Origin of the sequence: Kamptonema formosum PCC 10802, assembly GCF_000332335.1 — a bacterium.
Taxonomy (GTDB): Bacteria; Cyanobacteriota; Cyanobacteriia; order Cyanobacteriales; family Oscillatoriaceae; genus Oscillatoria.
In genome coordinates, this window is sequence record NZ_KB235948.1 from 6,173,215 (window position 1) to 6,230,466 (window position 57,252).

The window sequence follows — 57,252 nt, forward strand, 5'->3', positions numbered from 1 at the left end:
AACGTGGAAAGCGTTGATGGGCCGAGGGCCGGCAGTAATATTGGGATTATTAAAGATCCGCTCGGCCCCGCACCGCAATTGGTGGCGGCCACCCGGCCCATTCCGAAGGGACTCACCACTGACTTGGTGCTTTCAAGTGATGAAAAATACCTGACGGTTTCTTATCCAGGGCTGCAATTGCAGTCTTCTTCTCCTGAGCAAAAGGGCGCTAGTTTTATTTATGATGTTGAGGAGATTATAAAGGCTGTTGAGAATCCGGGCAATTACTGGCTGGATAGCTACAGCAGGGGGGCAGGTAGCATTGCTTTTAATGCGAGCAGTAAGCGTGCGGCTACGGCAAGGGATTTGCTTTTCGTGCCGGTGGATGACATCAATCCGGATATTAGTGTGGCTGCGGACTACGAGATTATCGGAGGGAACTGGGTGAATCAGTTCACTTTTGGTGTGCCGCAGGATAGCAATCGCGCTCCTATTGGGATGGTGAGTCCTAAGGGTTTGACTGTAGCGTCAGCGAGAGACTGGGTGGATTTGGTGAGTCCGGGTGCCGGTGGCAGTACAGATGACCTCACTCCTACGTTTGAGTGGAAGTTTAAAGATGACAGTACCCAGTGCGGTATTCCCAATCTGTCTCCTCAAGATATTAGTGAGGTGAATTTGTATGTGAGCGTGTTCCCCAAAGATCAGGGATTGTTGCCGAAGGACAGGTGGGAGGGATTGGGGAATGTGACACCGGGACGGGATTACAATCCCAACCGCGTCCTCACAGCGACATGGAAGAATGGTGTGTGGACTTGGAAGGGGGGCAGTACAAGTGGTGACTTTGATGAGTTTACGCTTCCTGATGAGCGGATATTGACTGCCGGTCAGACTTACCACTGGGCTGTGGAAGCTGTGACGGCTCAAGGAGACAGAAAAATTGTCACGGATAAGTTTAAAACTTTGCTTCCCCAACCGGCTGCTGGGAGCAATACGTTCAGTAGCGTGACTGTGTTGTCTCGCGGTCTAGAGCTAAAAGACAAAGAGACTGACAGTCAATTCGAGGCAATGGCCAAGCACATCGCTGAGACGGGTGAAGGCTTGGTCATGCACTATGATTATACAAATGGTAAATGGTACAGGAAAACTGGTACTGGAGAGGATTACAGCGTGCCATCAGACAAATATGGCAAACCGCTGGTACTAATTCCAGGATGGGATAAGCGGGAAAGTAAGGCTTGGAATGCGGGCTTTGCTGAAGCCGCAGCAGACAGACTCTTCGCTTCCCTTGTGCAATTGGATCAGTTACTTGGAGGTCGTGTGGGAAATGGAAAACAGCTTTACGATCCACAAAATAAACTCATTCGCACTCAGGGAGCTGTCTTCAACTCCCCGCTACACTTGATTGGCTTTGGTCAGGGCGCAACAATCAATAGCGAGCTCGCTCAGCGTCTGGGGACATTTTTCCCCAATGCCGGTGGCACTCCCAATATAGATGGCTCTCCTGATCCCAAACGCGAGCTGCAAATGACGATGATCGACGCCTTTGACCCCGAGCAGACTGCATTTACCAACATTGAGAAACTTTATGATCCCAAATTGCAAATTTGGGAAAATGTTACCTGGGCGGACAACTACTATCAGAAGGCCACTTTTGAGTCTGATAAAATTTCCTCTGGGCTTTCTATCCCCCAATCGGACTTGAACATCTTCCTTGGTGACAAAACCAACCCCCAAACCCGTACTGGTTTTACTAAATCATTTAGCTCTCACAATCGTGCTTTGGGCTGGTATTCCGGAAGTGCCGATCTCAGCCAGGTTACATTCCCCTCGGTAGGAAAAGACGAAAATGAGGTAATTTATCGCCGACTTGGAGATTTGGAGTTAGACGCTTATGGTCAACCGAAAACACCGACGTGGTACACGCCCGACTATAAAAACACTCCATTCGAGCATGGGGATGCGAAAGCTCCTTGGGAGGGTGTTGGCACAGGTTGGTTTTATTCCGTTTTGGGCGGTGGCTACAGTAAAGACAACAGTAAAAACTTGCGCCCGCTCCAGAATTATAATATGCCTCGCACTCCAGTCAGTTACGATAACACCAACACAGATAATAAGGATAGAGGCGACAAAATGCGGGGTGACTATGCGGTTCCCACTCTCTTTAACGGCAACTTTGACGCTATCTCTTCTCTGGCTGGTTCGCTACCCATTCCGGGCTGGTCTTTTCAAAATCAATTTGCCACTCAAAAAATTCTAACTGCTTTTAAAACAGACCCTCAAAACTTTGTACTTAAATTGGGAGGAGATACAGCCAACACAAAGATCACGCACAATCCTTTTGTTGTGCCTGAATGGGGGGATTTACGATTTAACCTCAGCGTGCCTTCTGATTCTGTAGGGGGAGAGGGAAAACTTAAAGTATCTTTAAACCCGCTGAATTCAGCAGATGGACTTGAATTCAGCGAAACAATTTCTTTGAAACCAGCACAGGGAAAAATAAGCTCTTACAGGGACGACCGATATAAGATTGGTTATGGAGCGGGTGCGGGCAAATTTGAAACGTTTAACATCGATATACCAGAATATCTGCGAGGCAAGCCAGCAACGCTTACATTTAAACTAGAAGACCAGTCCGGATATAAATCAGCGGTTTACTTAGATGATGTCTTCTTTAAAAGCGAGCTGTTCAAGTGGGGCAACCCAACTGAAGCAAGACCGCATAGGGACAATGGAAATAAAAAAGAGGGGGTCTATGACAGCAACTACTTAATAGAAAAGCCACAGTATGTCCTGTCTTACAACAGCCATAAAAATACTCCCAACTGGGTAAGTTGGCAAGTGAACAAGTCATGGCTCACTGAGCAGAAGTTCAACAGGCCAAACTTTATAACCGATCCAGAACTTGATGAAACTGGTTTTTTCCCAGTTGAACACACGGATTACCAAGAGGATAAAACTTTGTTACCTGATGGTTATTTCCTGATACGAGGTCATATGAGTGCTGCAGAGGATAGAACCCGGAGTCAAAAGGATTTCGTTGCCACTTTCCTGACATCGAATATCCTGCCCCACCACGAAAAAAACAATGGCAGTGTTTGGAAAGGTCTAGAAAATTCTTTAAGAAAAGAGGCTAAAGCAAATCAAGACTTTTACATCATCGCAGGTGGATATGGAACAAAGAAGTACGATGACTATCCGGGCTATCCAGGATATATTGACGTCAATCCTGATGACCCGAACATCCCAACAATTAATGTTCCTTCCCATGTTTGGAAAGTCGTTGTCAGGCGCAACTTGGGAGATCCTCTGAATAAAGCTACAGACGCTTTTGCCGTTATTCTGCCCAATAGAAATATGGTGGGAGAAGACTGGACAAAATACAAGTATTCTATTAACCAGCTTGAAAGTCTCCTCAATAATAATCGCGGGCCGCACGAGCCTGAGTATAACTTTTTGTCCGAATTAGAGGAAAATCGCAGAAAAGAACTGAAAGAACGAAACAAAAACTCCAACCCACTTCCTCTAGGTTGAGACGGACAGGACTTACGCAAATTTTAAGCTCAGACACGACTGGTAGTATCAGGGCAGGCATGGCCTGCCCTAGATAGATATTCTTTGGTTAAATCCTGACGGAATTACTGTGGGTATACCCCATACCAGCCCTTACCATTCCTTATATTTCCATCTGGCATGATAGTGTTCTGAAACGACACTTTTCTAAATTCTACACCCTCCAAGTTCGCTCCCGTCAAATTAGCTTCACGCAAGCTAATGCTTTCCAGAACGGTATTGCTCAAATTAGCTCCGGTCAAGTCCGAACCATTGAATCTAGTATCTCCCAGTTGGGCACCACTTAGGTTGGCACCCCTGAGATTGACACGGTAGAAACCAGCCTCCCGCAAGTCAGCACCACTGAGGTTGGCACCGCTGAGATTGGCATCATCAAGACCGGATTGCCACAGGTCGGCTCCCACCAAGTTGGCTCCACTCAGGTTGGCTTTATTCAGGCACATCTCATCCATCCTAGCCCCACTCAAGTCAGCACCACTAAAGTCGGTTCCAATCAGATACACACAATTGAATTTAGCTTCTCTAAAGTTGGCCCCGCTCAGGTTGCAGCCACTCAAATCTTCTTCGCTATACCCAATTATGAGGCCGGCAAAATTCCTTTCTCCCTCGGCGTAAAGTTCCAGCAACTCTTCAACAGAAATCCTTTTCCCCTTCATCACTCTTCTCCCAATCTGATCGCGCTCTTAATTCTACCACCCTTGTCTGGAAAAAACGGGTATGGAGTGGCGCTCTTCAGGCAGATAGAGAACCTGGTTTCAATGGAAACAGGTGGGTTCAACGATAACGCTCCCATCTGGCATAGTAGTATTGCGAAAAAATGAACCCATCAAGACACCCAGAGAGCTTATACCAGCACCAGTCAGGTCAGCGCCGGTGAAATCAATACCATTCATCTCGGCTCTGTCAAGGCAGGCACCTCTCAAGTTGGCATAGCTCAAGTCGGCACCATTCATGCAGGCACCAGTGAGATTAGCACCGCTCAAGTCCGCCCCCCTGAAATTGACATGGATCAATACGGAGTTTTCAAGGCAAGCCCCACTCAAGTTGGCATCGATAAGATAAGCATTAGGCATGATAATGTTACGCAGGTCGGCACCCACTAAGCAGGATCGACTCACAACTATTCCATGATATTTTCTTTGGCCAGCCGCATAACGTTTGAGAAGTTTTTGAGAGTCAACCACTCTAATAGGATCATTTTCAACCTTTCCGTTTGGCAGGATGGTATTGCAGAAAATGGCATCTTCCTGAATGATGTCCTTTAGAGAGGCACCGCGCAGGTTCGTATCTGTCAAGTTGGCACGAGTCAGATCGGCAGCCGTCAAGTTAGCATTTCTCAAATTAGCACCCACCAAGCAGGATCTGCGCAACTGAGCGCTAGTCATATTGACATCCCTCAAATTAGCATTCATTAAGCAGGCGCTACTCAAGTTAGCCTCTTGCAGATTAGCACCCATTAAGCAAGCATGGCTGAGATTGCTCCCCAGCAAAATAGCGCAGTGCAGGTTAGACCCACTCAAGTTGATGTAAGTCAGGTCAGCATCATTTAGAAAGATTCCTTTCAAATCAAGCCCGGAAAAATCTCTCTCCCCCGCTCTGTATTTTTTGATCAAGTTATAACCGTTCATCTCCCCCTCACACTCATATATCGGTTGGAGTGGAAGGCTTCCTTCTTCGATTGGCTCGAAAGATTCTTCTTCCAGAAAGCTTTCACCGCTCATAATTCAACTATACCTTCTATCTGTACAATCAAACTTGCGTTTTAACGCAATTAAACTTTACATCTGAACCGGCAGTTTTTCAGCCTCCATGACTTGACTCCTGAATCTCTATACACTCTTAACTCTAGCCAGTCGAATAAACTCGCTATTCCTCGCTTACTTTGCCGTAATTTGACTCACAATGATCGTTCCTGATCCTTCCATCTGGCATGGTAGTGTTGCAAAAAAATGCACCCTCTATTCTGTTCATATCAGCGCCCTCCAAATAAATGATTGCTTCACTCAAATCTACATCCGTTAAATTGGCTTGCTGTAGGGAGCATTCCTCTATATTGGTATCTCTCAAAGACGCGCCGGTTAAGTTGACTTCGCAGAGAGAAGTTTGCCCCAGATTAGCTTCACTTAAATCCGCCTCACTCAAGTCCGCCCCACTGAGATTGGCCTCACATATACTAGCTCCAATCAAGTCAGCTCCACTTAGATTGGCATATTCCAAGTCAGTGCAATCCAAGTTGCTCCCCCTCAGATCGGCTCCACTTAGGTCAGCTCTGCCCAGTCTGGCATAGAACAGGTTAGCATTGCTCAAGTCTGCACCGGCAAGGTTAGCTTCACTCAGCTTGGCATCGGACAATTGGGCACCACTCAAGTTGGTATTGCTCAAGTTGATACACCTTAAGTCAACGTTTTCCAGCTCGCTCCCACTCAAATCAACTCCAGCAAAATCTCTTTCACCGGCAGCGTACCGCCTGAGCAACTCTTCTCTGTCCATAACCCCCCTCTCGAATCCGCTCACACCTTCAATAATAGCGCAATCGCATTTAAGGTGCGGGAGGTGGGCCATACCAGAAATCCTATCAATAGGGAAAGACGTCCATTTTAGCCTCCCTCCAATCTACCCCAGTCAAATCGGCTTTATTAAGCGAGTGATTATTGCCCAACAAGACTCAAATCAATCCCACTAAAATCTCTCTCTCCCGCCGCGTAACGCGCCAGCAACTCTTGAGCGTCCAGAACTCTTCTCCTAAATTTATTACCCCTCACTAATAGCGCCAATTTTAAGCCATCGCCTTGTTCAGCCTTAAAATAATGCGAAACTCCTTTTACTTGAGTGATTAACCGTATATAGGTAAAGTCTAATTCTTAGAGCGCGGGTCTAGGGCGTCGCGCAGACCGTCGCCCAAGAGGTTAAACGCTAGAACACTCATCGTAATCGCTAAACCGGGAAACAGGGTTGTCCAGGGGGAGGAGAGAGAGTAGCCGCCTTTGAAGGCGTCGGCGAGCATGGTTCCGAGTTCTGGGGTGGGGGGTTGGGCTCCGAGTCCCAAGAATCCCAAACCGGCAGCTTCCAGGGTGGCGGTGCCGGTGGAGAGGGTGGCCTGGACGACAAGCGGGCCGAGAGTGGCCGGCAGGATGTGGCGCAACAGGATGCGTGCCGGTGAGGCTCCGAGGGCTTTCGCCGCCATAACGAATTCCCGCTCTCTGAGGGACAGTGCCATGCTGCGGGTGAGCCGGATGTAAATGGGGATTTGCACGAGTCCCACTGCTAGCATAACGCCTTGCAGGCTGGGGCCGGTGACGGTGACGACGGCGATGGCCAGGAGAATGGAGGGAAAAGCCAAGAGGATGTCTGTCAGCCAGCCAATCAAGGTTTCCACCGGCCCCCGAAAATAGCCGGCAATCAGCCCCAAAAGCACGCCGGCAGCCATTCCCAGCCCCACGGACACTCCACCCGCGCTGAGAGAGGTGCGCATCCCGTACCACACCAGCACCAAAATATCCCGCCCCAGTCCGTCAGTGCCCAACCAGTGCTGGGCGCTGGGGGGTTTCAGCCGCGCCAAATAGTCCCGGTCAGTGGCGGGATCGTAGGGGTGGAGCATCGGGGCTAGGAGTGCCAGCAGCACCAGGGCGACGGTGAGGGCGAAGCCAATTTTCCCGGAAGTGGACTGCCAAAATCGCTGGAAAGAGTTTTGCACGAGTTGCTGTTAGTTTAGAGTTTTTTTTTAGTCCGCGAAGGCGGACTACCCAACGGGCAAGCCGCTTCGCGTCTACGTTTGTGTAGCCGCGATTTAAATGAGACTGTTGGCGTGCTTGATAGGGGGATCAGCCCCACCCCCAAGTTTCCTCGTTCCCAGCTCAAGCTGGGAGGAGGAAAAACCGCGCATATTGTGAGAGTCTCGCTCTACTCTTAGTCCGCGAAGGCGGACTTCGTTTGTGTAGCCGCGATTTCCAATCGCCAGGAACCCCGGCTAATCGCCGAGGAACTAGCTGCAGGTCTAACCCCTCACGAATTCGCCAAAAGCATCTTTCAATCGCCCGGTATATGGGCAATTTACCGGTAGTGAATCCTCGGATCGAGGAAAGCATAGGAAATATCAACGATCAGGTTAATTAACACAAAGGTAACAGAGACGAACACCACACCGGCTTGCACGACTGGATAGTCTCGCGCCAGAATTCCATCATAAATCCAGGAGCCGATTCCCGGCCATGAGAAGATAGTTTCAGTGAGGATAGCACCGGCGAGGAGGGTGCCGAACTGCAAACCAATAGTGGTGATCACCGGCAGCAGGGCGTTTTTCAGGGCGTGGATAAATATTATCCGGTATTCGGGAACGCCTTTGGCTCTCGCGGTGCGGATGTAGTCTTGGGAGAGAACTTCCAGCATGGCGCTGCGGGTGATCCGCGCTAGGATTGCCAGGGGAATCGTGCCCAGGGTGAGTGCCGGCAGTACCAGGTGAGCGAGGGCGTCTTTGAGCGCGGCTGCGTCTAGCTTGAGCAGTGCGTCGAGTGCGTAAAAGCCGGTGAGTGGCTTGAAAGTGAAGGCTAAGTCAGCGCTCAGCCTTCCGCTGGCGGGGAGCCACTGCAGGTTGACCGCGAACAGGTAAATGAGCAGCAATCCTAACCAGTATACCGGCAGGGAGACTCCTATTAAAGAGCCGGTCATCAGCAGGTTGTCCAGCCAGCCGTTTTTGCGGACTGCGGCGAAAACCCCTGCCGGTATTCCCAGCAGCAGCGCGACGATCATTGCCGCAACGGACAGTTCAAAAGTAGCCGGCCACCTGTTTCGGATTTCCTCGGCGATGGGAATTCCGCTGATGATGCTGGTGCCGAAATCTAAGCGAATCAGGTTTCCCAGAAAAGCGAAATACTGCACCGGCAGGGGCTGATTTAGACCTAATTGCTGCCGGAGGGCTGCAATCTGTTCGGGTGTGGCTCTTTCGCCAAGCAGCACCACGGCTGGGTCCCCGGGGATCAGGTGCAAGAAGGTGAACACCAAAAGGGTGATTCCCAGAAGGACCGGCAGCAGGCTGAGCAGGCGTTGAGCGATGTATTGCCACATAAAGTTTGAGGGTTTATTTGATAAAACCGCAGATGAACGCAGAAGTAGATGGACGCCGATGAATTTTGCAAAAATCTGCGTTTATCTGCGTTTATCTGCGGTTAATATAGCTCACTTTTTCTCCACTGTTTCAAAAGATTCGGAACCGAGGGGGCTGGGAACCCAACCGGCAAGATTCTTGCGCTTGGCTAAAAGGGGTTGGGAGTGGACAACCGGCAGGCGCACGACTTCGCGGTGAAGTATTTCATCGACTTCGGCGTAGATTTTTGCCCTCGCCGCACTGTCTCCAGTCGCCCTTCCTGAATCGAGCAATTTGAGGAGCCGGTCGTTTTTCCAGCCGCCTAAGTCTTGGGTTGAACCGGGTCCGAAGTGGGGGTAGTAGAAGTTGTCGGGATCGCCGTAATCGCCGGTCCAGCCGAGCATGAAGGCTTGAAAGCCGGGGGCTTTGTTGCGATCTGCGAGGTAGGCTGCCCAATCTTTGGTTTTGAGGCTGACTCGAATGCCGATAGCGCTCAAGTCGGCGGCGAAGGCTTCTGCTATGGGTTTGGGTGTGGGAAAATAGGGTCGGGAAACGGGCATGTACCACAATTCTAAGTCAAAGCCGTTGGGGTAGCCGGCTTCGGCTAGCAGCTGTTTGGCTTTTTGCGGGCTGTGTTCATAATCGGTAATTTTAGCAGATTGCGACCAATTCATTGATGGCGGGGTGAAGTGGCTGTCGCCGGTGCCCAGTGCTCCCCAGAAAGCTTGCACGATTGCTTTTTTGTTGATGGCTAGGGCGAAGGCTTGGCGCACCCGCACGTCGGAGAGGGGTTTGTAGCTGGGATTGAGCGCTAGATAGCCGAGGTTTAAGGAAGGGCGGGGAACCGCTTCCAGATTGGGGTCGCGCTGAATTTCTGGCATTTGGTCTGGGGATAAGTCTGTGGTAAAATCGACTTGACCGGCTCTCAGTTGCGCGAGTCTGGCGGCGGGATCTGTTATGAAGCGGATGACTAATTGGCTGGTTTTGGGAAGTTCGGGCTGCCAGTAGTTTGGGTTCTTTTCCAGTAAAATGCGGTCGCCGGTGCGCCATTCTTTGAAAATGAATGGGCCGGTGCCCACCGCCAGGGAGCTGGGAGTTCCGTAGCTGGCACCGGCTTTTTGGATAGCTGCGGGACTGGCGATGCCGAAATATCCAGAACCGATGGCGGCGGGGAAGGCGGCGAAGGGCTGTTTGAGGGTAAATTGTATGGTATAATTGTCAGTAACTTTGATATCTTGGAGGATGGATTTCGGGTCGCCTTTGAAGCCGCCGAAAAGCTGCTGCCAGATTTCGTAGGTTTTGCCGGCGTTGCGGTAGCCGTGGGGGTGTTTGGGATCCCACCAGCGCTCTATGTTAAATTTTACTGCTTCGGCATTGAAATCAGTGCCGTCGTGAAATTTAACGCCGGTTCGCAGTTTGAAAGTCCACACTTGGCCGTCCCTGTCAGCAGACCAAGAGGTCGCCAGACTGGGTTGAAGTTCGGTAGTTCCTGGCTTGAATTCCAGCAAGCGCTCGTAGATTTGGCGCTGTACAATGATGGAGTTGCCGTCGGTGATATTGCCCGGTTCTAGGTTCACCGGCTGTCCCCCAGAACCGAAGACGACCGCCCCGGTGCCGGTGGTTTGCGGGCTGCCGGTGTTCTGGGGTGCGCCGCAGCTAACGATAAGTGTAGCTAGGGCAAAAAATTCAGCTAAAAAAGCCCGTCGCGTTGGCTTGTTTTCCCTCATCTCACTCACTCCTTTTTCGATCTAGTATAATGGAAAAATACACGTCTAGAATGCAGGCTGTGCAGTCGCCGATTATTCCCGCTGTCGGGGAGCTGATCCGCAGCTGTCCGGGTACGATATCGCTGGGACAGGGCGTTGTTTATTATAGCCCTCCGCCTGAGGCGGCGCAGCAGATTTCTCAATTTCTGGCTGACCCGGAAAATAACAAGTACAAGGCGGTGCATGGAATTGCGCCGCTGCGGGAGGCGATCTCCCAAAAGCTGAAAGCTGAGAACGGCATCACTCCCAGCGGTGGGAACCGCATTGTTGTGACAGCCGGCAGCAATATGGGATTTATGAATGCGGTTCTCGCCATCACTTCCCCCGGTGATGAAATTATAATCCAGACGCCCTATTATTTCAACCACGAGATGGCGATTGTCACAGCCGGCTGTCGCCCCGTGCTGGTGGGGACGGATGAGAATTACCAGCTGCGCCCGGATGCGATAGAGGGGGCGATTACGGACAAAACGCGGGCGATTGTGACGATTTCGCCGAACAATCCCACCGGCGCGGTGTATTCCCCAGAGGCGCTGCGGGCTGTGAGTGAGATTTGCCGCACAAGAGGAGTGTACCACATCAGTGACGAGGCGTATGAATATTTTACCTATGACGGGGTGAAACATTTTTCGCCCGGTTCGATTGAAAATAGCAGCGAACACACGATATCGCTTTTCTCGCTGTCCAAGGCTTACGGATTTGCCAGCTGGCGGATCGGCTACATGGTGATCCCGGAACACCTGTTCCTGTCTGTTCAAAAAATCCAAGATACCATTCTAATTTGTCCGCCGGTGGTTTCGCAGTATGCGGCTTTGGGGGCTTTGCAGGCGGGTTCAAGCTATTGCCAGGAAAAGGTAAAGGCGATTGCTGAGGTGCGACAGCTGGTGCTGGGCGAACTGGAGAGCGTGCGAGATTTCTGCACGATTCCCGAGGCGGATGGGGCGTTCTATTTTCTGCTGAAGGCTCACACGGATTTGGGCGCGATGGAGGTGGTGGAAAAGCTTGTCCGCGAGCATGGGGTGGCGGCGATTCCGGGGACGACTTTTGGGATGGATTTCGGGTGCTACCTGCGCGTGGCTTACGGGGCGCTGGAAAAGGAAACTGCTCAGGAAGGGATCGGGCGGCTGGTGCGGGGGCTGCAAAAGATTGCGGGAGCCGGTGGGTAGATGTTTGCTGTAATTCAACAGTCAGAGGGACAGGCGAGACGCCTGTCCTACGTCATAATTTAAGGTATAGCGGTTCTCCGTTGGATGAACGTGTTTGCCCAGAAATCCGCTTTCTTAAAGAAACCGGGTTTCTCGCGCGCTGCGTCACGCACCCCAGTATATCAGGCCAACCGTGCCTTCCTGTGTCAAACTAGAAAAACCACCACTAGTGCCGAGCGATGTTTAAAGTGATAGCCCCTGGATTATCCCAAGAATTCGAGAGATGGACAGATGCCTTGAATGCGGCCAAATCTCTCAAACCAAAATGCAAGAGTCTGTTTGAAGACATCCGCATTTATGACGGGGAGGAGTTGGTGTGGGTATACAGCCGGACTCACACTTACCCTCAATATGTCGGGGCGGGTACATATAACAGATTAGCGCTGCTGTTTCTGAAAGAAGCGCAGGAAAACGGCGAAGAGTGGGCGATGCCAAAAGACGGAGGTGCTTGATTGAGCCGGCGGAGGGACACTTGCGCTTAGAATGCTAATCATTAAGTATATCTGAGCGGAGGGAGAAGTTCGTTGAGAAAGTTACTCACAGCCATACTGCTGGCAGTTCTGACTGTTGCCTTGAGTTTGCCGGCTTTTGCGGCGGATACTGCCAGCGGCGCACAGGTTTTTAGCGTCCACTGTGCCGGCTGTCACCCGAAAGGCGGCAATATTATCCGGCGGGGGAAGAACCTGAGCCAAAAAGCGCTGAAAAAATATGGCATGGACTCACTTGAGGCGATCGCCTCTCTGGTGGCGAACGGCAAAAACAATATGTCCGCTTTCAAAAACCGCTTAAGCGCCAAGCAAATCGAAGCTGTCGCCGCTTACGTTCTGGAACGAGCTGAGAAAGGCTGGCGCTAAGAGCGGGTTTGTAAAGTAGAAACATCCAGAAACCGGGTTTCTTCAAGAAACCCGGTTTCTAGTTCTATCCGGGGGTTTACAAAAGTTTACCTGCTGTGTTAAAATCTTCTAAAGAGATTGGAACCTCACCCTTTAGCGTCTTTTCCGCTTTTGGGACAGGCGGGACGCCTGTCCTACGCCTCTGAGCCTATCGGCTGAGAGGGGGGATAAGATAAAGGGGAAATTGTCTGAAACACTGTCCACCTTATAGAGAGCCAAGACTGGAAGATGAAGCTACCTGAATCAAGCCGGCTGCAGTTCACCCCGGATATGAATATCTGCCGCATATTAAATGGCATGTGGCAGGTGTCTGGCGCTCACGGACGCATTGACCAAAAAAGCGCTATCGAGAGTATGTTTAAATATGTGGATGCCGGTTACACGACTTGGGACTTGGCAGATCATTACGGACCGGCAGAGGATTTTATTGGCGAGTTCCGGCGTCAGCTCGCCGCCACCCGTGGCGAGGAAGCTCTCCACAGCGTGCAAGCTTTTACCAAGTGGGTGCCAAGACCGGCAAAAATGACGCGCAAGGTGGTTGAGGAGAATATCGGCATATCCCTGCGAAGGATGGGAGTGAATTGCTTGGACTTGATGCAGTTTCACTGGTGGGAGTACCGGGATAAAAACTACCTGGACGCGCTCAAGTACATGGCGGAACTCCAGCAAGAGGGGAAAATCAAGCACCTGGCGCTGACAAATTTCGATACCGAACACCTGAAAATTATTACTGACGCCGGCATCAAAATCGTCTCCAACCAAGTGCAGTTCTCGCTCGTAGATCGCCGGCCTTTAGTGAATATGGTACAATTTGGCCAGCAGCACGACATCAAGCTTTTCACCTACGGCACACTCTGCGGTGGCTTGCTGTCAGAAAAGTACCTGGGACAGCCCGAACCGCGAGGGGGAGATATGTACACCGTGAGCTTGAGAAAATACAAGAATATGGTGGATGCGTGGGGCGGCTGGAGCCTGTTTCAAGAGTTGCTGAATGCCCTCAAAGAGATTGCCGGCAAACATGGAGTTAGCATTGCTAACGTGGCGGTGCGCTACATCTTGAACCAGCCGGCAGTTGGGGGTGTAATTGTCGGCGCGCGGCTGGGGATATCGCAACACTTGGAAGAAAACGCCAGGGTGTTTGATTTCAGCCTTGATGCTGAGGACGACCGGCGGATCGAAGCCGTCCTTGGCCAATCGCGGGATTTGTACAAGCTGATAGGCGATTGCGGCGATGAATACCGGCGCTAGGAAATAGCAGCCGCACGATGGTACTGAGAAACCCGGTTTCTCAAAGAAACCGGGTTACGAGAATATTGAGGCTCTGCCTCATTTCCCATAAAAGACTATTAAGGAGGAGGCAGAGCCTCTCGTTGAGCGTTCCCTGGCAGAGCCAGGGAACGAGAGTAAAAATCCCAAAATCCCAAATTAATATGACTGACGAGCGTACTGAAGTATTAGCAGCAAACCAGGCTTTTTACCGAGCCTTTGAGAGAAAGGACATGGAAGCGATGAGTGCGGTGTGGTCCCAGGGAACCGGCAGCCTTTGCACTCACCCCGGACGCAATGCGCTGCGGGGGTGGAAGGATATTCGCGCCTCCTGGGAGCTGATATTTAAGAACACCAACTACCTGGAAATCCAGACAGAGATTATTTCCACAGAGGTGCGCGACACGCTCGCCTATGTTATACTGGTAGAGGATGTGTTCCAAGTCAGTGGCGGCAGGAGAATCGAGGCCAAGTCGGTGGCGACGAACATCTTTGAGCTGCTGGGAGGGAAGTGGTATTTAGTCCACCACCACGGCAGCCCCCTGATCCGCTAGCGCGACTCGCCAGCAAAAATTTTAGGGATTCGCTATACTGAGGAACATAGGACAAAAGTCAGTCAACCCTGTGAGGGACGCCAGCCGATGACGCTATCCATCCATACTCCTACCCTACTTCTCTCTAGAGAACTGCCCAGCCTGAAATACACCTCCACCCCAGATCGTTTCGATGAAACCTGGGAGGCTCCCCTGTCAACCCTTCTGGGATTGGGACGAGCCGCCGGCGCGGACTTCATCGAATTCTTCTTGGAGCGGGTTAATTATATCAGCTGTCTGGCGGAAGACGACACGATCACCAGCATTTCGCCCCGGCTTTCAACGGGTGCCGGTGTGCGGGTGTTCAAGGGGCAAGCGGACTGCTATGTCAGCACCAATGACCTGTCATTTTCTGGACTGAAAGCCGCCTTAGAAAAAGGTCTGTCAATCATGGGGCTGCAGCTGCCGGCTCCCAGCTCATTTATCCCGGAAATCAACCTGGAATTGCTGCGAGACTACGCGACAAAAAAAGGCAAAGATGCTTGGCTGGGTCAAACCAGCTCCATGCGGGAAATGGGGGATGTTCTCCTGAAGGCTAACGCCCTGCTGAACCAGAAAGCCAGTCATGTGCAATCGCGGCGAGCGACTTATTTCCGAGACTGGCAGGAAGTTTTGGTGGCGGCGAGTGACGGCACGTTCGCCCGCGACATTCGCCTGTCTCAATCGGTAGGATACAATCTTTTGTGCGCGGATGGCGCTCACCGCTCGTCGATTGCCAAGCGTGCCGGTGATACCAGTTCGCCAGATTTCCTGCGCGCGTGGAACTACGAAGAAGCGGCTGAGGAAGTGGCGGAATCCGCAGGGCGAATGCTCTACGCTGATTATGTCGAGTCGGGAACTTACCCGATTGTGATGGCGAATGAGTTTGGCGGGGTGATCTTCCACGAAGCTTGCGGGCACTTGCTGGAAACCACCCAGATTGAGCGCAAAACTACGCCATTTGCCGACAAGAAAGGCGAGAAAATTGCCCACGAAAGTTTGACGGCTTGGGATGAGGGGCTTTCGACCAAAGCTTTCGGGACGATTGACATGGATGATGAGGGGATGCCGGCGCAGCGAACCCTGCTGATTGAAAAAGGTGTGCTCAAGAATTTCTTGGCAGATCGCGCCGGCTCCCTGCGCACGGGACACCCGAGAACCGGCAGCGGACGCCGGCAGAATTACACCTATGCCGCCGCCAGCCGCATGCGCAATACTTATATTGCGCCGGGAGACTACACCAACGAAGATTTGTTTGCATCCATCGACAAAGGCATTTACTGTAAAAAGATGGGTGGCGGTAGCGTGGGAGCTACGGGTCAGTTCAACTTTGCCGTAGAAGAAGCCTATCTGATTGAGGGTGGGAAAATCACCAAACCGCTGAAGGGAGCCACCCTGATCGGGGAAGCCAAGGAGATTATGAACAAGATTTCCATGTGCTCCCAAGATTTGGCGCTGGCTGCCGGTTTCTGCGGTTCAGTTAGCGGCAGTATTTACACGACGGTAGGGCAGCCTCACATTAAGGTTGATTCTATCACCGTGGGTGGCCGGTAAATTGAACCCCACCCCCCAATGGGGGGTGGGGTAGAATGAGACGAAAAACACAACAGGGGTATGACTGTGACGAAGATCGAGGATATTGCAACTCACGCTCGCGAAATTGCCGGTCAGCTTGGCATTAATAAATTTGACATCTATGGGGCAACTGTGGATGAGAGCAGCGTGCAAGTGGATGGGGGGGAGCCCAAACAAGTCAAAGCTTCCAATCGTTCTAGCGTGACGGTTCGCGTGTGGAATGAAGAGCAGACAATGGGCGTCACCAGCACGACAGATGTAGACCCGAAAGGGCTTGAACTGGCGCTGAAAACGGCTTACGAGGCGAGTTTTTTTGGCGTCAGGGAAAACGTGCCGGATTTTAGCCCGGAGGCTACCGCGCCGCTGGCAGCAGACATCCCCAACGAGAAAGCGCCGCAAGTGCCGGTGTCAAAACTTCTAGAAACCTTGATTGGTGCTGAAAAAGAGTTGCTCGCAGCTCACCCAGCGATTAAAGGAGTGCCCTATAACGGGCTCTCGCAAAGGGACGCAGACAGGTTTTATCTCAACAGCACCGGCGCTCTCCGCAATGAGTCGCGCTCCTACGCATCGCTCTATCTTTACACGAAAACAGAGGAAGAAGGGAAAAAGCCTCGCAGCGCCGGCGCTTTCAGAATCAGCCGCAGTCTGGAGCAGCTGGATCTTGACGGGTGCCTGAAAGAAGCCGCCGATAAAACTGTCAGCCACTTGAATTATGAAAAAGTCAAGTCGGGGAAATATACTGTGGTTTTCTCGCCGGAGGCTTTCTTGAGCTTGCTGGGGGCTTTTTCCAACATTTTCAACGCTCAGAATATTCTGGACAAGCAAAGCCTGTCCACTCCTGAATCCCTGGGCGCGCAAATAGCTTCTCCCCTGCTGTCGCTGTGCGATGATGCCCTGCATCCCGCTAATGTAGGCGCTGAGACTTTTGATGGGGAAGGAACGCCAACCCGCCGGGTTGCGCTGATTGAGGAGGGGGTTTTAACCGGCTTCCTGCACAGTGCCGGTACGGCGAAAAGGATGGGCGCTGAGCCTACGGGACACGGGAATATGGGCGCGAAAGTGACGGTTGGCTCGCACTTTTATCACGTCTTTCCAGGAAAGCCGGCGGAAAGGGAGTGCAGCCTTGCGAGCGCCGATAATGTGATTTTTATCGACGATTTGCAAGCGCTCCACGCGGGAGTAAAAGCGCTGCAAGGCTCGTTTTCTCTGCCGTTTGACGGCTGGATGGTGTCAAATGGGAAATTGACGAGCATTGACTCAGCAACGGTTGCGGGAGACTTTTTAGAAGTCCTGAAATCGATTGTTTTTGTGGAAAAAGAGGCGGAACTGACTCCTGGTGGGGTGTGCCCGCGAATTTGGGTTGAGGGGCTGTCGATTACCGGCGAGTGAGTCTCTCAATGGTTTTGAGGGCATGAGGACAGGCGAGACGCCTGTCCTACGTCTTTTGGGATTGGGACAGGTGAGAGGACAGGCGAGACGCCTGTCCTGCGTCTTTCTTGTAGCACAGGCGTCTCGCCTGTGCAATCTGCCACGTTTCATCTATAATTATAACACCAGGAGGTAAGAAAAATGGCTCAAATTATTATCGAAGATTTAGACCAGGCGTTGGTAGATAGACTGGAGGCGCTTGCTAGAACTCACGGGCGAACGCTGTCAGCGGAATTAAAGCACATCCTGGAGGAAGCGGCGCAAGTCAAAACAGCTGACAAACCTGAGGCGAATGCCGGTGCCAAAACCCCAGAAGAATTAGGTTGGCCTCATGGTTTCTTTGAAGAAGTAGCAGGAGGGTGGGTAGGAGAACCACTTGTGCGTGACGAGCAAGGAGAATATGAGACGCGGGAGGAACTGGCTTGACTTATCTTTTAGACACTAATGCCTGTATCCGCTTTTTGAATGAGCGACACTCACCTGTAAGTCGCAGAATATCAAGGACGCCGCCAGCGGATATCTTTTTGTGTACAATTGTACAGATAGAGCTTTACTACGGAGCCTATAAAAGTTTACAGCGACAGCAAAACCTAGCTATATTGGAACGTCTTTTCAACCAGTTTACGATTTTGCCTTTTGATAGCCGAGCTGCCCAGATTGCTGGACTAATTCGCGCCCAACTAGCTGCTTTGGGCACACCTATCGGTCCCTATGACCTCCAGATTGCCGCTATCGCACTTGCCAACAATTTAATTATAGTCACTCACAACACCCGTGAGTTCAGTCGGGTTGATGGACTGCGGTTATAGGACTGGGAGTTGCCGGCATGATGGGCATTCCCCACCGGCTCCCTTGCGTGCAACTCCGATTGGCGTGTCGGGCAAGCCTCACCCAAAATGTCTGCTATGTACTGCTTGATGCTGGGGAGTTCGCGAGGGTGGAGGCGTTGGGGGTGATACCCCGCGAAGATGTGGGTGTTTATCTAAGAGCTAGAGCCGGCAAGACCCAGGTGCAATCCCGATTAGGGTGCCGGTTGGCCTCATCTGCAAGGGCTGACTGTGCCATATTTGAGATTGGTCAATTGTCCTGTCAGAGCGTGGGAGGGCCATTCGCTCTCCTTGCGACAAGCGCTCCGTAGATTGGGAGGATAGAGCAAACGGGCACCGGCTCTCCAGTACAATCCCGATTAGGGTACCGGTTGGCCTCATCTGCAAGGGCTGACTGTACCATATTTGAGATTGGTCAATTGTCCTGTCAGAGCGTGGGAGGGCCATTCGCTCTCCTTGCGACAAGCGCTCCGTAGAGTGGGAGGATAGAGCAAACGGGCACCGGCTCTCCAGTACAATTCCGATTAGGGTGCCGGTTTGTTTGATCCAGAGGCCAGGGCTGTGCTATGCTTGAGACTCGTTAGCTGTTCTGTCAGAGGCTATGTGGGCGAGCGTTCCCCTTTAGTCAGCTGAGGTAGAGTGGGGCATCGCGCACCGGCTCCCCTGTCCAATCCTGATTGGCGTGCCGGTTTGTGGCATCCAGGAGCCAGGGCTGTGGTATGCTTGAGGCTATGTGGGCGAGCGTTCCGCTCCAGTCAACTGCCATACAGTGGAGGAGATTGCCTACCAGCACCAGAGTACAATCCCGATTGGCTAGCTCGTTTGTTTCACCCAGAGGCTAGGGCTGCGATATGCTTGAGATTGGTCAGCTGTCGTGTCAGAGCGTTGGAGGGCGATTGGCTCTCTTCTGAGCAGCTGAGGCAGAGTAGGGAGTATGGCGCAGCGGCTCCCAAGTATAAACTCGATTAGCGTGCCGGTTTGTCTCACCCAGAAGTGCAAAGAGCGTGCTAGTCTTGAAAATGGTCAACTGTCCTGTCAGAGGCTATATGGGCGCTTACGTTTTACTCACCAGCGGTAGGTAGTGCGTTATTCGTAGCTTCTGGCTATTAAGAAGGTGCAAAAATGTCCCTAAATTACACTGATGAGCAGGAGCAAGCAATTGCACATCGTCAAGGCAACCTATTGATTATAGCTTGTGCCGGAAGTGGCAAGACAGAAGTTATTTCCCGGCGAATTGCCGAAATAGTAGATGAAGGAGTACCTCGCTCATCAATCATTGCTTTCACCTTTACTGATCGGGCGGCTCGTGAGCTGAAAGCCAGAATCCGAGGACACCTGGAAGACATCAACCCAGATGACCCCTCTCTCGGAGATATGTACGTTGGCACGATCCACAGCTTCTGTCTCCAGTTACTGAAAGAGATCGATCCTCTATACCGATACTTTGAGGTAATGGATGATGTGCGACAGGCTGCGCTCATCGCCGCTAACTACCATTATTATCCTGACAGTGGGCGTGGCATTGGACTGAATAACCTTCGCTCAAAAACTAAGCGAAAAGGTTATTGGGAGAGTGCTGAGTGGTTTATGACGACCCTTAATGTGATTCACTTAAAAGGAATCAGGGAGGAAAACATTCATGATGCCGCGCTCAGGGATGCTGTGCTACGGTACAAAGAAATTGCAAATGACCGCCCGAACTATTTTTTTGATTTCAACACAATCATTGCAAAACTTCTGGAGAGTTTGAACTCGAAGCCAGCCGAGCTAGAAAAAGTTCGCTCAAAATTCCGCTACTTGATCGTCGATGAATATCAGGATGTTGACCCTCGTCAAGAAGAGCTTATCCATCTTCTCTCAGATGGGGGACAGCGTATGTCAGTGTGTGTTGTTGGTGACGACGATCAAGCAATTTACGGCTGGCGCGGGGCGGATATCAACAATATATTGACTTTTGAGCAGCGATATCCAAACGTGACCCGTGTTGAACTGGTCAACAATTTCCGCAGCACTCACGCCATTGTTGAGATTGCCAATGCGGCTGTTAGACGACTTCCTCCCACTCGCCGGCTACATAAGGCAATGGTTGCTCGGTTCTGGGAACCCGGACAACGCACACCAATTCTTAGAGAGCGCATGGCTGAGCAGGGGGACATTCACAGACAAGCATTTGCATCTGATGAAGCTGAGGCCGCCTGGGTTGCCAAACGGATTAAGGATTTGCGAGGCACTGTCATTGAAGAAAAGGATGGCACTGAACGAGCTATCGACTACGCTGATATGGCCATTCTTCTCCGAAGTGTTCGTTCTTCAGGGCAAGTTTTTGTCGATACCCTCCGCGCTGAAAACATTCCAGTTGTGGTGAAAGGAACACGGGGGCTATTCAGCCATGATGAAGTTCTGCTTGCCCAAGCTGCATTCTGTCAGTTAGCACAGGAGGACTTTTATTACACCGATATGGCTGGGGAATTGCACCGCTATTCTGCCAATGATACACGGGAATTTATTCGACATACAGTCTGCGGGTTACGCGAGCAGCAGTTGATGCCACATGCAGATGCCAGTTTATTTCTTGGATGGATAGCTGAGAAGCGCGAAGATCTCAAGCGCCGGAGTCTCCCACAAGAGGAGCGCGGTGGCATCTCTAGGCGTATATACCCACAGCATCTCTTCCACGAGATGCTGCAACAACTGGGCGCTGGACAAGATGCTAATCCCTGGCCAGAAAGTGTTCTCTATAACCTCGGTCGTTTTAGTCACCTGCTTACGCAGTTTGAATCTGTGAAGCAGTGGGTAACTCCCAATGACCTCACCTCTCTTTGCCGGTTCCTAAGTGGCTGGGCCGCAGGCAAAACCGATGATGGCGGGGCAGATGAAATCACTACACCGAATGCCGTGCAGATCATGACCGTTCATGCGGCCAAGGGCCTAGAATGGCCTGTCGTATTTGTGCCGCGCGTATCTAGTGCAAACTTTCCAAGTAGCCTTCGCAATCGTGGCCCTGAGACTTTTTTGAAGGCGCAGGAGTTTGACCCTGGTGAATATGCTGGAGGTGATGAGGGGGAGCGCAGACTCTGGTACGTTGCACTTACCCGTTGCCGGAAGTTTCTTCATATCTCTAGCCAGGATCGAAAGGGAAAGAAGCCAACTGGTTTCTATACCGAGATCCGCCACGATTTCGTTCGTGGCGATGGAATTGATCCAACCGCACGCAAACGCAGTCAGCCAACACCACCCGTTGAGACGGAATTATTGCCCACTACTTTCTCGGACTTGAACTATTACTGGAAATGTCCGTTCGACTACCAACTACGTCGCTTAATGGGTTTTTCTCCTGCGGTAGAGCATGCTTTTGGATATGGCAAACAGATCCATAATTTGTTGGCAGAAATACACCAGAGGGCCTATCAAGAATTGCCGATAACAGAGGAATTTGTAAGAAATCTTGTCGATCAGCGCTTCAATCTTCGATACACTCTTGGCCAACATTTTGAAGAATTAAAGGATGCTGCTAAGCGCTGTATTCTTCGATATATAGACGAGTATCCCCAACACGTTGAATTGGCTCTAGAAGCAGAGAAACCCTTTGAGTATGTAGATCGAAAAAGTGGGGCGCTTATCAGTGGAACTATCGATCTGCTGGAACGAGTATATTTTGATGAGTCGAGTGGAGAAGTGCGAACTCCTGTCTGTATAGTTGACTTCAAAAGTCAGAAGTGGGACACGGTTGAAAGCTACATAGAAAGAAGAAATGATGTTGAAAGGCAATTAAGGTTATACGCTGCCGCTGTTCGCCATGCCCTCGGTTTCGATCCAGATAATGGCGCTCACGCACACTTTCTTTCTCCTAAACGTCCAGATGATGAGCTTGTAGCTAGGGGTGTGGCAGAGAGGTTTACTGTTGATGTAGGCGATGAGTATCAGGAGCAAGTGAGAGAAGAGGTAAGAACGGCAGTAGATGGAATTAAGTCTGGAAACTTTCCTATGACCGGCTGTCAGACTGGGCGATGCCAAAAGTGCGATTTCCAACGAATTTGTCCCGCCGGATTTAGGAAGTCATAGCAGAAGTCACAGCAGAGGTAGGTTCTATGCCATATCTAGACCGGCTTTGTCAAAGCCGGTCTAGAAGGGTTCTTGAATAAGAAAATTGATTTACCGATCATGTCTCCCCTGGGGGATGTCTCTGTGACTGAACACTCTACAGACTGTGAGGGTAGTTTGGCAAAAATTAGATACTCCCGTTGAGGTAAAATGGCTCGCTTCCCCCTCTCCCCTTCCCCACTCCCCCCATCTCTACCCAAAAAACCGCGCCACAGGACAGCTAAACCCGGACAGCAGAGGCGAACTAATTTCATCCCCATTCAGCAGCGTCGCAATTAACACAAGCTTGGCATTTTCCCGCCGGTAGACCTGAACTTGTCGCAAGCGCCAATCCGCAATCCAATACTCCTGAACCCCCCGCGATGAATAGAGCTTTAGTTTAGCTTCTCTGTCTCGCCCTTCATTCTCTTTCCCCGGTGACAGCACCTCCACCACTAACTCTGGTGCGCCGGTCAGCTGTCCCGCCTCGTCTAGCAGCGCGGCTAATCTTTCATTGCTAGCCCAAACCACATCTGGTATTACATTGTCCGACTCGCTAAACAGCACCCCAGCCGTGATGCTTGCTTGCCCTAAACCGCTGGATTCTGACCAGTCATCAAGCGCTCTGAAGATTTTACCGCAAGTGCGCTGATGTCTCCAGTGAGGCGCTCTTGTCATATACAATTCTCCATCTATAATTTCATATCGCGTCCCCTCACTTGCGGGTAAGAGGTCTATGTCCGCCACAGTCCATCGCACTTTGTCAGTTACCGTTTGGCTCATAGCATAACTCCTTGGTGAGTCTCCTTATATTATAAAACAGAAGCGACTGTCGGGCAACCCTATTGTAGCGGAAAAAAACTGACTTGATCGCCGGAACCGCGCCCCTGCGTAACATTTCCCAGTTGAGAAACGTTCAGAAACCCGGCTTCCTTAAAGAAACTCGGTTTCTTGACATTCAGGGTGAGCCGCTATCCCGAGGGCATTTCTTGCTAAAATAGGCACCGGCAGATCACAATCCAAACAGGAGGCACAAACATTGGTACGAGTACGAGTGCGCCAGCACGTCAACCCACTGAGCAACATCTATCAAACACCGGCTCCCCCGCCCGACTGGACTCAAGTCTACGCTAACCCAACCCAGCCGGTGCATCTCGATATTGGCTGCGGTTGGGGGCGGTTTTTGCTCAGCATGGCTCAACTTATGCCCGACTGGAACTTCCTCGGGATGGAAATCCGCGAACCCCTGGTTGAGCAAGCCCTCGAATCCCGCAACCAGCTCGGTTTAACCAACCTCCACTACATATTCTGCAACGCCAATAACTCCCTCAAACCTTTGCTAGAATCATTACCAGCCGGCACCTTGCAGCGCGTCACCATCCAATTTCCCGATCCCTGGTTCAAACACCGGCACCAAAAACGCCGCATGGTGCAACCGGCAATGGTAGACGAGATAGCCTCTTATCTCACCCCCGGCGCACAGGTTTTCATCCAATCCGATGTTGAAGCCGTCGCCAGAGAAATCTGCGCTCGCTTCAACTCCCACCCAGCCTTTGCGAAAATGCACAGCGAACAGTGGACTGCAGAAAACCCCATGCCGGTGCCCACAGAGCGCGAACTCTCCACCCTAGAGCGGGGAGAGCCGGTGTATCGCGCCCTATTCGCACGCCTTTGAAACCTCCGCGAATCGCAGCAATGGTCAGCCCCATGAAATTACCAATTCTCGCCCTCACTACCCTGCTCACCGGCATCAGTTTAACAGCACCGGCTGCCGCACAAAATGACGCCCACGTTAAACGACTGCTGGAAACCAAAGAATGCCGCATGTGCAACTTGAGTGGCGCTCAGTTGAGCGGGGTCAACCTCAGCAAAGCCGATTTGCGCGGTTCCTACCTAGAAGGTGCCGACCTCTCCGGTGCGGATCTTTCTGGCGCTATCCTCATTCGCACCAACCTCAGAAAAGCCAACTTGAGCAACACCAATCTAGCCGGTGCGGACCTGGAAAATTCCTACCTTAATGGCGCGGACTTGAGCGGTGCCAACCTGAAAAATGTCCGCCTGGATAGAGCGTTTCTCCTCCAGGCAAATCTCAGCAATGCGGACCTGAACGGTGCCAGCTTATTTCAAAGCAATCTCCGAGAAGCCAACCTGAATGGAGCCAACTTAACCAGCGCCAACCTCAATGCAACCATCCTCCCAGATGGAAAAGTCTCCCAACCAAATAAAAAGTAGGCTGCCCAAATCTGTAACCAGAAACCGGGTTTCTTTAAGAAACCCGGTTTCTCAGTCTCTCAATTACCGCTTGCTGCTATTTCGCAGAGCTTTGTGTATCTTTTTCCACCGTTCCTTCTCGACTAAAGACGCTTTTTGATCCTGTCGCCGGGAAAGGTAGTCCAGCTCTTTTTGCAGGTTCTGGTAGCTGAAAAAACGCTCAGGGTCAAGCGTTCCCTCACTCAGCGCTTCCTGCACCGCACAGCCCGGTTCTCCCTCGTGATGGCAGTCCCGGAACCGGCATTTTTCTGCTAGGCTTTCAATATCCGCAAAAGCTTCCTGCAAACCCTCCTCTTTTGCCCAAATTTGGATTTCCCGCATCCCGGGAGTATCGATCAGCAAACCGCCGGATGGCAGTACAATCAGCTCCCGGCTGGTCGTCGTATGCCTTCCCCGGCTGTCATTCTGGCGAACTGGCTGCACTTTTTGCGCGCAGTTGCCGGTTAAGTTGCCGGTTAATTGATTCGCGATAGTTGATTTCCCGACACCAGAGGACCCAAGCAAAGCTACGGTCCGCCCTTCTTGGAGATAGGGCGTCAGCGCATCCAGTCCTTGATGGCTAGCCGCGCTCAACACAGCAACCGGCACCCCAATAGCGACGGCTTCCACCTCCAGCACTCGCTCCTCAACACTCTCGCACAAATCTGCCTTATTCAGCACAATGACAGGATTGGCTCCGCTCTCCCAGGCTAAAATCAAATAGCGCTCGATCCTTCTCGGGTTGAAATTTCCATCCAGCCCCGAAACTAAAAAGACCGTATCGATATTTGCCGCAACAATTTGCTCTTCTGTTTTAGCACCGGCTGTCTTCCGGGAAAACTTGCTCGCTCTCGGCAAAATCCCATGAATCGTCGCTCTTTTTTCCCCCTCCCTGACGCCGATCGCTACCCAGTCGCCCACCGCCGGCCAGTCTTGGGCCGAAACCGCACGGTGCCTCAGCTTGCCGGCAACATCCGCCAGCAGATCCCCATATTCCGTATACAGAATATAGGTGTGCTTGTGCTCAACCGCAACCCGTCCCGCAGCGTAGCCTTGCTGCCGGTAGCTTTCAAAGCTTTGGGCAAAAAAACTATTCCATCCCAACCGATTTAAGTCCATTTCTTGCCTCAATGTGAATCTCGCTCTCAGCAAGGCTCACAGAGGACTTCTGGCTTTCATTCCCTATATAGCGTTTCTCAGTTGCATGAACTCTGGCCCAGAAACCCGGTTTCTTAAAGAAACCGGGTTTCTCAGTACCTCAAAGGATGAGAAACCCTATAAAGAACTGACAAAACGAGAACCTCTGAGAATTCCTTGCTCTGCACCTCGGTCACAGGGGTGTGGGTGGCTACCGACTCAGACATCACTTTTCCTCCTGAACTACTTGTGGACTTCCCAGCAGTGCCCATTCAATCTCTGGCTCCTGCAGGTTATTCCCATTATACCTTAAACTTTCTCTGCTGTCAATCAGAGCGAAAAAAAATAAAAAATTAAACCCGTTGGGCCTAACCGATGCCCCCACGCCCCACGCCCGACGCCCGACGCCCCATGCGCACTCACTTAAATCCAAGAACGGAACCACATGCGCAAGTCAAACTCCCCCTGCGACAGGGGAAGCCCCCAGTACACCGGCAGCCAAAACACCAGGGCGAGCAGAATGGCAAAAATCACCGTCACCCCCATCGCGCGGCGCTCGGATTGGTAACTCCGCAGCCAGCGCTCAACCGCCCACGCCAACCCCAAAAATGAAAACACAGAAGCCCCCATATAAAGATAAATAAACGTGCAGCGCGTCACCAGCATCCAAGGCAGCCAATTCGCCGCATAATTCACAACCAAATAAAACACCGCCCACAACTCAGCCGCCTGGGGGAACCGAACCGGCTGCCGGCTGGCACTCCTCCAAATTACCTCTACCCACAGCCGGTGAGCCAGCATAAAAAACAGCAGCAGAATCGCAGCGCTAGACAGCCACCACAGCACGGGATTCCCCATTGCGTGAACGTCATAAATCACCTCACCGGCACCCTCTGGCAAAGGGGGGTAAGCGGGAACCGCCTCCACTGTGTTGCGAGCCCTTTCGTAAACATATACCATCGGTCGGAGCATTACCGGCCAGCTGTACCAAGCCGAGCAGTAAGGGTGCACCTCAGCACTATTCTTCATCGCTCTGTGGAACTGCAGGATTTGCTCGTGCACTTCCCAGAATCCTGACTTTGGGTCGAGCTGGAAGTGGGGAATCCAAGCCAAACTATACACAGCAGCCGGCAGCACCCCCAAACACAGCAGAACTGGCATAAAATTCAGTTGCGTCAGGTTTTGCTGGAGGGGGGATTTGGGATTTTGGATTGTGGATTTTGGATGGGGGATTGGGAAATTTAAACTCACCAAGATAAAATCTAAAATCGATTGCGCCCTCGCTGCCAGCCAAACCAGATAGACGCCCAGCAAAAAACCCAAACCGTTCCACTTCACCGCAGCGGACGCTCCCAAACACGCGCCGGCACACGCCAGCCAAAACGTGCGCCTTCTTCCCCGCTTTTCCAGCGCCATCAGGAACAGCCACTGACCCAACAGCCCGAAAAAAACCAGATAAATATTAATCAGAGCGTAGCGCGACTCCACCAGAAGCAACCCGTCAGTGGCAGTCAGCAAACCGGCTATCAGCGCAAAGCTGCGCCGGCGGCTCAGCTGGTAAGCCGTGCCGGCAGCAATTACCGGAATCAGAGATCCCGTGAGAGCATTCAGCCAGCGGTAACTGAAAGGAGACAGAAGCGTGCCGGTTAACCCATTCCGCAACCCCCCTGCGAAGGGCAGCCTCTCGCCAATCCATATCCCCAGAGCGATGGCGTATTTGCCCACAGGCGGGTGGGCGTCAAAAAAAGACACTCCCTCTAAATAATTCACCCCAAATTTAGCATAGTAAACCTCATCAAACACCAGAGTGTTAAACCGGCTCAGCCCCCAAAACCGCAGGACAGCTGCCAGAAGAAACACGCCCGCCATTCCCAACCCAAACCAGGGAACAGGCCGGTTAGAGAGCAGCTCCAGCAATTTTGGCTTTTGGGTGGAGCGGAATCCCTCACTTTCCGAGGGATGGGATTTAAGATTCATCTTGTTAATCGTTAAGGCTCAATACTTCACTGCTAAGTGGGCGCACATACTCAAGCATAACATAAGGGTGCCAGAAACTTGGGTTCTTTGGGCGGAGGCCAGAAACCGGGTTTCTTTAAGAAACCCGGTTTCTAGAAGTTTCTGGATGCTGTTTCTTGAGGAGCCGTTTATTTTTGCCGGCACACTGAGTAAAATATTGGCAGCCGGCCACCGGCGCTGCCAGGCATCGCCGGCATCCGCTCACCGGCTGCCTGCCGGCTGCCAGCTAGATCCCCGCACAAAAGATAATTGTGTGGCAAAAGTGGCAAACGTAGCTCCCACAAGCCCCACTCTGGCAGTGTGCCAGCCATAACGACAAACAGTCAAGCCAATGAGTCAGTCCCCACCCAATCCCACTCCCGAACCCGCCGGTGAGCTACCCGCCGCCCGCGCCAAGGCAGCCATTGCCAGATTTTTCAAATTTGCCGAACTCCAAACCGACTTCCGCACGGAGGTGATCGCTGGGGTGACGACGTTTATGACAATGGCTTATATTCTGGCGGTGAACCCGGCGATTCTGTCAAGCGCCATTTTTCTGGAAAACCCCGGAGATCTATTTGAGGAGTTGGTGTTCGCCACTGCGATCTCCTCTGCCACCGGCACCCTAGTCATGGGCTTGCTCGCCAACTACCCCTTCGCCCTCGCCCCCGGAATGGGGCTGAACGCCTTCTTTGCCGTTTCTGTCGTGCAGGGGCTGGGAATCAGCTGGCGCGTAGCGCTGACTTCTGTGCTGATTGAGGGGCTAATTGTGATTGCCCTCACCCTCTCCAACATTCGCACCCAAATTCTCACAGCCATTCCCGAATGCCTGAAACACGCCACTGCCGCCGGCATTGGCTTGTTTCTCGCCTATATCGCCCTCTCTGGCGATCCTGCCAGCGGTGGCGCGGGCATTATTGTCGCCGATCCCGCCACGAAAACCGCCTTGGGCAGCTTCAAGGAGCCGGCATCCCTGATGGCGATTGCCGGCATCCTGATCGCCTCCGCCCTAGTCGCCCGCCGCATCAAAGGCGCACTCCTGTGGGCGATTCTGGCAACCTCCCTGCTGGGGTGGATTCTGGGCGTCGCCCCCTGGCCGGCGGGGATTGCCGCCCTCCCCCAGTGGCCCGGGGATTTGCTGGGCCAAGCCCTGGTGGGGCTGGGTCAAATGAACGAAACGAATGTCTGGGATTTCCTCGCCGTCACTTTTGTCTTTTTCTTTGTGGATCTGTTCGACACCATTGGCACCGTTGCCGGTGTGAGCATCCAAGCGGGATATATGGATGAAAATGGCGAACTCCCCCGCGCCAAGGAAACCTTACTTGCGGATGCGGTGGGCACCACTGTCGGTGCTGTCTTGGGAACGTCCTGTGTCACCACTTATATCGAGTCAGCTGCCGGTGTCTCCGAAGGCGGGCGCACCGGCTTTACCGGCATCACCGTGGCTTTGCTGTTTGTCCTGTCGGTATTTTTTATCCCCCTGTTCTCAGCCATTCCCGCTTTCGCCACCGCACCGGCGCTGCTGATTGTCGGCGTTCTCATGGCCGGCAATGTGCGGGCGATTCGCTGGGATGACCCCGCCGAGTCTATTCCCTCATTTCTCACCCTTGTGGTGATGCCTTTGAGTTTTTCCATTGCGGAAGGCTTAGCAATTGGCTTCATCACTTACCCCCTGATCAAAGCCTTTCAAGGCAAAGCCCATGAAATCACACCGGCAGTTTGGGTGCTGGCCGGTGTTTTTGTCCTGCGATTTATTTTGATGGCGCTGCAATCAACTAACACTTAATCTCAGGTTTATAGAAACCGTTTTTCTTGTGAGAGTCAGCGTTTTTCTCCTGCTTTTGAACAGAAGAAACCCGGTTTCTGCCTCCTAGAAACCGATTTTATAGCGCTAGCCACTTAGGGAACGGACATTAGAGCTTGAGGTTGAAGGGAACGCTTGCGCTACGCCTGTCCTACCAATATACGGCGTAGGACAGGCGGGACGCCTGTCCTTTATGTCCTGAGCTAAGTGAATACTGCTATATTGTGGCGCAAAGGAGTGACACACAGTTGAAATAAATAGTATTTTCTCTCCCACCCCCAATCGAAAATCCAAAATATAAAATCCAAAATTACTATAAGGCTATCTTTGCAAACTAGGTGTGAGTTAGATGCGGAACAGATCCCGCACGTCCTGTAGCGGGAATGGCCACAGCAACTCAGGCTCCCAGTCATTGGGGTCAAACAGCGAGTTGCGCCCTCGCTGATAGGCAGGCCACAGGTATTTCCAGGGGCAATTGGACCGCCGGCCTGCGGACTGCTGCAGCTGTTTGTCAGCGGCTGCCAGCAGCCCCAGCAGCAGCACCAGATTCACCGGCCTCAATTTTGCCCCCAGCACAAACGCCTGGACTTGCGCCTCACCGATGGCGTCAGTGCCGTAACCCGTGAGGACGTGTATGCCATCATGGAGCTGTTCGCGCGGTGGGCCGCAGGTCAGGGGTTGCAGCTGGTGCCGGTCGAGGAAGTCCGCCCAAGCGCGGCCAAAAGTGCCCGCCGGCAGGGCTCGCAGTTCCCCCACACGCACAAGCTGAGGCGCGGAAAGCCCCCGCGCCGCACGGTCAATCCCATGCAAGAATTTTTGGACATAAAGGGGCGGCTTGCCCTCCAGCTTTGGGGAAGTGAGAAGGTGTAGCATGGCTAACTCAGCTGCATTGCGTTCTAAGGGAATGAAGTCTGTTGGGCTTCCTGACACACCCCCGCACTCGGGCAGGGGTGCGGGGTAATACCCCTTAAGGTAGCTCCCCTCAATCTTAACCCCTTGAGGTATGCAGCTGTCTAGAGAATTTGAGGAAGTTTCTATAAAAATCTTTCTCAGAACTGTGAAGCTTGCATTAAGACAAGAGCGCGCACTCGCTCGTGGCCCAACAATCGGCCACAGGGAGCATCCCCCCTCATGCAAAGAAGCCGAAATGAATTCGATAATGATTTCAGCAGGGGGCAGGAGAAGAATATTTTTGGCCAGCTGAATCCCGGCAACGGGATTGAAACACGGCATTGAACCCTCTGACAAGCCTTCCCCGCCTGAGAGCGGCCTCTATAGTGCGGCTGCCTCCGGCAGCTCTCCCCTCCTGCCCGTCTGATAAAATCCGGTTAATTAATTTACGCTTAATCAATCCCGCCACACGCTGGCCTTTCGTTCGCGCGCGCCCTGTCAGTATGGGAAAACCAGCGTTCTTCCAATGTGCGAGCCGAGCAGGAATAAGAAAAACTTATATGTTCCCACCTTTGAGCAAAGTTAACCAAAAATTTGTGATTTGTGTTACCTTTTATCTGCCACTTTTATATAAAATAAGCCATACAGCGTTTCTATTTGAGTTGTGCGAGCGTAGAAACCCGGTTTCGTAGGGGCGGTGCCACCCACGCAGACCGCCCCTTCCGGGTTTCTGGCACCCAGAGGTCTGACAAAACATTGAGAACCGCTATAATACCAAGAGCAATCATTTCGACTTCAATATGACTGTGAAAGCAAAATTATCTCTACCAGCCATCCTGTCCGCAGCCACCATTACCGGCGGCGTGTTGCTGGCGGCGGCAAATCCCAGTCAAGCTTTTGCCTGTCCGTTTAGCAAGTTCAAGGGGACTTCTGTCCAGCCTTCTGGCACACCGTCCGGTCTAGTCGCCAAGAAATTCGACCCGACCAAATTGGGAATCGCCGCCGCTGGCATGGCTTCCGCTGCCGGCTTGTTTGCAGCGGGTATGGCTTACAGAGCACGTCGCGCCGGCTCCTTGGCGGTGCTGACAGATGACGCCGCTCCAGAAGACTCCGTGCAAGACCCCTCCTCCCTGGCAATTCCGCAAGAAGCTTTCTCCGCCGCCAGCAGCGAAGAAGCTTCCCCCACCCGCGACAGAGCGCTGACTCTGGTGAGCTAGTCCAAGGGAAAAATCTGTAAATCCACCCTCTGGCAGAAATACCAGAGGGTTTTTGCTGCCGGCGAGTGGGACTCCTGGCTCGCGCTGGCACTCAAGGGCCCACTCCAGGAATGGCAATTCCCGGCTGCCTGCAGCATGGAGCTTTCCGCTCGTGCGGAACCGCTGCCGGTGGAGCTGGCAAACTTTTATAGCGGTTTTCATCTCAGTGCGGTCCTGAGAAACCCGGTTTCTTTAAGAAACCGGGTTTCTGGCATGTACTTCATCCAACTGAAAACCCCTATAAGATTTATGCCGAATCATTGACGTGCCGCCGGTGTGGCCAATCCCAAGAATCCAAAACCGGCACACCCCGCCAGAGCCATGAATCCCAGAACGCCACTGCTACCGCCCATGTCGCTGCGACAAAAACTTGCCTTTTATCTAGAAGACATTGAAACCCCTGCCGGCAGAGCCGTTAATTTGCTCATTGCCGGCTCGGTTTTACTCTCCTCAGCGATTTTTGTCGTAGAAACCTACCCAATGCCTGCTAGCGTGCGCCTCTATCTCGATGCCATTAACACGGGTATCCTGCTGATTTTCGCCGCCGAGTACATCATACGCTTCTGGTGCGCAGAGCGCAAGTTGAAGTTTTTTCTAAGCCTCTACTCTCTGGTCGATCTCATCGTCATCTTGCCCTTTTTCCTGGCCGCTCTAGACGTCAGCTTTATTCTCATCTTTCGATGGCTGCGGATTTTGCGACTGATTCGTTTTATTGACCCCCAAACACTATTTGGCACCATCAGCACGGAAGATGGCGTCATGGTCGCCCGCATTTTATTCACTTTATCTGCGATAATATTCGTCTATTCGGGCTTAATTTACCAAGTTGAGCATCCCGTCAACCCCGAGGCGTTCAGCACATTTTTTGACGCTGTTTATTTCTCCGTCGTCACCATGACAACGGTTGGGTTTGGCGATGTCACCCCCGCCTCAGAAGGGGGGCGCGTGATGACGGTAATGATGATTTTGACCGGCATTGCCTTCATCCCCTGGCAGCTGGGCGACCTGATCAAACAAGTGGTCAAAACAGCGAACCAGAAACACGTGCGCTGTTCTGGTTGTGGCTTGTCTTTGCACGACGCCGACGCTCATTTCTGCAAAATCTGCGGCACTCAGCTGGAGGTGGCCACCAAGGCCAATGGCAAAGTGCCCGCCGGCACTAGAGACTGAGGCGAGCTTGCGCCGCGTCTTTTCAGGCCATTCTCCTGCCGGTCGAGCCGGTTGGCGGCGCACTACTTGCCACAAACCCGGTTTCTTAAAGAAACCGGGTTTCTTAGTCCCCCGCTCTATTTAAAAAGCCGCACAGACTCCTCTCGGAGAAGCCCTTTGCTAAGGTTTATTTTCCTAAACCCCTTAGCAATCACTTCCTCACAAAAAATCTCGATTTGATTCACACCGGCATCCATCAAATCCTGGATAGAAGCCGCGTAGATAATTTCCGAAATTCCCGCCCAGACACAGGTAGCCGCGCACATCGGACAGGGCTCACCCGTCGCGTACAGCGTATACCCTTCCAAGGAAGGATTCTTCAGCTGGCGAGTCAGATTGCGAATCACATTCACCTCAGCGTGAGCTGACGGATCGCTATCTCTCCTGACCGTATTGTGCGCTCTGGCTACCACTTGATTATCTCTCACAATCACTGCCCCGAAAGGCATGTCCCCTTTCATGGCTTCTTCCAGGGCTATCCTCATAAAGTCTTCAGGAGTCACAGTCTTCCTCAGTTTTTCATGGCAATGGCTACTTATTATACCTCGAACAGACCCGACAGGGAAAGGGAGCCGGTGGGGCTAAAGCCCAACTACAAACCTTTGGGCATTAGTAGGGGCGGGTTCACCCAAAATGTCTCGGCTCAGTTCAGATGTTCGTAAACCCGCCCCTACAAACTTTGGGCTAAAGCTCAACTACAAACTTTGGGCTTTAGCCCAACTACAAACTTTGGGCTTTAGCCCAACTACAAACCTTTGGGCTAAAGCCCAACTGCGCAACCTTTGGGCTAAAGCCCAACTGCGCAACCTTTGGGCTAAAGGATACCTTCTAATTCCCCAACTGATGACTCAGTTGCCCAAACAGAAAAATTCTGGACAGGATTCCCTTTTTCATCCCTTACCTCACTTGTCCGCACAGACGATAAATTTGGCGTTTCCAGATTGAACAGCGATAGCTGCTGGGGTGCTTCCTTTGGTTCATTCTTCTGCGGGGATGTTTTCTGACTGACAAAATCCCCCATGCGCTCGCACCCTTTAGCAAATCGCCGCAGAGTCGTAGCAATCGCCTCCAAACTATTATCAATCCCTATCCACCTGCGCCCCAACTGTGAAGCCACAGCCAGCGCTGTTCCCGAACCAGAAAAGCAATCCAGCACCCAATCCCCCGGATTTGAGGAAGCCTGAATAATCCGAGCCAGCAAATCCGGGTTTTTCTCCGTTGGGTAGCCGGTAATTTTAATGTTCTGATTGTGGGCGTCCCGAAACTCAAGCCAAATATCTTGTACAGGAATGCCGCTACTTTCATCCAAGTATATCTTGCGGCGGGGGTTGCCATTGGCAGACCAGTATATCTCCCCCCGCGCATCCATTTCGTCGAGTGTCTTGGGTGGGAACTGCCAGTGTTTCCCTGGTGGCGGACTCATCCCTCGCCAAGGCTTGCCGGTTTCTCCATTGCGCACGCCAGGGGCGTGAAGCGGAACTTTCTTATATCTGCGCCCTGTTTCCCTCTCAGTGTATTCATATTCTTTTAAAGCCCGCTCATCCGTCCACTGCTCCACAGGCCTGTTCCAGACATAATTGTCTGATTTGGTGTAAAATAAAATGAAGTCAGCCACATTGCCGTAGGTCTTCCGCGTGTAGTTTTTCGGGTTGCACTTCTTGCGCGTAATCCAATTCCTAAAATTCCCCTGTCCGAACACCTCATCCATGAGGACTTTAATATGAAAGGCCATGTTTTCATCCAGATGGACATAGATAGACCCGTCATCCGCTAGCAGCTCTCGCAGAAGGAGCAACCTTTGGCGGATAAATTCAATGTAATGTGCGCCGGCTAACAAGTCACAGTAAGCATCAGCCTGAGAGCGAGATTTAAAGATGCTCTGAGTGGCAAAGGGGGGGTCGATGTAAATCAGCCTTACCTGCCCTTCGAGGGCAGAATCATTAAGAAATGATGCCAGGACCGGTAAGTTGTCCCCGTAATAAAGCCGGTTTTCATATTCGCCCTCTTTATTTTCATCAACCGGCCACAACACAGCACATTCAGCCGGTTTTGTTGCCAAAATCTCACTTTCTGGCAGTTTACCTGGATATGAAAGGCACACATCCAGACTATTTGTGGGGGCCGAGGAAGCCGGTGTGAGGTCGCCGTTCCATTGAGTTTTGGGAATCCCAGTAGCCATTCTCAACCCTCTCTCTATTCTTTCTTGGCGCTCCTTCACGGCGGCGGTTTATAAAAACAACTTTCCACTCAATTATAACAGATTTATAGATTCTAATTCTAATCCCTACGGCACCCACTCCAGCACAATCCCCACGCGACTGTCCTTACTCTCCCGGGCATTTTGCTTCTCAATATCCGCAGAGAGGCGGAGGTGGCGAGTCACAGCATACCCCACCGAAACCGCCGTCAAACCCACTTCCTCATCGGTTCCCGGCTGAACCCAGCTTTGAGTTAAAGAAATATCCGCCGCGCCGCCGCGAGACAGCGCCAGCAGCAGCCGCGCCCCAACACTCACGCCACCCCTGGAGTAAGACTCGGTTTCCAGATGCCGGTAGCCCACCACCGGCGCGATATTGATATAACTCCCGAGTGGGCGCAGGTAATAGCGCAACTGAGCGCCATAAGCCTGGGTTTCCCCATTAAAAGACGCTTGATAGTCCCCACTCACCGTCAAGCCGGTGCGCCCGACAAAGACATCTTCGACACCGGCATTCCAGCCGCCAAATCCCTCCGCCGAGGGAAACTGCGAAAAGCCCAGCCGCACGCGGGTTTTGAAGCTGGGGTCATTTTTAATATCTTGCAAAACATTCGGCACCTGACGCAGCCAGCGCTGCAGCACCGGCGAACCTTCGATCACTTCCGGGGGTAAATCCAACTCGGCGGCGGGAGTGCCAGGGGTTTGGGCCAACTTCTCTGCCGCCAGCCCTTGTGGGGGAGTCCCGCACCAGCCCGGTGCCGGTGCGAGGGCCAAGCCTGCGCCCAGCAGCGTGCCGGTTTTGGCGCTTAAGCGGAGAGTTCGGACTAAAGTCCTGACTGCGAACAGAACCATACTACCAGATTTGATATAATGTACCTGCTTCATCCGTGCTCTGAGTGCCGTCGCACAGTAGAAGGATGATTTCAGCTTTGTCCCCGATCGAAAACCCCCTCAAGCCTCCCCGTGCACGGGGAGGGGGTTGGGGGGTGGGGTTCATCCCACCTGCGGCTCACCGTGAGAGTGCCTTCCCAAAAAAAAAGCGGTCCCACGTGACGCAGAACCGAAATCCGAACTAACAGAGGAGCGAAACCGGAAACCTAACTAACTGCCCCTTGCATCCGAGCAGTGTCTACCGGCTTCATCAAGTACAGCCTGGTTAACTGCCACACATTCGAGACGTAAAGGGGTAGTTTTTGGAACAATTTCACCAATTTAGGTGCGTCCGATTTAGCGATGTCTGCTAGTTTAGCATTATTTTGGGTGCAGATGTCCAGCCGGCGGTAGAATTCAGGGTTCTCCACGTCCAGAATCACCGGGAACACGCGCCCAGCCGTCTCGTTGGTCTTCTTAATGACATAAATGTCGTAGTCGCGGGCGTCCAGACCGATAGAGGCGTAGAAGGCAGAGCGCTGGATGTCGTTGAGATACATGGTGGCAAACACCGACAGCAGGAAGAACCGGCTCCACAGCTTGGCTGCCCAGTCGTTCAGCATCTGCGGCTGAGCCTTCATGATGGCGTCGAAGAAATCCCCGTGGCGGTTTTCATCCTGGCACCAGTTCTCGAAGAAGCGGAAGATGGGATAGATCCGGTGTTCGGGATGGGCTTCCAGGTGGCGGTAGATGGTGATGTAGCGCCAGTAGCCAATCTTTTCGGAGAGATAGGTGGCGTAGAAGATGAATTTCGGCTTAAAGAACGTGTAGGTGTGATTTTTGGTCAGGAATCCCAGATCCAGGCACATGTTGAAATCTGACATCGCCTTGTTCAGGAAGCCGGCGTGGCGAGCCTCATCCCGCGACATCAGCATAAAGCACTCCGCCAGCACGGGGCTTTTGTCCTTCAGCCGCCGGCCCAGTTCTTTGTAGAGCAGGAAGCCAGAAAACTCAGCCGTGCAAGAGCGCTCCAGGAATTCGACGAACAGCTGGCGCGTTTGGCCATCGATGTGAGCCCAGGACTGTTCAAACTCCGCATCCCGCACGAAGTGGTGCCGATTGTAATCGGTGCGGAACTCCTCCAGGATGGCTCTGAGCTCGTCTTCATTGGGCGAGATGTCCATTTTCGCCATCGCCTCAAAATCGGTGGTGTAGAACCGAGGGGTGAGGATGGTTTCCTTGGCGGGGACTTTCACCCCGGGGCGGAGCTCTTCAAAGGCGGGTTTTTTCAGGGAGTCTACCATAGGTCTGTTTGGGCTGTTGTTTAATGACAGGGGGTTGCAACTGTGCTTCCCTCTCTCAGGCTCAGTTAAGAGAATTTTACGATAATGGCTGCTTTCGCTACGCCCTCCAGTCTACAGCACACTCAAGGACTCCAGACAGCCGGTTGTGTTAAGAGTTACTACGTTTTGTAAAGTTTTGTAAATTTTCTCACTTCGCAGATGGGAAAACTAATAACACACTTTCTCACCAAAGTCAAGTGGCTTGGGCGCTAATCGCAGCTTGCTTGCCTGCAAACAGTGGCCGGCAGGCCGATCGTCTCGACGGCGATCTGCCACCATGAAAAGAGGCAAGATTTAATACCAGGTTTCCTAGGCAACGCCGGGTAATCTGGTATAATAAGGGCACAGAGAGAATTTAATCGCGGATTTTCTGGACAAAGCCTGGTCGCGTGATATAATACACACAGAGATTTGAGGACAGCCCTATTGGCCAGATAGTGGCCTTTGGAATTTTCCACTCTCCCAGTTGCGGCTTTGCGCGCTTCGCGGGACTGGAATGGCGCTGAACGGGATTATTTTCCTGAAAGCTTTGCGGGATACCGCCTCTATCACTTTTGCCGGTGATAGTGCTATCGTTGCATTGTCCGGGGATGCCCGAACAAAAGCCGCGTAAATGTATCAGAAACTGCACGCCGCTATCATCCGTGTATGAGCTATTGCCTCAATCCCCACTGCCAGCAGCCGCAAAACTTCCCCCAGACAGCCGAAACAAACCAACAAACCTGTCTCAGTTGCGGCGCAAAGTTACTGCTGGGCGAGCGCTACCGGGCAATCAAACCGATTGACGGCGGTGGCTTTGGCAGGACTTTCTTGGGGGTGGATGAGTGCAAACCGTCCAAACCCCGCTGCGTGATCAAGCAGTTTCGCCAGCAAGACACCGGCAGGCAAGCCAAAGCCGCTGAGTTATTTCGCCAAGAAGCGGCGCAGCTGGAGCGACTGGGCAAACACCCCCAGATTCCGGAACTGCTGGCGCATTTTGAGCAAGAAGGGCGGCAGTATGTCGTGCAGCAGTACATCGACGGGCAAAACCTGGCCCGAGAGCTGGATGAGGAAGGCCCTTTCAGCGAAGTCCAAATCCGCCAGCTGCTCAGTGACTTGCTGCCGGTGCTGCAGTTTGTCCACGACCACCAAGTGATTCACCGGGATATCAAACCGGAAAACATCATTCGCCACCGCTTTGACGGGAAACTGGTGCTCGTTGACTTCGGGGCGGCGAAATCCGCCACCGGCACCGCACTGGGAGCAACCGGCACCGTGATTGGCTCCGCTGGGTACGCCGCCCCAGAGCAAGCCCTGGGCAAAGCCGTGTTTGCCAGCGATCTCTACAGCTTGGGCGTAACCTGCACCCACCTGCTGACACAAGTTCCCCCCTTCGACCTGTTCGACACCCGCGAAGGCACTTGGGTGTGGCGGGATTACTTGGTAAACAATCCCGTCAGCCCCCAGCTAGGTCGGGCGCTCGACAAAATGCTGGAAATTCCCATCAAGCGGCGCTATCAGTCTGCTGCTGAAGTCCTCAAAGACTTGAATAGCGAGCCGGTGACTGCAGCGGCGGCATCTGCAGCCGCTCCCACCTCCCTTGGCCCAACCGGCACCGACAGCACTTCTGACCCGAACCGCAACCGTCTCAGGGACACTTACCTAATGTGGGCGGCAGAGTTAGTCCTGGGCACCGCCTTTCGCCCCATCAAAGGATTCCACCGCATCTACAACGGCAAAATTGTCACCGGCTTGCTGTGGATGATTCCATTTGTGGGAGATGTCGGGCACTTGGTGGATCTGTTCCTGATTCCAGAAATGGTCGATGAGTACCGCGAAAAGGCCAGAGCCAAAATGGGCTTATCCCCTGCCGGTCTGCCGCTCACCGAGCCCGCAGCCATCACCCAGACCGTCGAACTCCCCTCCCGTGGGCAACTAATCGTCAAACTCCTGCAAGCAGCCCGCTCTAGCGGCGGTCAGCTTTCCCTAACTCAAGCCATGATAGCAACCGGCGCAGGCTTTGTGGAAGTGGAAGCCGTTTTGCAGGAAATGGTCAAAATTGGTTACGTCAGCGTCGCCAATGACCGAGTTACCGGTGCCGTCACTTACCGGTTCAACCAGTTTTAGGGCACTGGGCACTGGGCACTGGGCATGGGGCACTGGGCATGAGGCACTGGGCATGGGGCACTGGGCATGGGGCGCTGGGCATGGGGCGCTGGGCATGGGGCGCTGGGCATGGGGCGCTGGGCATGGGGCGCTGGGCGCGCCGCTCCTGCGGAGTCGCAACGCTGACCCACCTTCGCACGGTTCAACCCACTGTAACAGCGGCTACCTGCCAGCAGTGATATAAAATAAAAGAGGGGGGGGAATCTATCTCAACGATAAGAAAAATAAATCACAGGCACCTGTAAAGCCTATGAATAATAACCGTCTTTCCACCTCATATATTCTCTGTATTGTCTGGTTTTTTGGCTTGGGAGGTCTCCACCGCCTGTACAATGGCAAAATTGGTACAGGGCTGCTATGGCTGTTTACTTGGGGTGTTTTTGGGGTTGGGCAGTTTGTGGATCTATTTATTATTCCAAGTATGGTTGAGGAACACGATTTAAAACTGAGAGCCAGACTGGGAGTGTCTGCCACCGGCGTGCCCCTGAGCCAGTCCTCAATCGCAGCAACAGTTATTCAACCGGCCAAAGACAAGCTGACTGTTCAAATAGTCAAAGCGGCTGAAGCCAGAGGGGGCAAAATTTCTGTCACCCAAGCGGTGATGGATACAGAAGCCAGCTTTGTCGAGGTAGAAGAAGTTTTGAAGGATCTAGTAAAAATCGGTTATGTAAGCGTTGAAAACGATTACATAACCGGCATAGTGATGTATCGCTTCAATGAACTTTAGAAAGGGGCGTGGGGCATGGCGCATGGCGCATGGCGCATGGCGCATGGGGCCGGCACGCCAAACAATCCATCAAAAATCAGGACATGCAACATCTCAAATGCGATGATGCGATGATGCGATGATGCGATGATGCGATGATGCGATGATGCGATGATGCGATGATGCGATGATGCGATGATGCGATGATGCGATGATGCGATGATGCCCAATGAGATGATGCCCCTAACTCCCTAATTTCTCGCCAGCCACTTTTGAGCGTTCAGGCGCTGCACGACGCCAAACACCAGCAAGTCGAGGGTAATCTTGCGCTCGTCAATCAAGAACGGCTCAATCGTACTCGGCGTGCTGCCACTGTCAGAGCAGGAAAACGCTCTTGGCCCGCTGATTTCCCCTTTAGGGAAATAAATAGAGAACTGGCGTTTCCCACCATTCCAGCGCCCAATCACTTGCCAGCACTCCTCAGCGGAATTCAAGCCAGCAACGGGAATCTTTTGCTTTGACAGAGCCAGATCGACATCGGAAACCCCCTGCTTGGCTAGGGCATTTTTCAGTGCCGGCAGGTAGTCTTGATTGATAAACTCAGCAAACGGCTTGTCTTCAACTGCCGGTGCCTTTTCCTTTTTAGCCGCCTTGGCTGGAGCTCCCTCACCCCCAGCTGTTTCAGCAGGTTTTTTAGCTGCCGGCTTGGCGGATGCCGGTTTGTCAGCCTGCTCTTCTCCGGGATTAGGGTTAGTCGCTGTTTCTTCTGCCATCGTTCCGGTCAATCCTTGTCGGTATTTTCACAACGGCTCGCTGCCTCAGCTAGCGAGCGAGGGCGGGGCTGCCCGTACTTTAATTATAAAGCGCTCTGTCGCTAGCCACCGGCAACTGCCGGCACAATGCTGACTTCATCACCCTCTTTCAGCGGCGTCTTCGTCCCGTCCAAGAAGCGGATGTCTTCGCTATTGACATAGAAATTCAAAAACCGGCGCGGCTCTCCTTTTTCGTCGCGCAGACGCCCTTTAGTCTCGGGATAGAGCTGCTCCAGAGTGTCCAGCAATTCCGCCACACTGCTGCAGGAGCACTCCACAGTGGCTTGATTGTTGGTGAATTTTTGCAGGGGCGTGGGAATTAAAACTGTTACGGCCATACTGAGGTGTTAGGTGTTAGGTGTTGGGTGTTAGGGGCATGGGGCATGGGGCATGGCGGCGGGGCATGGGGCATGGGGCATGGGGCATTGGGGATTGGGCAAAAGCTGATTTTTCGCGCAGCGCAAATCTCTCCCCTTCCTCATGCGCGTGAGGTTCATGCGCGTGAGCCTCACTGGCGTGAGCGACCGCCCCATGCGCTGTGCGCTATACCAGGACTTGCTGCCATTCCAGCCGGTCGAGGGTGCGGGAGCGCTCCAGGGCGCGCTCGAAACTGTCGAGCTTCGGCTCAATGGTGAGGGGTTCGCCGATATAGCCGTGGACGGCTTCTTGGGTTTTCAGCCCATTGCCGGTGATGTAAACAACGGTGCTTTCTTCGGGGTCAATCTTGCCTGCTTCGACCAGTTTCTTGAGCACGGCGATGGTGGTGCCACCGGCGGTTTCGGTGAAGATGCCTTCGGTTTCTGCCAGCAACTTGATGCCTTCAATAATTTCCGCATCGCTGACGGATTCAATATTGCCGCCAGTTTTCCGCGCCACTTCTAAAGCGTAGATGCCGTCTGCGGGGTTGCCAATGGCAATCGATTTGGCAATGGTGTTGGGTTTCACCGGCCTCACGAAGTCGCGCCCCTCCCGGAAGGCTGCTGCGATCGGGGAGCACCCGTCGGCTTGCGCGCCGCTGAAGCGGACATTTTTCTCATCCACCAGCCCAACTTGAATAAATTCTTGAAAGCCTTTGTAAATTTTTGTGAACAGGGAGCCGGAGGCGAGGGGGGCGACAATGTGGTCGGGAAGCTGCCAGCCCAGCTGTTCTGCGACTTCGTAGCCCAGAGTTTTGGAGCCTTCGGAATAGTAGGGGCGCAGGTTGATATTGACAAATCCCCAGCCGTGGGTGTTGGCGACTTCGCAGCAGAGGCGGTTTACTTGGTCGTAGTTGCCGTGGACTGCGATCACGGTGGGGCTGTAGATCAGGGTGCCCAGGACTTTGCCTGCTTCCAAGTCGGCGGGGATGAAGACGCAACAGTCCAAACCGGCATGGGCGGCGATGGCGGCGGTGGAGTTGGCGAGGTTGCCGGTGCTGGCGCAGGAGACGGTGGTGAAGCCGAGCTCTTTGGCGCGGGTGAGGGCGACTGACACCACTCTGTCCTTGAAGCTGAGGGTGGGCATGTTCACCGCATCGTTCTTAATGTAAAGGTTTTTCAGGCCCAGGCGGCGAGCCAGCCGGTGAGAGCGAACCAGGGGCGTCATGCCGGTGCCCACATCGATGGGGCTGTCTGTCGCCACCGGCAGGAAAGGGCGGTAGCGCCAGATGGAGTTCGGACCTGCACAGATGCTTTCGCGGGTGACGTGCCGGCGCAAGGCGTCGCAGTCGTAGCCCAATTCCAGCGGGCCAAAACAGAACTCGCAAACGTGGGTGGCTTTGGGTTCGTACTCCGCGCCACATTCCTTGCAGATAAGGGAGGTGAAGGTGGCGGCGGTGGTTTGGGTTCCGGGTGCGTGCACTTCAGTCGCCTGGGTCATGGGTCAATCCTCTGCTGGGGGGCGGTGCGGTTGGGGGAGTTATCTTTTTTGATTGTCAATCGATACTATCACAGCCTCAGGAGTGCGTCAACTATACCCGATAAATTTTGTCGGGTTTCTTGCGGGCACTGGAAAAGGGGCGCTGGGAAAGGGGCGCTGGGAAAGGGGCGCTGGGGATTGGGCCCCCGGGAAAAAATCCCCAAGCTCTCCCCGTCGGGAAGACAAGAGGCGATGGGCGCGCTCTGCACCCTGCTCGTCCTAGCTGTTAGCCGCCGCTGACGGGGGGGATGAGCACCACCTCGTCGCCGTTTTGCAGGATCGTGTCTGGATCTGCGAAGTCGAGGTTAACGCCGAAGCGGGTGATGTCGCGCCAGCGTTCCAGTTCTGGGTGTTCCGAGTTCAGGCGATCGAGGACAGCAGAAACGGGGGTGCCGGCGGGCAATTCCAGCACCAGTTCAGGGATGCCAAAGACTTCTTGGTAGATGGCGAACAGTTTGACGGTTACGGTGATGGCAGGGAAAGACATAGCTATTAACCGGCTTGTCGGTGGGAGTCAAGCCAATATTAGGGCATTTTCCCGAGTGCCGGTGGACTGCCGCCGCCGCTACTTGCGGGGAAGCCCGCCGGTCTTGTACTATCGATTTTAACAGGAGGTCGCTAACAGTGAAACCAGAACGCATACCCCCAGGTCCAGGACAAGAATCAGTTTGGGATTACCCCCGCCCCCCTCGGGTGGAGGAAGTGAGCAAGCATATCCAAGTCATTTTTAACGGGGAGATTATTGCCGACACCCATCGGGCCAAACGAGTGCTGGAAACAAGCCATCCTCCCGCCTACTATATTCCTTTTGAGGACATCAAGCCGGGCACTCTGCTCAAGACACAGCGGCCAACTTGGTGTGAGTGGAAAGGCGGGGGATATTACTATACAGTAAAATTCGGTGACAAGCAAGCGGAAAATGCAGCGTGGTTTTATCCCAATCCTGTTCCCTCCTTTTTAGCTATAAAGAACTGCGTCAGTTTTTATCCGGGGCTAATGGATGCCTGCTATGTAGATGGCGAGAAAGTCTTGCCACAGCCAGGGAACTTCTATGGGGGCTGGATTACGAGCGAAATTGTTGGGCCATTCAAAGGGGAGCCGGGCACACAGGGTTGGTAGTGCTTTCTATCCAAAAGACTGTTTTAAAAAAACCCTGTTAGTATAGCGGTTTTCAGTTGGATGGAGCGGGTTCTATTTCTAGGCGGCAGTTGCCGGTGGGAATCAAAAACCGCACCCCGTTACGTTGACCAGCTTTGCCAATTCCCCAGGAATTACATAGCGCTGTAGCGAACTGCTGTGGAGTAGCGGATGGTGCGGTATCCGGCACAGTCCCCACAGCAATTTCACTGCCCTTTTTGCCTCCAACTGTGATATAATATGATTGAGTTGTGCTTCCGTTGAGGGACTCAGCACGCCAGCCATATCCCTCACCCAACCGCCGTTTACCTGACGGGGGTTGGGAACGTGCTGCACCGTGACAGCCACACTAGCAGGGGGAATGCTGAGGGCAGCAATACTCAGCATTCCCGCACCTAAAATTTGTTTGAACTGTACTGCTAACAGGGGGTTAATCATTCTACCTCTTTCGGGCGATCCTTGCCATCCAGCAAGCAACTAACCGTCATGTCACCCATCACATTAATGGCAGTGCGGCACCGGTCGAGAAACCAGTCCACAGTGATCAGCAAAACGATATACTCCACCGGCAAACCAACCGCCGAGAACACCAGCGTCATCGTCACCAAACCCGCCTCAGGAATCCCCGCCGCACCCACGGAGGCCAAAATAGACGTAAGCACCACAGTAACCTGCTGCGGGAGGGAAAGATTGACCCCAATCACTTGGGCCACAAATAGGGCAGACATCGCCTCATAAAGAGCAGTGCCGTCATGGTTGAAATTGCTGCCGACTAGCGCCCCCAGAGAAGCGGAAGATTCCCGCAAACCGACTTTTTCCTGCAAAGCTTCATAAGTCACCGGCATCGCCGCTATTGAGGAAGACGTCGAAAAAGCCATCAGCAGCGCATCCGAACAGCCAGCTATCAAGCGTTGCGGACTCACCCAAGAGCCGAACTTCACCCGCAGCAGGTAATAGCAAACCTGCAAAAACAGGGCCACCAGCACCGCCAGCACGAACGCACCCAGGGATTTAAACGGCGTGAAACCTTGAAGGGCAATCGTTTTGGCAACAATTCCAAAAACAGCCAGGGGAACTAGGACAATAACCCAGTGCAAAATGCGAATCACCGCCTCGAATAACATGGAGATTCCCTGCTCAATTGCCCGATAGTCTGTCTTGCCCTGAGCAATTTGCTCGGTTTTCAACCCGCGCAGAGCAATCCCAAAAGCGAGAGCGAGGCAAATCAGCTGGATCACATTGTTGTCAACCAGAGGCTTGAGTACCGCATCTGGCACCAGATCCTGAAATAGTTTCCAGGGATCGAGCGTTTGGCTGATTTCAGATGGAGCCGACGGTGCGGAGATGGCACCCCAGCGGCCAGGTTGTACGACATTCGCAACCAAAATACCGATTATAATAGCAACTGTCGTATTTGTCAGCAGAAGACCAGCCAGCCGGCTGCCCGCCGTTCTCGGGGCGGTCAAAAAGGAGTGCAGCACCGCCAGCAAAATTAGCGGGGTGGCCAGGGCGCGGAGAGCTTTCAGCACCACGTTGGAGGGAACTGCCAAGTTGTTAATCAGGGCGACATTTTCCGGGTGGGGCTGACCGGCACCCAGCAAAATCCCGAAAGCCACTGCCAGAATCAGGGCCATTACAATCTGTAAGTAAAGGGGGATGCGCTCCCACAGCGGACGCTCTTGGATAGCCGGCTGGATCATCAGAAACTCCTCATCAGGGGGTAACAGCAGGGTTTACAGCACCCCGCTTTGTTTAACAAACCAGGTTCTCGAAACCTTCAAGCTTCACTATATCTCTACCCTCTTTGATTTGCCCCGGTCTGACTGGAGAAATTCTGGCTCGCTTCCGCGATTCTTTAAAATTGCTCTTGACAGCCGTGCGGTGAGGGGATATGCAAAAGTCCGCGCCAGAGCCCTGCTGACAGGGGGCTCGCCAAAATTAGACAAGCTAGAGAGAAAAAAGGGTGGCCAGTAGGGAGCCGGTTTAATCCAGCGCCCGATTAATGTCGCTGCTTTCCTAGCTTAACTGGGAAGATGTGGTTCCGGGCGTGTCCCCCGACTGCTGCCGGTGGGCGCAAAAGCCCGCTCCCACTGCGGAGAATGCCAGGGGAGATCGGGGGGCTTGCCACACAGCGCCGGCGTTTGGTAACATTAGATACTGTCAGCACCCCGATACAATTCCTGTCGGGTGCGATCACCCCCATTTGAGAGCGAAGCTGCTGTGGTAGAATTTTGCCAGAATCCCACCGGCGCTGAGGCAAAAACAGTAAGCGCGTGTTTGTAAAGAAAATCAGAGCCCCCAAGGGGCAGTCTCCCTGTGCTCCCCGCCCTGCCACGGGGGCTTATCTTCCCCCCCTCTTTTTTTGGGGGGCTAGGGGGGCTACTCACAACCCTTGACAGCGGTTAATATTCTTTTAAAGGCCAGCACTTACCGCTCTTGCGCCCACTCCAAAGCTTAATAAAATGTAACACCCTATGCCCTATTGCATCAACCCTCAGTGCCGGTATCGCGACAATCCGAACCCTGACGAATGCGGAGCTTCGTGCCACTATGAATTGCTCAGAAGTCAGCACGGATATGAGGTAGTCAGATGCCTGCGCCGTTCCAATGGCCACAATGCGGGGATATTTGAAGTCAGGCATCAAGACCGGCTTGAACCGCAAGTTATGAAGGTTCTCCGCGACAGCGGCTCCGACAGCAATCCGCAAAATCATAATTATTATGTTACGCTGTTTGAGCGAGAGGTGCAAGTTTTACAGAATATGAGCGATCCAAAAGTTGTCATATTTCATGAATCCTTTATTTTATCGCCTCCCGATGCAATCGAGAGACTGCACTGCTTAGTCATGGATAAAATAGCGGGGAATAATTTGCAGGAGTGGGTGAAGGAGCACGGGACAATTCCCGAAGAACAAGCCATAGATTGGCTCCGACAGCTAGCCGTGATTTTGTCACGGGTGCATCAAAAAAATATTATCCACCGGGATATCAAGCCTTCCAACATCATGCGCAGCGAACCCAGTGGCGAACTGGTACTGATTGACTTTGGCGCAGTTAGAGAGGTTACGGAGACAGTGATTCGCCGGCAATACGCCACGATAATTGTTTCAGAGGGTTACACCGCGCCCGAGCAAAAACAAGGAAAAGCCGTTCCGCAATCCGATTTCTTTTCCCTCGGGCGCACTTTGGTCTATCTCCTAACGGGGGAGGAACCGAAAAATATGGTAAATAACCAAAACCCAAACAAGATAAACTGGCGAGGCAAAGCGCCCAAACTCTCGCGGAATCTAGCCGATTTTATTGATAAACTGATGTCGCCCGAGATTAAAAATCGGCCTCAAAATCCGCAAGAGATTTTGCGGTTTCTGAAAGCGCTTGAAAATAAGCGACCGAAGCCGATACCTCCTGAAACGCAGCAGAAGACAGAGGTTGAACACAGGGGTGCGCCTCACTACAAACTGCTTGCCGGCAGTGGGGCGCTGCTGGTGCTGGTACTGGCAGCAGCAACCGGCGGGTGGTATATCACTGCACCGGGCGGGTGTTCCAAAATTTGGCTCAGGAGTTTTCCTAAAGGCGACGATCTGAGTTGTGGGGAAGAAATCCTGATTCCAGATGCTCAGATGCCGGCAAAGCAAAGCGGGGTGAGTGCCTTTGCTGATGGCAAGTACAGCGCAGCGATTAAGTGGCTAGAAGCGGCGTGGAACAAGCGGCGCGATCCCGAAACTTTGATTTACCTGAATAATGCCCGACTGATGGGGGAAAACGCTCACACGATCGCTGTTGTCGCACCCATCACCAACAACGCGGACAACGCGCGGGAAATTTTGCGGGGAGTCGCCCAAGCTCAAGATGAGTTCAATCGCGGGCAAAAAAAGATTAATGGCACAGGTTTGAAAGTGCTGATTGCGGATGATGCCAATGAGCCTAATAAAGCTAAACCCATTGCAGAGGCGCTGGTGTCGAAAGGCGACATTTTAGCCACTGTCGGTCACTTTTCTAGTGACACAACTCTGGCGGCACTGCCTGTCTACCAGCAGCACGAGTTGGTCTTGATTGCTCCAGCCAGCACCTCAGTAGACCTTGTACATTACGGCAAAATTCCCAATCACGTTTTCTTCCGCACCGTACACAGTGATTCCGTAGCTGCCCCAGCTTTAGCTGGCTATCTGATCAACCGCGCCCAGCAGAAGAAAGCGGCAGTCTTTTACAATCCCCAGAGCAATTACAGCCGCTCTTTGCGGGAGATATTCCGCTCTAGCTTCCTGGGGAGTGGCGGAGAAGTCATAGAGGAGTTTGATTTGTCTGACTCCTCCTTCGATAAGGTTTCTGCCATCAACCAGTCGCAGAAAAAAGGAGCGACAGCGCTTATCTTATTTCCGGATAGCCAGAAAAGTCAAAATTCCTTTGGCCATACGTTAGAGGTGATTGAAGCCAATCAGGGACGTTATTGGATGATGGGAGGAGATAACCTTTACAATTCGGAGATATTAAACTTCGTAGGGGCAGAGGCGGCGAACCGCTTGGTGGCGGCTATTCACTGGCACAGTTCCGGCAGTCCTAACCCAAATTTTCCCAAAGCCGCTAAAGATTTGTGGGGAAAAGAAGTCAGCTGGCGCACGGCTTCAGCCTATGACGCCACTCGCGCACTGATAGCGGCTTTAGCAAAAAAACCTCAACCGAACCGTTCTGACGTGCGGCAAGCTTTATCGGCTCCCGATTTTGAAACTACCGGCGCTACGGGGACGATTAGTTTTGACGGCGGCGAACGGAAAAACCTGAGCGTACAGCTGGTGACAGTAGTGCGGGATAAATGCTATACAGGTGGTTATATCTTTGTCCCGGTAGACGCTTCCGAAGACAGTGCCGAGAAACCGGAGTGCACCGGCAGCCCCTAAGATAGGCTTTATAAAGTAATTTACTGGTATAGCAGCAGTCATATTGGTTAGAACAATAGAAGCTTCGGGAGCGGGGGAGCAAGGGAGGCTGCTTACTGCTATATAGACGTAGGGCAGGCGTCCCGCCCCCCCAGAAGGTCTAATGTTCTAAGCTAAGTGCATACTGCTATATCAGCCGCATCCTCAGCAAGGCGGGATTCGAGGTTGTGGGAGCCGCCACCGGCTCGGAGACACTCCGCCTAGCCGCGCAGCAGCCCGATTGGATTGTTCTGGATATCCATCTTCCGGATATGAACGGGTTTGAAATCTGCCGGCAGCTGAAAGCAGACCCGGAAAAAAATCAATACCTATTATACACCTGTCAGCCAGTTTTGTCAAGAGTGAGGACAGAGTTCAGGGGCTGGACGGAGGTGCGGACGGCGACCTGACTCAGCCGGTGGAGCCGGCAGAACTGATCGCCACGATCAATTCCCTGCTGCGGCTGCGCCAGGTGGAGGAGGGGGCGCGGGTCGCGGCTCAACAGTGGCAGACCACCTTCGACGCCATCTGCGACGGGGTTTGCCTGCTCGACTGCGAGGGAAAGATATTGCAGTGCAACAGGGCGATGGCGGAGCTGTTGAACTTGCCGGTGGGGGACATCCTCCGCCGTTCCTATTATTCCTCACCGGTCAATTTGGGATGCCCGGATGCCCGGATTTTAGATTTTGGATTGGGCATTGGCGTTCCCCTAAACCCTAACCCCAAATCTCTAAATCCCCTAATCCCCTAATCCCGGCCCAAATCCAAAATCCAACGCCCTTAAAAAATCTGCTCCAGTTTGTGAAAATCGCGTTTCACTTCTTCCCAAAGCGAGCGATTGTGAGGGTCAGTGCGCAGGGCTTTTTTCAGGTAGATTCTGGCCTTATCCAGCTGTCTCTCTGCAATGAGCTGACGCCCCCAGCGCTGATAGGCAATAGCTTGCCACTGGCGCACTTCTGGGTCGTGGGGGATGCGCTGCGCCAGAGCTTCCACCAGAGCGATCGCCCGGGGAAAGCGCTGGTATTTGAGCAACTCCTGCAACTGCAAATAAGAGTTCCGCTTCAGCTGCAGCTCAACGTCTGACAGCTGGGGATTTTCTTGAAACTTCGGCGGTTTGCGCGTCACCTTTACTGCCGGTGGCGGAGTTTCGCTTGACGGTGAGGCGCTGGGTGGTGTATAGTGGTGCGGCTTACTGTCTTCAGACTGGGTGCAAACGTCGAGCAAGATTTTGTAAGCCTCGTGCAGCTGGATAAACTTCTCGTGCGCTTGCCGGTTGCCAGGGTTGGCATCCGGATGGTACTGTCGCGCCAGACGCCGGTAAGACGCCTTAACCTCCGCCACACTCGCTCCCGCTCTCAACTCCAGCAGTCGATAGCACTCTGCAATCTTCATTTCCCTCACACCACACAAAAAATGGCAGAACCTAGCTGAAGATTCTGCCATTTTTAACGTTTCTCAGCACAGGGAAAGCAAAAACCCGGTTTCTTGAAGCCAGGGGATTGCTCAACCTGTGGCCCTAGACAGGGCCCTACTCAATCACCCGGTCGATCAGGCCGTACTCCTTAGCTTCCTGAGCGGACATGAAAAAGTCGCGGTCCATGTCCTTCTCAATCTTTTCCAAAGACTGGCCGGTGCGGTCGGCGTAGATTTGATTGAGCTGAGAGCGGATGCGCAGGATCTCCCGCGCCTCGATCTCGATATCGCTCGCTTGGCCGCGCGTGCCGCCGGAAGGCTGGTGGATCATGATCCGCGAGTGGGGCAGGGCCAGACGTTTGCCCTTCGTGCCGGCAGCCAGCAGGAAAGAGCCCATCGAGGCAGCCAGCCCCACACAAATCGTCACCACATCTGATTTAATGTGCTGCATGGTATCATAAATTGCCATGCCTGAGGTGACGTAACCGCCTGGGGAATTGATGTAGAGGATAATATCCTTACCGGCATCTTCCGAATCCAAGTATAGCATGACGGCGATGATTTGGTTTGCCAGTTCGTCGTCAATGTCTTTGCCGATAAAAATAATCCGCTCCCGGTAGAGGCGATTGTAGATATCAATCCACTGGGTGTAGGAATCCCCGGGCATCCGGTAGGGAACTTTAGGTATACCAATAGGCATGGTGCGGCACTCCGTTTTTGAGTGGGGACTAGGGGGATTTTAGATGAGTTCTCGCTCCAGAGCGAGCGCCAGGAAGCGAGAGTCAGGAGGCGTTTCTTGGCCTTCGGAACCGGCATTCTTTGCGCCGGTGCCGGCAAAAGGCTCAGATAACACCGGCAGGCAGCGGTTTCGGCTGTTCGGCCTTGTCTTCGAGAACGCGGTCGATGAGGCCATACTCTTTGGCTTCGTAGGGCGTCATGTAGAACAGCCGGTCCATGTCCTTAGAGATTTTCTCTGGCGGCTGGCCGGTGTTGCGCGACAGGATATCCAGCATAGTCATTTTATTGGCCAGAACTTCCTTAGCGCGAATTTGAATATCTGTCGCTTGGCCGCGAGTGTAGCTCTTGGGCTGGTGCAGGACAATAGAGGCGTGGGGCAGACTGGCGCGGCAACCTTTTGTCCCAGCTGACAGCAGCATAGCAGCCATGCCCATCGCCATGCCCATGCAGATGGTGTGCACCGGCGGCTTAATATACTTGATCGTGTCGCAGATGGCAAAGGCTTCCGTTTCAAAGCCAATCGGATCGCCGCTGTAGCTGGAAGTGCCCGTAGAGTTGATATAAATCTTGATCGGTTTCTCTGGGTCTTCGTACTGCAAGTACAGGAGTTCTGCGACAATCAGTTCCGTTACCGCCGGCACCAAAGGCATGCCCAGATAGACGATTCGCTCCTTGAGCAGCAGGGAGGGCAAATCTGGGGGCGGGGTGCGGTAGTAGGCATCCCCGTAGTAGGGCGATTGAACAGCCTGGATGGGTAACTTCATACCGATTGGTTGCCTGAGATTGTGACGCTATCCTTAACATAGTAGCGTGACCCCGGGGAGGACAGGGAAGGGGACTCCATCGGTTGAAACCCGTCCCGACAATATGGGGGCTACCCACAGTATGGAGGATTTATGAAAGTTGGCCTGCAACCGGCACTCAATGATGCCAATCTCGACGCGGCGCAACCCAGCAGCCAGCGTCAGCTGTCGATTTCCGTCTCTGCGATCGCGGACACCGCTGACCGGTCTGTCCCGCTCAATCTGTGCCTGATACTCGATCACAGCGGCTCGATGAGCGGGCGTCCCCTGGACACCGTGAAAAAGGCGGCGCACCGGCTGGTGGACCGGCTCAATCCCGGCGACCGGCTCTCCGTGATCGCTTTCGACCACACGGCCAAAGTCATCATCCCCAACCAGCCGATCGAAGATCCCGCCCGCATCAAAAAGCAAATCGACCGGCTGCACGCCGAAGGCGGGACAGCCATTGATGCCGGCCTGAAACTGGGGATTGACGAACTGGCCAAAGCCAAAAAAGACACCGTCTCCCAAGCCTTTCTGCTCACTGACGGCGAAAACGAACACGGCGACAACAACCGCTGCTTGAAGTTGGCCCAGCTGGCTGCCGAATACAAGCTGACGCTCAACACCCTGGGATTTGGCGATCACTGGAACCAAGACGTTCTAGAAAAGATTGCCGACGCTGCCGGCGGCACCCTGGCCTATATTGAGCATCCGGAGCAAGCTGCCGATAAATTCGCCCAACTGTTCAACCGGCTTTCTGCGGTGGGGCTGACCAATGCCTACCTGCTGATGTCCCTGACTCCCAAAGTGCGGCTGGCGGAACTCAAACCCATCGCCCAAGTTGCCCCCGACGTGATTGAACTGCCGGTGCAAAGGGAGGGAGAGCGAATCGCCGTCCGCTTGGGTGACTTGATGAGGAACTCTCCGAGGGTGATTTTGGCTAACCTTTACGTCAGCCAGCTGCCACAAGGCCGGCAGCCGGTGGCCACCCTGCAAGTGCGCTACGACAACCCCGCCGATCGCCGCGAAGGGCTGCTCTCCGAACTGGTGCCGGTGGATATCAACGTCCTAACTGCATACCAGCCCGCTCAAGACCCCCAAGTCCAGCAGCACATCCTGGCTCTTGCCAAATACCGGCAAACCCAGCTCGCCGAACAGAAATTGCAGCAAGGCGACCGTTTGGGTGCCGCAACCATGCTGCAAACCGCTGCCAAAACCGCACTGCAAATGGGCGACAAGGGCGCAGCAACCGTCCTGCAAAGCAGCGCCACCCAGCTGCAGCACGGCGAAGAACTCTCCGAAGCCGACCGCAAAAAAACCCGGATTGTCTCCAAGACAGTTTTGCAGCAGTAGAAAGTCGGGTGCGTTCCCCCCGGGAACGCACCGGCATTTCCCAAGGTTTGTAGTTGGGCTTCAGCCCACAGTTTGTAGTTGGGCCTTAGGAATGAACCGCCAAGATGCCATAGACGCGCCAGCGGCTTCCCGCAGGGTAGGACGCCAAGAAGGAAGAAGAAAGAGGAAGAGGGATGAAAATAATTGTTGAGGAATTAACTGGAGATTGTATAGCGTGAGAGGCACGAGGTAAAACCGGCACAGCCAGCTGAGGGACTTTCCCAGACGAAACCAGTGGGAGCGAGAGAAAATCCAAAATCCAGAATCTAAAATCCAAAATAGGTATGAGAATCCCTAATTATTTCCGATTGTTTCAAAAAGTGCGGACATTCAATACAGCTGCCGGTGAGCTGACTTTAACCCCCAAAAACATTGGGAAATTAGTGTTACCTATCGGCAAATTAGTGGCTTGCGATCCCATTTGCAGGCCCGAGTCAGAAGCCTTCACCCCGAAGCTAAAACCGGGACGTTATCCCGTTATTTTGTGCTTTGCCGACTCCCCAGCGTATGGCGGGAGCAAAATTGCTTGCGCTATGCTCCGCCTCAAGAATATTCCACCGGTGCGGTGGGAGTTGGCGACTTCCCCTCATCAAGACATAAGGACCCTGAAAAAAGGACAGTATTTTGGCTACCCGGTGGACTCTGGAATGGGCTGTTTTATGGACGCAGGTGCCGCTGATGTGCTGATTGACGGGATAGAACTAGGAAATTTCCAAGAAGATTTCGCCGACCGGGTTATTGACGCCATGAGCGAATCTGAATGGGGAAATTTTCTTATTGATGACTTGAACGGGGCCAATGTTATTGCATTTTCTTCTGGTTTGGGTGACGGCATTTACGTAACCTATTTCGGATACGGTGCTGCCGGCGAGATTGTTTGCGCTGTCACGGACTTTAACCTGTTTGACGCGGATGAGGCGGAGGCATTGTTTGACTGAAATTGAGAGCCGGTGAGGTGCGGCGCACCCCCTATCGCTTTTTCCGCGACTTCCAAGTGCCCCCGTAAACATAAAAAGGATTGTCCTGACTGACCGCCGGCCCGCACTGGGGGCAGACAAAAAACCAACGCCCCGACTCGTCGTACCGCACGCGATACAGAACCGGGGCAGATTGATTGCAGCGATCGCAAAATTTCACGCAAATTTTACTCGAATTTCGCGAGCCATCGCCTCTGAACCGTCACGCCATCACGGAAGCGTAAGGGCGGGCAAAAATCATCCGACCGGCAGATGTCTGCAGGGAAGACGTGACCACAACGCGCAGTTCGCCGCCGATATGGCCGCCGCCTTCTTCCACAACCACCATCGTGCCGTCTTCCAAATACCCAATTCCCTGCGCCGGCTCTTTCCCTTCCTTGAGAATCTTCAGGTCGATGCTGTCTCCCGGCAGATAAGTCGGGCGCACAGCCTGCGTCAGGTCATTAATATTGAGCACCGCGATTTTCTGCACCTTGGCGACTTTGCTGAGATTGTAGTCATTCGTCAGCAGCGTGCCGTTAATTTCTTGGGCGAGCCGCACCAATTTGGCGTCCACCGTGTGCAGGTCTTCGTAGTCCGCTGGGTGAATCACAATCCGCTCTGGATAAGTTTCCATCAGCCGCTTCAGGATGTCCAGCCCCCGCCGCCCCCGCACCCGCTTTTGGTCGTTGGAGGCGTCTGCCACCAGCTGCAATTCCTGCAGCACGAACTGCGGCACCAGAATTTGGCCCTCAACAAACCCCGTCCCCAGCAGCTGTTCAATGCGACCGTCGATAATGCAGCTGGTGTCGAGCAGTTTAGTCGAAACCGGCTTCAGCGTCCCCTCCGCCACCAGCAGGCTTTCCACGCTGTGGGGATTAATCAGCCGCAAAAAGCCGCGCCCGTGGGTGTCCGCCAAGTTGACCCCAGAATAGGCAAAGATGATGCTGCCCACAACCGCCACCAGGGGCTTGATAAACGCAAAATCCTGGGGAATCGGCAGCAAAAACAGCGGTGCCAGCATTAAGTTGGCCACCAGCAGCCCCAGCACCAGGCCAACCGAACGGGTCAGCAGGACTTCCACCGGCATTTGCCGGACTTGCGCTTCGACGCGCCGGTAGGTCGTCTGCGCCCACAAGCCGGCAGCCGCCCCAAAAATGCCGCCAAAAACGGCGGATACCGACCGCAGCGCTTCTAGATTCGTCACCTGCTGCATGGCGCTGCTCGGCAGCATGTCTATGCTGTAAAAACCGATTCCTGCTGCTGCTAGGATACATGAACTTACAATGATTACATCAAGCATCGTTTTAAATGGATAGATTTCAGTCTCGCCCCCTGAGGGAGGAATTCAAAGAGCGATTAGCGCTTGACTAATCGCCAAGCTAGTATATGCTTTATTATATCCTTGAGGACTTTCGCGCTCTGTGTCCTGAATACCCGTCTCCTTAAGTCAAGATTCCCGCCAATCCCACCCATATCTCCTTGTTTGCCTGCCGTGGATACCGCTGAGCTTCTTTCTACCACCTTACCCGCTCCCGCGAGCACCGGCATCCCTCGTTCAGCTTATCTTCACATTCCCTTCTGCCGCCGCCGCTGCTACTACTGCGATTTCCCCGTCTCTGTCGTCGGCGACCGCAAAAATGGCGACACCTCCGGCACCATCCAGCACTATGTTGGCGCACTTTTGCTGGAGATTAGCATAACTCCAGCTTTTTGTCAACCCCTGGAAACAATTTTTTTCGGGGGCGGCACTCCGTCGCTGCTGTCGGTTGGCCAGCTCGGGCGCATCCTGGACGCGCTCCACCGGCAGTTTGGTATCGCCGCCGGCGCTGAGATTTCCATCGAGATGGACCCCGGCACCTTTACCCTCGAACAGCTGCAGGGCTACTGCAGTGCCGGTGTCAGCCGCATCAGCGTTGGCGTCCAAGCGTTTCAGGACGAACTCCTCCACCTGTGCGGGCGATCCCACACGGTTTCCGACATCTACGCTGCGGCGGACTTGCTGCGCCGTGCCGGTGCGGACAACTTTAGCCTCGACCTGATTTCCGGACTCCCCCACCAAACCCTGGATCAGTGGCGGGCTTCCCTAGAAGCCGCCGTGGCCCTCGGGCCGGCCCACATTTCTACCTACGACCTGATTGTAGAGCCAAAAACCCCCTTCAGCCGCTCCTACCAGCCGGGGGTGCAGCCCTTGCCCTCCGACGGCACGGCAGCCCAAATGTACCGGCTGGCGCAGCAAGCCCTCACCGGCGCGGGTTACGATCACTACGAGATTTCCAACTACGCCAAACCGGGCTACCAGTGCCGGCACAATCGGGTTTACTGGGAAAATCGCCCCTACTACGGTTTTGGCATGGGCGCGACCAGCTATGTTGGCGGGCACCGCCTCACCCGCCCTCGCAAGACATGGGAGTACAGCGAGTGGGTGCAGTCACAAGCAGAAAGGCGATCCCCCCAACCCCCCTTACAAAGAGGGGCTGTAGAAACTGCGATCGAAGATGCCGGCACCTCAGATTCCGATATTCTGCTGGAAACCCTGATGCTGGGGTTGCGCTTGGCAGAAGGGGTGAGCTTGCCAGCTTTTGCCGAGCAATTTGGCACCGGCACCCTGCAAAAGATTTGCCAGTGCTTGCAGCCTTACTGCCGGCAGGGGTGGGTGGAAATTGTCGGGGGTGACGGCGTGCCGGTGGCTGTATCCGACTGCCATCAATTGCCGGCACAAGGCTGGCTGCGCTTGAGCGATCCGGAAGGTTTTTTGTTTTCCAATACTATTCTAGCAGCTCTGTTTGGCAAATTTAGCTAAGTGAAAAATTTGAAAATGAACCGCCAAGACGCCAAGAGCGCCAAGGGAAGAGTGGAGAGATAGTTAAGATGTTGGTGAACTCTACTTTCTTTGGGCTAAAGCCCAACTACGAACCTTTGGGCTAAAGCCCAACTACGAACCTTTGGGCTAAAGCCCAACTACGAACTTTTGGGCTAAAGCCCAACTACAAACCTTTGGGCTAAAGCCCAACTACAAACCTTTGGGCTAAAGCCCAACTACGAACCTTTGGGCTAAAGCCCAACTACGAACCTTTGGGCTAAAGCCCAACTGCGAACTTTTGGGTTAAAGCCTAATTACAAACCCATGCGATCGTGCCCTATGCCCCACGCCCAAACAATATGA

The 57,252-nt window shown here is 53.2% G+C and carries 54 protein-coding genes and 1 pseudogene (1 of these 55 only partly in view); 28 read left to right on the plus strand and 27 right to left on the minus strand.

Annotation, left to right across the window (positions count from 1 at the left end; translation table 11 throughout):
- The first annotated feature begins 3 nt into the window (after positions 1-3).
- Entirely contained in the window at positions 4-3,510 is a 3,507-nt protein-coding gene (locus tag OSC10802_RS44870) for a DNA/RNA non-specific endonuclease (protein ID WP_155968451.1), read from the plus strand.
- Positions 3,511-3,614: 104 nt separating this feature from the next.
- Here the strand turns inward: OSC10802_RS44870 and OSC10802_RS0127185 are convergent, their stop codons facing one another.
- The 6 genes from OSC10802_RS0127185 to OSC10802_RS0127210 form a co-directional block, all read right to left on the minus strand.
- On the minus strand, positions 3,615-4,205 hold the full coding sequence (locus OSC10802_RS0127185; protein ID WP_017719935.1) for a pentapeptide repeat-containing protein: 591 nt from the start codon (positions 4,203-4,205) through the stop codon (positions 3,615-3,617).
- A 99-nt stretch (positions 4,206-4,304) separates the two neighbouring features.
- Positions 4,305-5,270: a pentapeptide repeat-containing protein gene (locus tag OSC10802_RS0127190; RefSeq protein WP_017719936.1), complete on the minus strand. Its 966-nt coding sequence runs from the start codon at positions 5,268-5,270 to the stop codon at positions 4,305-4,307.
- A 145-nt stretch (positions 5,271-5,415) separates the two neighbouring features.
- Positions 5,416-6,039: a pentapeptide repeat-containing protein gene (locus OSC10802_RS0127195; protein WP_026098858.1), complete on the minus strand. Its 624-nt coding sequence runs from the start codon at positions 6,037-6,039 to the stop codon at positions 5,416-5,418.
- Between the two features lie 364 nt (positions 6,040-6,403).
- Entirely contained in the window at positions 6,404-7,243 is an 840-nt protein-coding gene (locus OSC10802_RS0127200; RefSeq protein WP_017719938.1) for an ABC transporter permease, read from the minus strand.
- 356 nt (positions 7,244-7,599) lie between these two features.
- Positions 7,600-8,610: an ABC transporter permease gene (locus tag OSC10802_RS0127205; protein ID WP_017719939.1), complete on the minus strand. Its 1,011-nt coding sequence runs from the start codon at positions 8,608-8,610 to the stop codon at positions 7,600-7,602.
- A gap of 111 nt (positions 8,611-8,721) precedes the next feature.
- A complete protein-coding gene (locus OSC10802_RS0127210; RefSeq protein WP_017719940.1) occupies positions 8,722-10,356 on the minus strand; it encodes an ABC transporter substrate-binding protein in 1,635 nt (544 codons plus the stop codon).
- Between the two features lie 29 nt (positions 10,357-10,385).
- Between OSC10802_RS0127210 and OSC10802_RS0127215 the strand changes: the two genes are divergently transcribed.
- From OSC10802_RS0127215 to OSC10802_RS0127255, 9 genes are all read left to right on the plus strand, one after another.
- Positions 10,386-11,561, plus strand: a complete 1,176-nt coding sequence (locus OSC10802_RS0127215) for a pyridoxal phosphate-dependent aminotransferase (RefSeq protein ID WP_026098859.1) — start codon at positions 10,386-10,388, stop codon at positions 11,559-11,561.
- Between the two features lie 218 nt (positions 11,562-11,779).
- A complete protein-coding gene (locus OSC10802_RS42045) occupies positions 11,780-12,052 on the plus strand; it encodes a hypothetical protein (protein ID WP_017719942.1) in 273 nt (90 codons plus the stop codon).
- 72 nt (positions 12,053-12,124) lie between these two features.
- The gene (petJ, locus tag OSC10802_RS0127225) at positions 12,125-12,454 is read left to right on the plus strand and encodes a cytochrome c6 PetJ (RefSeq protein ID WP_017719943.1); all 330 of its coding nucleotides are present in this window, start codon (positions 12,125-12,127) and stop codon (positions 12,452-12,454) included.
- 267 nt (positions 12,455-12,721) lie between these two features.
- Positions 12,722-13,741, plus strand: coding sequence for an aldo/keto reductase (locus OSC10802_RS0127230; protein ID WP_017719944.1), 1,020 nt, complete (start codon positions 12,722-12,724; stop codon positions 13,739-13,741).
- Between the two features lie 182 nt (positions 13,742-13,923).
- Entirely contained in the window at positions 13,924-14,313 is a 390-nt protein-coding gene (locus OSC10802_RS0127235) for a nuclear transport factor 2 family protein (protein WP_017719945.1), read from the plus strand.
- An 87-nt stretch (positions 14,314-14,400) separates the two neighbouring features.
- Positions 14,401-15,885 carry a TldD/PmbA family protein gene (locus tag OSC10802_RS0127240; RefSeq protein ID WP_017719946.1) on the plus strand — a complete coding sequence of 495 codons (1,485 nt, stop codon included), beginning with the start codon at positions 14,401-14,403 and terminating at the stop codon, positions 15,883-15,885.
- Between the two features lie 60 nt (positions 15,886-15,945).
- The gene (locus OSC10802_RS0127245; RefSeq protein WP_017719947.1) at positions 15,946-17,295 is read left to right on the plus strand and encodes a TldD/PmbA family protein; all 1,350 of its coding nucleotides are present in this window, start codon (positions 15,946-15,948) and stop codon (positions 17,293-17,295) included.
- Positions 17,296-17,475: 180 nt separating this feature from the next.
- Positions 17,476-17,760 carry a FitA-like ribbon-helix-helix domain-containing protein gene (locus OSC10802_RS53330; protein WP_017719948.1) on the plus strand — a complete coding sequence of 95 codons (285 nt, stop codon included), beginning with the start codon at positions 17,476-17,478 and terminating at the stop codon, positions 17,758-17,760.
- Positions 17,757-18,143: a type II toxin-antitoxin system VapC family toxin gene (locus OSC10802_RS0127255; RefSeq protein ID WP_026098862.1), complete on the plus strand. Its 387-nt coding sequence runs from the start codon at positions 17,757-17,759 to the stop codon at positions 18,141-18,143. The genes OSC10802_RS53330 and OSC10802_RS0127255 overlap by 4 nt, the downstream gene beginning before the upstream one ends.
- Positions 18,144-18,786: 643 nt before the next feature.
- Here the strand turns inward: OSC10802_RS0127255 and OSC10802_RS51245 are convergent.
- Positions 18,787-18,927 (minus strand): hypothetical protein, encoded by a 141-nt coding sequence (locus OSC10802_RS51245; protein ID WP_155968453.1) that lies wholly within the window; start codon positions 18,925-18,927, stop codon positions 18,787-18,789.
- A gap of 356 nt (positions 18,928-19,283) precedes the next feature.
- Here OSC10802_RS51245 and OSC10802_RS0127260 point away from each other — a divergent pair, with 356 nt between their 5' ends.
- Complete coding sequence (locus OSC10802_RS0127260) at positions 19,284-22,223, plus strand: ATP-dependent helicase (RefSeq protein ID WP_017719950.1); 2,940 nt, start codon at positions 19,284-19,286, stop codon at positions 22,221-22,223.
- A 231-nt stretch (positions 22,224-22,454) separates the two neighbouring features.
- On the opposite strand, the gene OSC10802_RS0127265 is transcribed toward OSC10802_RS0127260, so the two are convergent.
- A complete protein-coding gene (locus OSC10802_RS0127265) occupies positions 22,455-23,024 on the minus strand; it encodes a Uma2 family endonuclease (protein ID WP_026098863.1) in 570 nt (189 codons plus the stop codon).
- A gap of 256 nt (positions 23,025-23,280) precedes the next feature.
- Here OSC10802_RS0127265 and trmB point away from each other — a divergent pair, with 256 nt between their 5' ends.
- The gene (trmB, locus tag OSC10802_RS0127270; RefSeq protein WP_026098864.1) at positions 23,281-23,916 is read left to right on the plus strand and encodes a tRNA (guanosine(46)-N7)-methyltransferase TrmB; all 636 of its coding nucleotides are present in this window, start codon (positions 23,281-23,283) and stop codon (positions 23,914-23,916) included.
- Positions 23,917-23,948: 32 nt separating this feature from the next.
- Positions 23,949-24,473, plus strand: coding sequence for a pentapeptide repeat-containing protein (locus tag OSC10802_RS42050; RefSeq protein WP_044171673.1), 525 nt, complete (start codon positions 23,949-23,951; stop codon positions 24,471-24,473).
- Between the two features lie 63 nt (positions 24,474-24,536).
- Here OSC10802_RS42050 and rsgA read toward each other — a convergent pair whose 3' ends face one another.
- A complete protein-coding gene (gene rsgA, locus OSC10802_RS0127280; RefSeq protein ID WP_017719954.1) occupies positions 24,537-25,610 on the minus strand; it encodes a ribosome small subunit-dependent GTPase A in 1,074 nt (357 codons plus the stop codon).
- 441 nt (positions 25,611-26,051) lie between these two features.
- Positions 26,052-27,605, minus strand: a complete 1,554-nt coding sequence (locus tag OSC10802_RS0127285; RefSeq protein ID WP_017719955.1) for a dolichyl-phosphate-mannose--protein mannosyltransferase — start codon at positions 27,603-27,605, stop codon at positions 26,052-26,054.
- Positions 27,606-27,750: 145 nt separating this feature from the next.
- On the opposite strand from OSC10802_RS0127285, the gene OSC10802_RS0127290 reads away from it, so the two are divergent.
- Both OSC10802_RS0127290 and OSC10802_RS0127295 read left to right on the plus strand, forming a co-directional pair.
- On the plus strand, positions 27,751-27,957 hold the full coding sequence (locus tag OSC10802_RS0127290) for a hypothetical protein (RefSeq protein ID WP_017719956.1): 207 nt from the start codon (positions 27,751-27,753) through the stop codon (positions 27,955-27,957).
- A gap of 18 nt (positions 27,958-27,975) precedes the next feature.
- A complete protein-coding gene (locus OSC10802_RS0127295; RefSeq protein ID WP_017719957.1) occupies positions 27,976-29,409 on the plus strand; it encodes an NCS2 family permease in 1,434 nt (477 codons plus the stop codon).
- A gap of 363 nt (positions 29,410-29,772) precedes the next feature.
- Here the strand turns inward: OSC10802_RS0127295 and OSC10802_RS0127300 are convergent, their stop codons facing one another.
- Entirely contained in the window at positions 29,773-30,300 is a 528-nt protein-coding gene (locus tag OSC10802_RS0127300) for a hypothetical protein (protein WP_044171675.1), read from the minus strand.
- A gap of 818 nt (positions 30,301-31,118) precedes the next feature.
- Between OSC10802_RS0127300 and OSC10802_RS0127305 the strand changes: the two genes are divergently transcribed.
- Complete coding sequence (locus OSC10802_RS0127305; RefSeq protein ID WP_017719959.1) at positions 31,119-31,535, plus strand: hypothetical protein; 417 nt, start codon at positions 31,119-31,121, stop codon at positions 31,533-31,535.
- A 390-nt stretch (positions 31,536-31,925) separates the two neighbouring features.
- Positions 31,926-32,744, plus strand: a complete 819-nt coding sequence (locus tag OSC10802_RS0127320) for an ion transporter (protein ID WP_017719962.1) — start codon at positions 31,926-31,928, stop codon at positions 32,742-32,744.
- A 116-nt stretch (positions 32,745-32,860) separates the two neighbouring features.
- On the opposite strand, the gene OSC10802_RS0127325 is transcribed toward OSC10802_RS0127320, so the two are convergent.
- From OSC10802_RS0127325 to acsF, 4 genes are all read right to left on the minus strand, one after another.
- Entirely contained in the window at positions 32,861-33,286 is a 426-nt protein-coding gene (locus tag OSC10802_RS0127325) for a nucleoside deaminase (protein WP_026098867.1), read from the minus strand.
- Positions 33,287-33,597: 311 nt separating this feature from the next.
- Entirely contained in the window at positions 33,598-34,962 is a 1,365-nt protein-coding gene (locus OSC10802_RS0127330) for a site-specific DNA-methyltransferase (RefSeq protein WP_017719964.1), read from the minus strand.
- 105 nt (positions 34,963-35,067) lie between these two features.
- A complete protein-coding gene (locus OSC10802_RS0127335; protein WP_017719965.1) occupies positions 35,068-35,832 on the minus strand; it encodes a hypothetical protein in 765 nt (254 codons plus the stop codon).
- Between the two features lie 245 nt (positions 35,833-36,077).
- Positions 36,078-37,154 (minus strand): magnesium-protoporphyrin IX monomethyl ester (oxidative) cyclase, encoded by a 1,077-nt coding sequence (acsF, locus tag OSC10802_RS0127340; RefSeq protein ID WP_017719966.1) that lies wholly within the window; start codon positions 37,152-37,154, stop codon positions 36,078-36,080.
- A gap of 488 nt (positions 37,155-37,642) precedes the next feature.
- Here acsF and OSC10802_RS53335 point away from each other — a divergent pair.
- The 3 genes and pseudogenes from OSC10802_RS53335 to OSC10802_RS0127355 all read left to right on the plus strand — a co-directional run.
- A pseudogene (locus tag OSC10802_RS53335) lies at positions 37,643-37,806 on the plus strand (RNA-guided endonuclease TnpB family protein); the annotation flags it as partial.
- A 35-nt stretch (positions 37,807-37,841) separates the two neighbouring features.
- Positions 37,842-39,299, plus strand: a complete 1,458-nt coding sequence (locus tag OSC10802_RS56750; RefSeq protein WP_052334333.1) for a protein kinase domain-containing protein — start codon at positions 37,842-37,844, stop codon at positions 39,297-39,299.
- Positions 39,300-39,588: 289 nt separating this feature from the next.
- Complete coding sequence (locus OSC10802_RS0127355; protein ID WP_017719968.1) at positions 39,589-40,065, plus strand: TM2 domain-containing protein; 477 nt, start codon at positions 39,589-39,591, stop codon at positions 40,063-40,065.
- Here the strand turns inward: OSC10802_RS0127355 and OSC10802_RS51250 are convergent.
- From OSC10802_RS51250 to OSC10802_RS0127375, 5 genes are all read right to left on the minus strand, one after another.
- The gene (locus tag OSC10802_RS51250) at positions 40,062-40,274 is read right to left on the minus strand and encodes a hypothetical protein (RefSeq protein WP_155968455.1); all 213 of its coding nucleotides are present in this window, start codon (positions 40,272-40,274) and stop codon (positions 40,062-40,064) included. The genes OSC10802_RS0127355 and OSC10802_RS51250 overlap by 4 nt on opposite strands.
- A 21-nt stretch (positions 40,275-40,295) precedes the next feature.
- Positions 40,296-40,817, minus strand: coding sequence for a DUF2996 domain-containing protein (locus OSC10802_RS0127360; protein WP_017719969.1), 522 nt, complete (start codon positions 40,815-40,817; stop codon positions 40,296-40,298).
- Between the two features lie 101 nt (positions 40,818-40,918).
- Positions 40,919-41,194, minus strand: coding sequence for a MoaD/ThiS family protein (locus OSC10802_RS0127365; protein ID WP_017719970.1), 276 nt, complete (start codon positions 41,192-41,194; stop codon positions 40,919-40,921).
- A gap of 205 nt (positions 41,195-41,399) precedes the next feature.
- Positions 41,400-42,713, minus strand: a complete 1,314-nt coding sequence (gene thrC / locus OSC10802_RS0127370) for a threonine synthase (RefSeq protein WP_017719971.1) — start codon at positions 42,711-42,713, stop codon at positions 41,400-41,402.
- Positions 42,714-42,978: 265 nt separating this feature from the next.
- Entirely contained in the window at positions 42,979-43,239 is a 261-nt protein-coding gene (locus OSC10802_RS0127375; protein WP_017719972.1) for a MoaD/ThiS family protein, read from the minus strand.
- A 137-nt stretch (positions 43,240-43,376) separates the two neighbouring features.
- On the opposite strand from OSC10802_RS0127375, the gene OSC10802_RS0127380 reads away from it, so the two are divergent.
- Positions 43,377-43,871, plus strand: a complete 495-nt coding sequence (locus OSC10802_RS0127380) for a DUF427 domain-containing protein (protein WP_026098868.1) — start codon at positions 43,377-43,379, stop codon at positions 43,869-43,871.
- Between the two features lie 52 nt (positions 43,872-43,923).
- Here the strand turns inward: OSC10802_RS0127380 and OSC10802_RS56755 are convergent, their stop codons facing one another.
- Together OSC10802_RS56755 and OSC10802_RS0127390 are read right to left on the minus strand one after the other, a co-directional pair.
- Entirely contained in the window at positions 43,924-44,088 is a 165-nt protein-coding gene (locus OSC10802_RS56755; RefSeq protein WP_369797134.1) for a TPM domain-containing protein, read from the minus strand.
- Between the two features lie 235 nt (positions 44,089-44,323).
- Positions 44,324-45,589, minus strand: coding sequence for a dicarboxylate/amino acid:cation symporter (locus OSC10802_RS0127390; RefSeq protein ID WP_017719974.1), 1,266 nt, complete (start codon positions 45,587-45,589; stop codon positions 44,324-44,326).
- A 774-nt stretch (positions 45,590-46,363) separates the two neighbouring features.
- On the opposite strand from OSC10802_RS0127390, the gene OSC10802_RS0127400 reads away from it, so the two are divergent.
- The 3 genes from OSC10802_RS0127400 to OSC10802_RS54930 all read left to right on the plus strand — a co-directional run bounded on the left by OSC10802_RS0127400 (position 46,364) and on the right by OSC10802_RS54930 (position 49,553).
- Positions 46,364-48,784 (plus strand): bifunctional serine/threonine-protein kinase/ABC transporter substrate-binding protein, encoded by a 2,421-nt coding sequence (locus tag OSC10802_RS0127400; protein WP_071593363.1) that lies wholly within the window; start codon positions 46,364-46,366, stop codon positions 48,782-48,784.
- Positions 48,785-48,990: 206 nt separating this feature from the next.
- A complete protein-coding gene (locus OSC10802_RS54925; RefSeq protein WP_071593364.1) occupies positions 48,991-49,212 on the plus strand; it encodes a response regulator in 222 nt (73 codons plus the stop codon).
- 8 nt (positions 49,213-49,220) lie between these two features.
- On the plus strand, positions 49,221-49,553 hold the full coding sequence (locus OSC10802_RS54930; RefSeq protein WP_017719978.1) for a PAS domain-containing protein: 333 nt from the start codon (positions 49,221-49,223) through the stop codon (positions 49,551-49,553).
- A gap of 29 nt (positions 49,554-49,582) precedes the next feature.
- Here the strand turns inward: OSC10802_RS54930 and OSC10802_RS0127415 are convergent, their stop codons facing one another.
- The 3 genes from OSC10802_RS0127415 to OSC10802_RS0127430 form a co-directional block, all read right to left on the minus strand.
- On the minus strand, positions 49,583-50,194 hold the full coding sequence (locus tag OSC10802_RS0127415) for a J domain-containing protein (protein WP_017719979.1): 612 nt from the start codon (positions 50,192-50,194) through the stop codon (positions 49,583-49,585).
- Positions 50,195-50,330: 136 nt separating this feature from the next.
- Positions 50,331-50,915 carry an ATP-dependent Clp protease proteolytic subunit gene (locus OSC10802_RS0127420; RefSeq protein WP_026098869.1) on the minus strand — a complete coding sequence of 195 codons (585 nt, stop codon included), beginning with the start codon at positions 50,913-50,915 and terminating at the stop codon, positions 50,331-50,333.
- A 142-nt stretch (positions 50,916-51,057) separates the two neighbouring features.
- Positions 51,058-51,717: an ATP-dependent Clp protease proteolytic subunit gene (locus OSC10802_RS0127430; RefSeq protein ID WP_017719982.1), complete on the minus strand. Its 660-nt coding sequence runs from the start codon at positions 51,715-51,717 to the stop codon at positions 51,058-51,060.
- Positions 51,718-51,849: 132 nt separating this feature from the next.
- Between OSC10802_RS0127430 and OSC10802_RS0127435 the strand changes: the two genes are divergently transcribed.
- The gene (locus OSC10802_RS0127435) at positions 51,850-53,091 is read left to right on the plus strand and encodes a vWA domain-containing protein (protein WP_017719983.1); all 1,242 of its coding nucleotides are present in this window, start codon (positions 51,850-51,852) and stop codon (positions 53,089-53,091) included.
- Positions 53,092-53,414: 323 nt separating this feature from the next.
- Entirely contained in the window at positions 53,415-54,068 is a 654-nt protein-coding gene (locus OSC10802_RS0127440) for a DUF4241 domain-containing protein (RefSeq protein ID WP_017719984.1), read from the plus strand.
- Positions 54,069-54,099: 31 nt separating this feature from the next.
- On the opposite strand, the gene OSC10802_RS54935 is transcribed toward OSC10802_RS0127440, so the two are convergent.
- Positions 54,100-54,267, minus strand: a complete 168-nt coding sequence (locus OSC10802_RS54935; RefSeq protein WP_017719985.1) for a DUF8622 domain-containing protein — start codon at positions 54,265-54,267, stop codon at positions 54,100-54,102.
- A 42-nt stretch (positions 54,268-54,309) separates the two neighbouring features.
- The gene (locus OSC10802_RS0127450; RefSeq protein WP_026098870.1) at positions 54,310-55,389 is read right to left on the minus strand and encodes a PIN/TRAM domain-containing protein; all 1,080 of its coding nucleotides are present in this window, start codon (positions 55,387-55,389) and stop codon (positions 54,310-54,312) included.
- A gap of 192 nt (positions 55,390-55,581) precedes the next feature.
- Here OSC10802_RS0127450 and hemW point away from each other — a divergent pair, with 192 nt between their 5' ends.
- Both hemW and OSC10802_RS0127460 read left to right on the plus strand, forming a co-directional pair.
- Positions 55,582-56,889: a radical SAM family heme chaperone HemW gene (gene hemW / locus OSC10802_RS0127455; protein ID WP_017719987.1), complete on the plus strand. Its 1,308-nt coding sequence runs from the start codon at positions 55,582-55,584 to the stop codon at positions 56,887-56,889.
- Positions 56,890-57,248: 359 nt separating this feature from the next.
- Positions 57,249-57,252 carry the start of a rhomboid family intramembrane serine protease gene (locus OSC10802_RS0127460; protein WP_017719988.1) on the plus strand. Its footprint extends 725 nt past the window's final position, so 4 of the gene's 729 nt are visible here — the first part of the coding sequence; the start codon lies at positions 57,249-57,251; the stop codon falls past the right edge of the window.

Coding starts and splice junctions, on each gene's coding strand:
- OSC10802_RS0127190 (WP_017719936.1), bottom strand. CDS start 5,270: ATGAGCGGTGAAAGCTTTCTGGAAGAAGAATCTTTCGAGCCAATCGAA.
- OSC10802_RS0127440 (WP_017719984.1), top strand. CDS start 53,415: ATGAGAATCCCTAATTATTTCCGATTGTTTCAAAAAGTGCGGACATTC.
- OSC10802_RS0127210 (WP_017719940.1), bottom strand. CDS start 10,356: ATGAGGGAAAACAAGCCAACGCGACGGGCTTTTTTAGCTGAATTTTTT.
- OSC10802_RS0127430 (WP_017719982.1), bottom strand. CDS start 51,717: ATGAAGTTACCCATCCAGGCTGTTCAATCGCCCTACTACGGGGATGCC.
- OSC10802_RS0127205 (WP_017719939.1), bottom strand. CDS start 8,610: ATGTGGCAATACATCGCTCAACGCCTGCTCAGCCTGCTGCCGGTCCTT.
- thrC (WP_017719971.1), bottom strand. CDS start 42,713: ATGACCCAGGCGACTGAAGTGCACGCACCCGGAACCCAAACCACCGCC.
- rsgA (WP_017719954.1), bottom strand. CDS start 25,610: ATGGACTTAAATCGGTTGGGATGGAATAGTTTTTTTGCCCAAAGCTTT.
- OSC10802_RS0127240 (WP_017719946.1), top strand. CDS start 14,401: ATGACGCTATCCATCCATACTCCTACCCTACTTCTCTCTAGAGAACTG.
- OSC10802_RS56750 (WP_052334333.1), top strand. CDS start 37,842: ATGAGCTATTGCCTCAATCCCCACTGCCAGCAGCCGCAAAACTTCCCC.
- OSC10802_RS0127235 (WP_017719945.1), top strand. CDS start 13,924: ATGACTGACGAGCGTACTGAAGTATTAGCAGCAAACCAGGCTTTTTAC.
- OSC10802_RS0127185 (WP_017719935.1), bottom strand. CDS start 4,205: ATGAAGGGGAAAAGGATTTCTGTTGAAGAGTTGCTGGAACTTTACGCC.
- OSC10802_RS0127390 (WP_017719974.1), bottom strand. CDS start 45,589: ATGATCCAGCCGGCTATCCAAGAGCGTCCGCTGTGGGAGCGCATCCCC.
- OSC10802_RS0127375 (WP_017719972.1), bottom strand. CDS start 43,239: ATGTCTTTCCCTGCCATCACCGTAACCGTCAAACTGTTCGCCATCTAC.
- OSC10802_RS0127450 (WP_026098870.1), bottom strand. CDS start 55,389: ATGCTTGATGTAATCATTGTAAGTTCATGTATCCTAGCAGCAGCAGGA.
- OSC10802_RS0127195 (WP_026098858.1), bottom strand. CDS start 6,039: ATGGACAGAGAAGAGTTGCTCAGGCGGTACGCTGCCGGTGAAAGAGAT.
- OSC10802_RS0127215 (WP_026098859.1), top strand. CDS start 10,386: ATGGAAAAATACACGTCTAGAATGCAGGCTGTGCAGTCGCCGATTATT.
- OSC10802_RS0127330 (WP_017719964.1), bottom strand. CDS start 34,962: ATGGCTACTGGGATTCCCAAAACTCAATGGAACGGCGACCTCACACCG.
- OSC10802_RS0127300 (WP_044171675.1), bottom strand. CDS start 30,300: ATGCTACACCTTCTCACTTCCCCAAAGCTGGAGGGCAAGCCGCCCCTT.
- OSC10802_RS0127285 (WP_017719955.1), bottom strand. CDS start 27,605: ATGAATCTTAAATCCCATCCCTCGGAAAGTGAGGGATTCCGCTCCACC.
- OSC10802_RS0127245 (WP_017719947.1), top strand. CDS start 15,946: ATGACTGTGACGAAGATCGAGGATATTGCAACTCACGCTCGCGAAATT.
- OSC10802_RS0127360 (WP_017719969.1), bottom strand. CDS start 40,817: ATGGCAGAAGAAACAGCGACTAACCCTAATCCCGGAGAAGAGCAGGCT.
- OSC10802_RS0127420 (WP_026098869.1), bottom strand. CDS start 50,915: ATGCCTATTGGTATACCTAAAGTTCCCTACCGGATGCCCGGGGATTCC.
- acsF (WP_017719966.1), bottom strand. CDS start 37,154: ATGGTAGACTCCCTGAAAAAACCCGCCTTTGAAGAGCTCCGCCCCGGG.
- OSC10802_RS0127295 (WP_017719957.1), top strand. CDS start 27,976: ATGAGTCAGTCCCCACCCAATCCCACTCCCGAACCCGCCGGTGAGCTA.
- OSC10802_RS0127415 (WP_017719979.1), bottom strand. CDS start 50,194: ATGAAGATTGCAGAGTGCTATCGACTGCTGGAGTTGAGAGCGGGAGCG.
- OSC10802_RS0127355 (WP_017719968.1), top strand. CDS start 39,589: ATGAATAATAACCGTCTTTCCACCTCATATATTCTCTGTATTGTCTGG.
- OSC10802_RS0127260 (WP_017719950.1), top strand. CDS start 19,284: ATGTCCCTAAATTACACTGATGAGCAGGAGCAAGCAATTGCACATCGT.
- OSC10802_RS0127305 (WP_017719959.1), top strand. CDS start 31,119: ATGACTGTGAAAGCAAAATTATCTCTACCAGCCATCCTGTCCGCAGCC.
- OSC10802_RS0127400 (WP_071593363.1), top strand. CDS start 46,364: ATGCCCTATTGCATCAACCCTCAGTGCCGGTATCGCGACAATCCGAAC.
- OSC10802_RS0127435 (WP_017719983.1), top strand. CDS start 51,850: ATGAAAGTTGGCCTGCAACCGGCACTCAATGATGCCAATCTCGACGCG.
- OSC10802_RS0127335 (WP_017719965.1), bottom strand. CDS start 35,832: ATGGTTCTGTTCGCAGTCAGGACTTTAGTCCGAACTCTCCGCTTAAGC.
- OSC10802_RS53330 (WP_017719948.1), top strand. CDS start 17,476: ATGGCTCAAATTATTATCGAAGATTTAGACCAGGCGTTGGTAGATAGA.
- OSC10802_RS0127320 (WP_017719962.1), top strand. CDS start 31,926: ATGTCGCTGCGACAAAAACTTGCCTTTTATCTAGAAGACATTGAAACC.
- OSC10802_RS42050 (WP_044171673.1), top strand. CDS start 23,949: ATGAAATTACCAATTCTCGCCCTCACTACCCTGCTCACCGGCATCAGT.
- OSC10802_RS0127290 (WP_017719956.1), top strand. CDS start 27,751: ATGCTGTTTCTTGAGGAGCCGTTTATTTTTGCCGGCACACTGAGTAAA.
- OSC10802_RS0127230 (WP_017719944.1), top strand. CDS start 12,722: ATGAAGCTACCTGAATCAAGCCGGCTGCAGTTCACCCCGGATATGAAT.
- OSC10802_RS0127365 (WP_017719970.1), bottom strand. CDS start 41,194: ATGGCCGTAACAGTTTTAATTCCCACGCCCCTGCAAAAATTCACCAAC.
- OSC10802_RS0127265 (WP_026098863.1), bottom strand. CDS start 23,024: ATGAGCCAAACGGTAACTGACAAAGTGCGATGGACTGTGGCGGACATA.
- OSC10802_RS51245 (WP_155968453.1), bottom strand. CDS start 18,927: ATGGCAGTTGACTGGAGCGGAACGCTCGCCCACATAGCCTCAAGCATA.
- OSC10802_RS42045 (WP_017719942.1), top strand. CDS start 11,780: ATGTTTAAAGTGATAGCCCCTGGATTATCCCAAGAATTCGAGAGATGG.